This window comes from Bradyrhizobium sp. DOA9, assembly GCF_000617845.2.
In the GTDB taxonomy this organism is placed as follows: Bacteria; Pseudomonadota; Alphaproteobacteria; order Rhizobiales; family Xanthobacteraceae; genus Bradyrhizobium.
The window spans coordinates 5,934,003-5,989,158 of record NZ_DF820425.1 but is presented as its reverse complement, the minus strand read 5'-3'; the positions used below and the strand labels follow the sequence as shown (position 1 = coordinate 5,989,158).

59 protein-coding genes (2 of these 59 only partly in view) are annotated in these 55,156 nt (G+C 65.1%); 28 read left to right on the top strand and 31 right to left on the bottom strand.

Annotation, left to right across the window (positions count from 1 at the left end; all coding sequences use genetic code 11):
• Together BDOA9_RS28290 and BDOA9_RS28285 are read left to right on the top strand one after the other, a co-directional pair.
• Positions 1-525, top strand: partial view of an acyl-CoA dehydrogenase family protein gene (locus BDOA9_RS28290; protein ID WP_025037310.1) — the 3' portion only. 588 nt of this gene lie to the left of the window's left edge; 525 of the gene's 1,113 nt are visible here — the last part of the coding sequence; the start codon falls outside the window, past its left edge; the stop codon is at positions 523-525.
• Between the two features lie 48 nt (positions 526-573).
• Entirely contained in the window at positions 574-1,452 is an 879-nt protein-coding gene (locus BDOA9_RS28285) for a sulfurtransferase (protein ID WP_025037309.1), read from the top strand.
• Between the two features lie 213 nt (positions 1,453-1,665).
• On the opposite strand, the gene BDOA9_RS28280 is transcribed toward BDOA9_RS28285, so the two are convergent.
• Positions 1,666-3,591 (bottom strand): sigma 54-interacting transcriptional regulator, encoded by a 1,926-nt coding sequence (locus BDOA9_RS28280; protein ID WP_025037308.1) that lies wholly within the window; start codon positions 3,589-3,591, stop codon positions 1,666-1,668.
• A 160-nt stretch (positions 3,592-3,751) separates the two neighbouring features.
• Between BDOA9_RS28280 and BDOA9_RS28275 the strand changes: the two genes are divergently transcribed.
• The 4 genes from BDOA9_RS28275 to cynS are packed head-to-tail and all read left to right on the top strand — an operon-like array spanning position 3,752 to position 7,413.
• Positions 3,752-5,131 (top strand): CmpA/NrtA family ABC transporter substrate-binding protein, encoded by a 1,380-nt coding sequence (locus BDOA9_RS28275; RefSeq protein ID WP_025037307.1) that lies wholly within the window; start codon positions 3,752-3,754, stop codon positions 5,129-5,131.
• Between the two features lie 9 nt (positions 5,132-5,140).
• A complete protein-coding gene (ntrB, locus tag BDOA9_RS28270; protein ID WP_025037306.1) occupies positions 5,141-5,980 on the top strand; it encodes a nitrate ABC transporter permease in 840 nt (279 codons plus the stop codon).
• Between the two features lie 5 nt (positions 5,981-5,985).
• On the top strand, positions 5,986-6,909 hold the full coding sequence (locus tag BDOA9_RS28265; protein ID WP_025037305.1) for an ABC transporter ATP-binding protein: 924 nt from the start codon (positions 5,986-5,988) through the stop codon (positions 6,907-6,909).
• A 15-nt stretch (positions 6,910-6,924) separates the two neighbouring features.
• A complete protein-coding gene (cynS, locus tag BDOA9_RS28260; RefSeq protein ID WP_025037304.1) occupies positions 6,925-7,413 on the top strand; it encodes a cyanase in 489 nt (162 codons plus the stop codon).
• Positions 7,414-7,488: 75 nt separating this feature from the next.
• Here cynS and BDOA9_RS28255 read toward each other — a convergent pair whose 3' ends face one another.
• Positions 7,489-7,812 carry a DUF1476 domain-containing protein gene (locus BDOA9_RS28255; RefSeq protein WP_025037303.1) on the bottom strand — a complete coding sequence of 108 codons (324 nt, stop codon included), beginning with the start codon at positions 7,810-7,812 and terminating at the stop codon, positions 7,489-7,491.
• A gap of 321 nt (positions 7,813-8,133) precedes the next feature.
• Here BDOA9_RS28255 and purC point away from each other — a divergent pair, with 321 nt between their 5' ends.
• Entirely contained in the window at positions 8,134-8,901 is a 768-nt protein-coding gene (purC, locus tag BDOA9_RS28250; protein WP_172782948.1) for a phosphoribosylaminoimidazolesuccinocarboxamide synthase, read from the top strand.
• A 14-nt stretch (positions 8,902-8,915) separates the two neighbouring features.
• Positions 8,916-9,158: a phosphoribosylformylglycinamidine synthase subunit PurS gene (gene purS / locus BDOA9_RS28245; RefSeq protein WP_025037302.1), complete on the top strand. Its 243-nt coding sequence runs from the start codon at positions 8,916-8,918 to the stop codon at positions 9,156-9,158.
• Between the two features lie 10 nt (positions 9,159-9,168).
• Here the strand turns inward: purS and BDOA9_RS28240 are convergent, their stop codons facing one another.
• Complete coding sequence (locus BDOA9_RS28240; RefSeq protein ID WP_025037301.1) at positions 9,169-10,185, bottom strand: magnesium and cobalt transport protein CorA; 1,017 nt, start codon at positions 10,183-10,185, stop codon at positions 9,169-9,171.
• Between the two features lie 168 nt (positions 10,186-10,353).
• Between BDOA9_RS28240 and purQ the strand changes: the two genes are divergently transcribed.
• Positions 10,354-11,055: a phosphoribosylformylglycinamidine synthase subunit PurQ gene (purQ, locus tag BDOA9_RS28235; RefSeq protein ID WP_025037300.1), complete on the top strand. Its 702-nt coding sequence runs from the start codon at positions 10,354-10,356 to the stop codon at positions 11,053-11,055.
• Positions 11,052-12,041: a tripartite tricarboxylate transporter substrate binding protein BugD gene (locus BDOA9_RS28230; RefSeq protein WP_025037299.1), complete on the top strand. Its 990-nt coding sequence runs from the start codon at positions 11,052-11,054 to the stop codon at positions 12,039-12,041. Before purQ ends, BDOA9_RS28230 begins: the two co-directional genes overlap by 4 nt.
• A 46-nt stretch (positions 12,042-12,087) precedes the next feature.
• On the opposite strand, the gene BDOA9_RS28225 is transcribed toward BDOA9_RS28230, so the two are convergent.
• Complete coding sequence (locus BDOA9_RS28225) at positions 12,088-12,486, bottom strand: RidA family protein (RefSeq protein WP_025037298.1); 399 nt, start codon at positions 12,484-12,486, stop codon at positions 12,088-12,090.
• A gap of 134 nt (positions 12,487-12,620) precedes the next feature.
• On the opposite strand from BDOA9_RS28225, the gene BDOA9_RS28220 reads away from it, so the two are divergent.
• Together BDOA9_RS28220 and BDOA9_RS28215 are read left to right on the top strand one after the other, a co-directional pair.
• Positions 12,621-13,226, top strand: coding sequence for a TetR/AcrR family transcriptional regulator (locus BDOA9_RS28220; RefSeq protein WP_025037297.1), 606 nt, complete (start codon positions 12,621-12,623; stop codon positions 13,224-13,226).
• A 146-nt stretch (positions 13,227-13,372) separates the two neighbouring features.
• Positions 13,373-14,110 (top strand): tetratricopeptide repeat protein, encoded by a 738-nt coding sequence (locus BDOA9_RS28215; protein WP_025037296.1) that lies wholly within the window; start codon positions 13,373-13,375, stop codon positions 14,108-14,110.
• 1 nt (position 14,111) lies between these two features.
• Here BDOA9_RS28215 and BDOA9_RS28210 read toward each other — a convergent pair whose 3' ends face one another.
• Entirely contained in the window at positions 14,112-15,074 is a 963-nt protein-coding gene (locus BDOA9_RS28210; RefSeq protein ID WP_025037295.1) for a DMT family transporter, read from the bottom strand.
• A 76-nt stretch (positions 15,075-15,150) separates the two neighbouring features.
• Positions 15,151-15,630: a PaaI family thioesterase gene (locus BDOA9_RS28205; protein ID WP_025037294.1), complete on the bottom strand. Its 480-nt coding sequence runs from the start codon at positions 15,628-15,630 to the stop codon at positions 15,151-15,153.
• A gap of 188 nt (positions 15,631-15,818) precedes the next feature.
• On the opposite strand from BDOA9_RS28205, the gene purL reads away from it, so the two are divergent.
• Entirely contained in the window at positions 15,819-18,029 is a 2,211-nt protein-coding gene (purL, locus tag BDOA9_RS28200) for a phosphoribosylformylglycinamidine synthase subunit PurL (RefSeq protein ID WP_025037293.1), read from the top strand.
• A gap of 121 nt (positions 18,030-18,150) precedes the next feature.
• Here purL and BDOA9_RS28195 read toward each other — a convergent pair whose 3' ends face one another.
• Positions 18,151-19,338 (bottom strand): acyltransferase family protein, encoded by a 1,188-nt coding sequence (locus BDOA9_RS28195; RefSeq protein ID WP_025037292.1) that lies wholly within the window; start codon positions 19,336-19,338, stop codon positions 18,151-18,153.
• A 173-nt stretch (positions 19,339-19,511) separates the two neighbouring features.
• Between BDOA9_RS28195 and BDOA9_RS28190 the strand changes: the two genes are divergently transcribed.
• Entirely contained in the window at positions 19,512-19,685 is a 174-nt protein-coding gene (locus BDOA9_RS28190) for a DUF1328 domain-containing protein (protein ID WP_007612121.1), read from the top strand.
• A 107-nt stretch (positions 19,686-19,792) separates the two neighbouring features.
• Here BDOA9_RS28190 and BDOA9_RS28185 read toward each other — a convergent pair whose 3' ends face one another.
• Positions 19,793-20,152: a DUF427 domain-containing protein gene (locus tag BDOA9_RS28185; RefSeq protein ID WP_025037291.1), complete on the bottom strand. Its 360-nt coding sequence runs from the start codon at positions 20,150-20,152 to the stop codon at positions 19,793-19,795.
• Positions 20,153-20,349: 197 nt separating this feature from the next.
• On the opposite strand from BDOA9_RS28185, the gene BDOA9_RS28180 reads away from it, so the two are divergent.
• Together BDOA9_RS28180 and BDOA9_RS28175 are read left to right on the top strand one after the other, a co-directional pair.
• On the top strand, positions 20,350-20,604 hold the full coding sequence (locus BDOA9_RS28180; RefSeq protein ID WP_025037290.1) for a BolA family protein: 255 nt from the start codon (positions 20,350-20,352) through the stop codon (positions 20,602-20,604).
• 24 nt (positions 20,605-20,628) lie between these two features.
• Positions 20,629-21,822, top strand: a complete 1,194-nt coding sequence (locus BDOA9_RS28175) for a low temperature requirement protein A (protein WP_025037289.1) — start codon at positions 20,629-20,631, stop codon at positions 21,820-21,822.
• A 9-nt stretch (positions 21,823-21,831) separates the two neighbouring features.
• On the opposite strand, the gene egtD is transcribed toward BDOA9_RS28175, so the two are convergent.
• Together egtD and egtB are read right to left on the bottom strand one after the other, a co-directional pair.
• The gene (egtD, locus tag BDOA9_RS28170; RefSeq protein WP_025037288.1) at positions 21,832-22,803 is read right to left on the bottom strand and encodes an L-histidine N(alpha)-methyltransferase; all 972 of its coding nucleotides are present in this window, start codon (positions 22,801-22,803) and stop codon (positions 21,832-21,834) included.
• Positions 22,804-22,851: 48 nt separating this feature from the next.
• Entirely contained in the window at positions 22,852-24,150 is a 1,299-nt protein-coding gene (gene egtB, locus BDOA9_RS28165; RefSeq protein WP_025037287.1) for an ergothioneine biosynthesis protein EgtB, read from the bottom strand.
• 239 nt (positions 24,151-24,389) lie between these two features.
• Here egtB and grxD point away from each other — a divergent pair, with 239 nt between their 5' ends.
• From grxD to BDOA9_RS28145, 4 genes are read left to right on the top strand one after another with little or no spacing between them, the layout of a single operon-like run.
• The gene (gene grxD / locus BDOA9_RS28160; protein ID WP_018647423.1) at positions 24,390-24,716 is read left to right on the top strand and encodes a Grx4 family monothiol glutaredoxin; all 327 of its coding nucleotides are present in this window, start codon (positions 24,390-24,392) and stop codon (positions 24,714-24,716) included.
• Positions 24,717-24,719: 3 nt separating this feature from the next.
• A complete protein-coding gene (locus BDOA9_RS28155; RefSeq protein WP_025037286.1) occupies positions 24,720-25,274 on the top strand; it encodes an O-acetyl-ADP-ribose deacetylase in 555 nt (184 codons plus the stop codon).
• Between the two features lie 43 nt (positions 25,275-25,317).
• A complete protein-coding gene (locus tag BDOA9_RS28150) occupies positions 25,318-26,604 on the top strand; it encodes a serine hydrolase domain-containing protein (RefSeq protein WP_025037285.1) in 1,287 nt (428 codons plus the stop codon).
• A 1-nt stretch (position 26,605) separates the two neighbouring features.
• Positions 26,606-27,865, top strand: coding sequence for a serine hydrolase domain-containing protein (locus BDOA9_RS28145; protein WP_025037284.1), 1,260 nt, complete (start codon positions 26,606-26,608; stop codon positions 27,863-27,865).
• 63 nt (positions 27,866-27,928) lie between these two features.
• On the opposite strand, the gene BDOA9_RS28140 is transcribed toward BDOA9_RS28145, so the two are convergent.
• The 9 genes from BDOA9_RS28140 to BDOA9_RS28100 form a co-directional block, all read right to left on the bottom strand.
• Positions 27,929-28,996, bottom strand: a complete 1,068-nt coding sequence (locus tag BDOA9_RS28140) for a threonine aldolase family protein (RefSeq protein WP_025037283.1) — start codon at positions 28,994-28,996, stop codon at positions 27,929-27,931.
• A gap of 20 nt (positions 28,997-29,016) precedes the next feature.
• On the bottom strand, positions 29,017-29,331 hold the full coding sequence (locus tag BDOA9_RS28135) for a type II toxin-antitoxin system RelE/ParE family toxin (RefSeq protein WP_244521535.1): 315 nt from the start codon (positions 29,329-29,331) through the stop codon (positions 29,017-29,019).
• Positions 29,306-29,521 (bottom strand): hypothetical protein, encoded by a 216-nt coding sequence (locus BDOA9_RS28130; RefSeq protein ID WP_025037281.1) that lies wholly within the window; start codon positions 29,519-29,521, stop codon positions 29,306-29,308. Before BDOA9_RS28130 ends, BDOA9_RS28135 begins: the two co-directional genes overlap by 26 nt.
• Before the next feature lie 68 nt (positions 29,522-29,589).
• A complete protein-coding gene (rpsD, locus tag BDOA9_RS28125) occupies positions 29,590-30,207 on the bottom strand; it encodes a 30S ribosomal protein S4 (protein WP_025037280.1) in 618 nt (205 codons plus the stop codon).
• A 221-nt stretch (positions 30,208-30,428) separates the two neighbouring features.
• Positions 30,429-31,196, bottom strand: a complete 768-nt coding sequence (locus BDOA9_RS28120) for an acyltransferase (protein WP_025037279.1) — start codon at positions 31,194-31,196, stop codon at positions 30,429-30,431.
• Positions 31,197-31,417: 221 nt separating this feature from the next.
• Positions 31,418-32,191, bottom strand: a complete 774-nt coding sequence (locus tag BDOA9_RS28115) for an HpcH/HpaI aldolase family protein (protein ID WP_025037278.1) — start codon at positions 32,189-32,191, stop codon at positions 31,418-31,420.
• Between the two features lie 60 nt (positions 32,192-32,251).
• Positions 32,252-33,049 carry a glutamate racemase gene (murI, locus tag BDOA9_RS28110; protein ID WP_025037277.1) on the bottom strand — a complete coding sequence of 266 codons (798 nt, stop codon included), beginning with the start codon at positions 33,047-33,049 and terminating at the stop codon, positions 32,252-32,254.
• A 127-nt stretch (positions 33,050-33,176) separates the two neighbouring features.
• Entirely contained in the window at positions 33,177-33,983 is an 807-nt protein-coding gene (locus tag BDOA9_RS28105; protein WP_025037276.1) for a Crp/Fnr family transcriptional regulator, read from the bottom strand.
• A 245-nt stretch (positions 33,984-34,228) separates the two neighbouring features.
• On the bottom strand, positions 34,229-35,311 hold the full coding sequence (locus tag BDOA9_RS28100; RefSeq protein WP_025037275.1) for a SecDF P1 head subdomain-containing protein: 1,083 nt from the start codon (positions 35,309-35,311) through the stop codon (positions 34,229-34,231).
• A gap of 227 nt (positions 35,312-35,538) precedes the next feature.
• On the opposite strand from BDOA9_RS28100, the gene BDOA9_RS28095 reads away from it, so the two are divergent.
• Positions 35,539-37,446: an acyl-CoA synthetase gene (locus BDOA9_RS28095; protein WP_025037274.1), complete on the top strand. Its 1,908-nt coding sequence runs from the start codon at positions 35,539-35,541 to the stop codon at positions 37,444-37,446.
• 125 nt (positions 37,447-37,571) lie between these two features.
• Here BDOA9_RS28095 and BDOA9_RS28090 read toward each other — a convergent pair whose 3' ends face one another.
• Complete coding sequence (locus tag BDOA9_RS28090) at positions 37,572-38,744, bottom strand: M20 aminoacylase family protein (protein WP_025037273.1); 1,173 nt, start codon at positions 38,742-38,744, stop codon at positions 37,572-37,574.
• A gap of 160 nt (positions 38,745-38,904) precedes the next feature.
• On the bottom strand, positions 38,905-40,212 hold the full coding sequence (gene purB / locus BDOA9_RS28085) for an adenylosuccinate lyase (protein WP_025037272.1): 1,308 nt from the start codon (positions 40,210-40,212) through the stop codon (positions 38,905-38,907).
• Between the two features lie 546 nt (positions 40,213-40,758).
• Here purB and BDOA9_RS28080 point away from each other — a divergent pair.
• On the top strand, positions 40,759-41,346 hold the full coding sequence (locus tag BDOA9_RS28080) for a TetR family transcriptional regulator (protein ID WP_025037271.1): 588 nt from the start codon (positions 40,759-40,761) through the stop codon (positions 41,344-41,346).
• Between the two features lie 28 nt (positions 41,347-41,374).
• On the opposite strand, the gene BDOA9_RS28075 is transcribed toward BDOA9_RS28080, so the two are convergent.
• The 3 genes from BDOA9_RS28075 to BDOA9_RS28065 form a co-directional block, all read right to left on the bottom strand.
• Positions 41,375-41,692 carry a hypothetical protein gene (locus tag BDOA9_RS28075; protein ID WP_025037270.1) on the bottom strand — a complete coding sequence of 106 codons (318 nt, stop codon included), beginning with the start codon at positions 41,690-41,692 and terminating at the stop codon, positions 41,375-41,377.
• Positions 41,693-41,785: 93 nt separating this feature from the next.
• A complete protein-coding gene (locus BDOA9_RS28070) occupies positions 41,786-42,439 on the bottom strand; it encodes a response regulator (RefSeq protein WP_025037269.1) in 654 nt (217 codons plus the stop codon).
• 7 nt (positions 42,440-42,446) lie between these two features.
• A complete protein-coding gene (locus tag BDOA9_RS28065; protein ID WP_025037268.1) occupies positions 42,447-43,817 on the bottom strand; it encodes a sensor histidine kinase in 1,371 nt (456 codons plus the stop codon).
• A 200-nt stretch (positions 43,818-44,017) separates the two neighbouring features.
• Between BDOA9_RS28065 and BDOA9_RS28060 the strand changes: the two genes are divergently transcribed.
• The 5 genes from BDOA9_RS28060 (at position 44,018) to BDOA9_RS28040 (ending at position 48,366) form a co-directional block, all read left to right on the top strand.
• Entirely contained in the window at positions 44,018-44,788 is a 771-nt protein-coding gene (locus BDOA9_RS28060) for a MotA/TolQ/ExbB proton channel family protein (RefSeq protein ID WP_025037267.1), read from the top strand.
• Positions 44,785-45,471: a hypothetical protein gene (locus BDOA9_RS28055; RefSeq protein ID WP_025037266.1), complete on the top strand. Its 687-nt coding sequence runs from the start codon at positions 44,785-44,787 to the stop codon at positions 45,469-45,471. Before BDOA9_RS28060 ends, BDOA9_RS28055 begins: the two co-directional genes overlap by 4 nt.
• Positions 45,464-46,069, top strand: coding sequence for a hypothetical protein (locus BDOA9_RS28050; RefSeq protein ID WP_025037265.1), 606 nt, complete (start codon positions 45,464-45,466; stop codon positions 46,067-46,069). The genes BDOA9_RS28055 and BDOA9_RS28050 overlap by 8 nt, the downstream gene beginning before the upstream one ends.
• A gap of 117 nt (positions 46,070-46,186) precedes the next feature.
• Positions 46,187-46,927 carry a metallophosphoesterase family protein gene (locus BDOA9_RS28045; RefSeq protein WP_025037264.1) on the top strand — a complete coding sequence of 247 codons (741 nt, stop codon included), beginning with the start codon at positions 46,187-46,189 and terminating at the stop codon, positions 46,925-46,927.
• Between the two features lie 5 nt (positions 46,928-46,932).
• The gene (locus BDOA9_RS28040) at positions 46,933-48,366 is read left to right on the top strand and encodes a serine/threonine protein kinase (RefSeq protein WP_025037263.1); all 1,434 of its coding nucleotides are present in this window, start codon (positions 46,933-46,935) and stop codon (positions 48,364-48,366) included.
• 26 nt (positions 48,367-48,392) lie between these two features.
• Here BDOA9_RS28040 and BDOA9_RS28035 read toward each other — a convergent pair whose 3' ends face one another.
• The 5 genes from BDOA9_RS28035 to rpe form a co-directional block, all read right to left on the bottom strand.
• Entirely contained in the window at positions 48,393-48,581 is a 189-nt protein-coding gene (locus BDOA9_RS28035; RefSeq protein WP_025037262.1) for a hypothetical protein, read from the bottom strand.
• Positions 48,582-48,605: 24 nt separating this feature from the next.
• A complete protein-coding gene (locus BDOA9_RS28030) occupies positions 48,606-48,785 on the bottom strand; it encodes a hypothetical protein (protein WP_025037261.1) in 180 nt (59 codons plus the stop codon).
• 5 nt (positions 48,786-48,790) lie between these two features.
• Positions 48,791-48,931, bottom strand: a complete 141-nt coding sequence (locus BDOA9_RS39080) for a hypothetical protein (RefSeq protein WP_192859623.1) — start codon at positions 48,929-48,931, stop codon at positions 48,791-48,793.
• Positions 48,932-49,021: 90 nt separating this feature from the next.
• Entirely contained in the window at positions 49,022-49,621 is a 600-nt protein-coding gene (locus BDOA9_RS28025) for a hypothetical protein (RefSeq protein WP_025037260.1), read from the bottom strand.
• Positions 49,622-49,668: 47 nt separating this feature from the next.
• On the bottom strand, positions 49,669-50,370 hold the full coding sequence (gene rpe / locus BDOA9_RS28020; RefSeq protein ID WP_025037259.1) for a ribulose-phosphate 3-epimerase: 702 nt from the start codon (positions 50,368-50,370) through the stop codon (positions 49,669-49,671).
• Between the two features lie 250 nt (positions 50,371-50,620).
• On the opposite strand from rpe, the gene BDOA9_RS28015 reads away from it, so the two are divergent.
• A complete protein-coding gene (locus BDOA9_RS28015) occupies positions 50,621-51,382 on the top strand; it encodes an EF-hand domain-containing protein (protein WP_025037258.1) in 762 nt (253 codons plus the stop codon).
• 114 nt (positions 51,383-51,496) lie between these two features.
• On the opposite strand, the gene BDOA9_RS28010 is transcribed toward BDOA9_RS28015, so the two are convergent.
• A complete protein-coding gene (locus tag BDOA9_RS28010) occupies positions 51,497-52,492 on the bottom strand; it encodes a P1 family peptidase (protein ID WP_025037257.1) in 996 nt (331 codons plus the stop codon).
• Between the two features lie 58 nt (positions 52,493-52,550).
• A protein-coding gene (locus BDOA9_RS28005) for a PAS domain S-box protein (protein ID WP_152033504.1) crosses the window boundary here: on the bottom strand, positions 52,551-55,156 show its 3' portion. It continues 220 nt past the right edge of the window; only the last 2,606 of its 2,826 coding nucleotides appear in the window; the start codon falls outside the window, past its right edge; its stop codon occupies positions 52,551-52,553.

Here is a 55,156-nt window from a genome sequence, read left to right as displayed (position 1 = left end):
ACGCCGTGCAAGCCGTTCCTCGCGATGGACGGCACCGGCACCTATGGCGTGCAGTTCCGCGACGCCTTCGTGCCGGACGAGCTGATCCTCGCCGATCCCGCCGCGCCCTTCGTCAAGAAGATCCGCGCCGGCTTCATCCTGCTCCAGGCCGGCATGGCGCTGGGGTTGATCAAGGATTGCATCGACATCATGGGCGAGGTCGACGCGCCCCTCGGGCACATCAACCGCTATCTGCCGCAGCAGCCGGTGCAGTTCCGCGAACTCGCCGCCGAGCTCGAGGCCGAGACCATGACGCTGGCGCGCGATCCCTACAACGAGGAGGAGACCTACTGGCGCAAGGTGATCGCGCTCCGGCTTCGCGCCGGCGAGGCCAGCGTCGCGGCGGCACATGCAGCGATGCTGCATTGTGGCGCACGCGGCTACCTCAAGAGCCACCGCGCGCAGCGGCGTCTGCGCGAGGCCTATTTCGTCGCGATCGTCACGCCGGCCACCAAGCAGCTGCGCAAGATGCTCGCCGATTCTTGAATCTACGAGTCCACCCGAAGACCCACCAACCTCAACGGAGAGGCTGCCATGACTGACGTCCTGATCACTGCCGTCGAACTCGCCGATCTCTTGAAGCTAGAGCCGTGTGTCGTCATCGACACCCGCAATCCCGATGCTTACGCCGCCGGGCACCTGCCGGGCGCCGTGAACGTGCACGAGATCTTTACGTTCCTGGCGACCTCGACGCCGGAAGGCATGGCCGAGCTCAAGACGAAATTCGCCGATGCGTTCGGCGCTGCCGGCCTGTCGGGCAAGGAGACCGCCGTGATCTACGAGCAGTCGATGAATTCCGGCTTCGGCCAGTCCTGCCGCGGCTATTACCTGCTCACCATGCTCGGCTATCCCAAGGTGAAGGTGCTGCATGGCGGCTTCGATGCCTGGTCGGCGGCGGGCTTCCCGGTGACCAAGGACGTGCCGACGCCGGTGAAGGCTTCGTTCGCGATCGTGCCTGAAGCCAGCGAGATCCTGATCGATGCCAAGACCATGCTCGGTGCCGTCGGCAAGCCGGGCATCGCTATCCTCGACGTGCGCGACGTCGACGAGTGGATCGGCGATAGCTCCTCGCCCTACGGCAAGGATTTCTGCCCGCGCAAGGGCCGCATTCCGGGCGCCGTGTGGCTGGAATGGTATCGCATGATGAAGCCGACCGCCGAAGGCCCGCGCTTCAAGTCCAAGGACGAGATTCTGGCCGAATGCGCCACCGTCGGCATCTCGCCGACCACGCCGGTCTATCTCTACTGCTTCAAGGGCGCGCGCGCCTCCAACACCTTCCTGGCGCTGAAGAACGCCGGCGTGAAGGACGTGCGGATGTATTTCGGCTCCTGGAACGAATGGTCGCGCGATCCCTCGCTGCCGATCGAGCAGGGCCTGCCGATGGCAGCGGGCGTGACGACCAAGGCGGCGTGAGAACAACGTGAGAGCGGCAGCAAGTTCGGTCCACCTCTCCCCAGCGGGGAGAGGTCGGATTGCGCAGCAATCCGGGTGAGGGGGTGCCGCTCAGTGAGACTGAAACCCCTCACCCGGATCGCATCTTTCGGTGCGATCCGACCTCCCCCTACGGGAGAGGTGTCTCTCTCGGCGCGCACCGATTCAAACAAAATTCGTTCCTTCGCTAGCCGTTCACACCAGTCGCGGACGAGGCGTAATTCCCAGCGCCTTGATCCGCGAGGCCAGCGTGGTCGGCTTGATGTCGAGCATCTCGGCCGCGCCGCCGGGGCCGAAGACTTTTCCGGAAGAGGCCTCGAGCGCGGCCAGGATGTTGGCGCGCTCGTGGTCGCGCATTTCGGATGACGTCATGATCGCAGGCCGCGCGTCGGCCTTCTGGCGGGTGGCGCCGGCCAGGGCCAGCGCGCCGGAGGCGTCAGGCAGATCGATGCGCAGGCGGCCGTTCTGCGACAGGATCGCGGCGCGCTCGATCACGTTCTGCAGTTCGCGGACATTGCCGGGCCAGTCGTAGCGGGTCAGCCGCCGCGCATCGCCCTCCGACAGACGCAGGTTGGATTTCAGCGCCTTGCTCTCGCGCGTCAGGAAATGTTGCGCGAGCAGGGGAATGTCCTCGCGGCGCTCGCGCAAGGGCACGGTCTCGATCGGAAACACGTTGAGGCGGAAATAGAGGTCCTCGCGAAAGCGGCCGCGCTGCACCTCCTGCTTGAGATCGCGATTGGTCGCAGCGATGACGCGAACGTCGACCGCGCGGGTGCGGGCCTCGCCGACGCGCTCGAAATGGCCCTCCTGCAATACACGCAGCAGCTTGCCTTGCAGCTCGAGCGGAATCTCGCCGACCTCGTCCAGGAACAGCGTGCCGCCGTCGGCGAGCTCGAACCGGCCGATGCGGTCGCGCGTTGCGCCGGTGAAGGCGCCGCGGACGTGGCCGAAGAACTCGCTCTCGAACAATTCGCGCGGGATCGCGGCGCAATTGACCCGGATCAGCGGCCGGTCGCGGCGGGTGGAATCCTCGTGGATGGCGCGGGCGATCAGCTCCTTGCCGGTGCCGGATTCGCCGGTGATCATCACCGCCGCCGTGGTCGGCGCCACCAGCTTGACCTGGCGCAGCGTCTTCTGGATCGCCTCGCTGCCCCCGATGATGCCGCGCGGATTGGTCTCGATGCGGATCTCCTCCTGGAGGTAGGCGTTCTCCAGCTCGAGCCGCTCGCGCAGGCGGTCGACCTCGGCGAGGGCCGCGTGCAGTTTCTCGTCGGCCTCGCGGCGCTGGCTGACGTCGCGAAACACGACGACGGCGCCGACCACGACGCCGCGGTCGCGGATCGGCGTCGAGGTGTACTCGACCCAGGCGGGCGAGCCGTCCTTGCGCCAAAACACCTCGCCGTCGACCTGGTGCACGGCGCCGTCGCGGAACGCCGCATAGATCGGGCAGTCGTGGCTGTGATAGTGCCGGCCGTCGTGGTGGGTGTGGTGCACGATCGGGTGGATCTCCTTGCCGACCAGCTCCTCGGCGGTCCAGCCCAGCATGCGCTCCGCCGCGGGATTGACGAAGGTGGTCTTGCCTTCGGCGTTGACGCCATAGATGCCTTCGCCGGCGGCGCGCAGGATCAACTGGTTCTCGCGCTCGATGTCCTGAAATACGCGCTCGACCCGCTGCCAGGTCGAGATGCCGCCGCGCATATGGTCTTCGGCGGCGGCATCGACATTGCGCCGACGGCGCGCTTCCACATCGGTCAGCGTCAGCAGCAGCAGTGTGCGGCCGTCATGCGGCAGCAGGCAGCCGGCATATTCGAGCCGGAGATCTTGCCCCGTGGCGTGGCGCGGGGTGAGCGCCGTGGTCCAGTAGGCGCCCTTGTGCAGCACGGCCTGGGTGAAGACGGTGAGGGCGGGAAGATCGCCGGCGTGGAGCGTGCTGGCGCTGGTCTGCCGCAGCAAAGCGCGGTCGTAACCGAGCAGGGCGCAGGCGGCGGGATTGGCATCGACGATCTGGTCGCCGAAGGGATCGACCAGCAGGGTCGCCTCGACCGAGGATTCGAAGGCTGCGATGCGCGGATCGATGATGGGGGCCACATCGTCGTGGACGGGCATTGGCGTCGTTGCCATTGCGAAATCTCGTAATTGAACTACGAAATCTCGTTTATCACGAGTTTTCGTAGCGGCCAAGTGCGGGTGAAAGTGCTGCGTCATCAAAGCACTGCCCCGCCGAAATGGCATGGCATGCTCCTTGCGTAATTGTTCCTCGCCATGACGCGCAGGAGGGCCGATGTCCACGTTCGACAATCCGTTTGATCCCGATCGCAACCTTAGAGCCGGCTGCGTTTGCGGCCAGCATCGTTCCGCAGCCGAGCACGAGCAGGCCACAGCGCTGCATTGCGAACCGGTCGCAAGCGAAGAGGAGCGTTACGAGGGCGTGGTCGCCTCCGCCGTGATGCGCGCGATGTTTCCGCAGGACGTGGCGCGGCGCGCCTTCCTGAAGTCGGTCGGCGCATCGACCGCGCTCGCCGCGCTATCGCAATTCTTCCCGATCAAGACGGCGACCGAAGTGTTCGCGCAAGCCGGCGCGCCCGAGAAGAAGGACCTCAAGGTCGGCTTCATCCCGATCACCTGCGCGACGCCGATCATCATGGCGGCGCCGATGGGCTTCTATTCAAAGCACGGGCTCAACGTCGAGGTGGTGAAGACCGCCGGCTGGGCCGTGATCCGCGACAAGACCATCAACAAGGAGTACGACGCCGCCCACATGCTGGCCCCGATGCCGATCGCGATCTCGCTCGGTCTCGGCGCCAACGCCATTCCTTTCACCGTCCCCGCGATCGAGAACATCAACGGGCAGGGCATCACGCTTGCGATGAAGCACAAGGACAAGCGCGACCCGAAGGACTGGAAGGGAATGAAGTTCGCCATCCCCTTCGACTATTCCATGCACAATTACCTGTTGCGCTATTATCTCGCCGAGCACGGTCTCGACCCTGACACCGACGTGCAATTGCGCTCGGTGCCGCCGCCCGAGATGGTCGCGAACCTCCGCGCCGACAACATCGACGGCTTCCTCGCGCCCGACAACATCTGCCAGCGCGCGATCTATGACGGTGTCGGCTTCATGCATCTGCTCTCCAAGGAGATCTGGGATGGCCATCCCTGCTGCAGCTTTGCCGCGAGCCGCGAGTTCATCACGACGGCGCCGAACAGTTTTGCGGCGCTGACGCGGGCGATCGTCGATGCCACCGCCTACGCGTCGAAGGCGGAGAACCGCAAGCAGATCGCGGAAGCGATCGCGCCGGCGAACTACATCAACGCGCCCGTCACCGTGCTGGAGCAGGTCCTGACCGGCACCTATGCCGACGGGCTCGGCGGGGTGAAGACCGATCCCAAGCGCGTCGATTTCGATCCGTTCCCCTGGCAGTCCTTTGCGGTGTGGATGCTGACGCAGATGAAGCGCTGGGGCCAGATCAAGGGCGACGTCGACTACAAGGCGGTGGCCGAGCAGGTATATCTGGCGACCGATACCAAGAAGCTGATGACCGAGATGGGCCTCACGCCGCCGGCGAGTGCCTACAAGTCGTTCGCGGTGATGGGCAAGACTTTCGATCCGGCGAAGCCGGATGATTATCTGGCGAGCTTCAAGATCAAGAAGGCGTCGTGAGGTGAGGCGATGACCACCCCCCTCCGCCTGCGCGCGGGCCTCGTCTCCCTCGTGCTGCTCGCCGCCTTTCTCGGCATCTGGCATCTCGCCACGCGGTCCACCGCGCCCGTGACGACGATGAGCCCGGAATACGCCAAGCTGATGGGCCTCACCGCGACGCAGGGCAAATCGGCGATGCCCGGGCCGCTCGATGTCGGCGCCAAGCTCTGGGAGCATCTGAAACGGCCGTTCTACGACAACGGGCCGAACGACAAGGGGCTCGGCATCCAGCTCGGCTATTCCATCGCGCGCGTCGGCGCCGGCTATCTCTTGGCCGTGCTGGTCGCGATCCCGCTCGGCTTCCTGATCGGGATGTCGCCGCTGCTGAGCAAGGCGCTCGATCCGTTCATCCAGGTCTTGAAGCCGATCTCGCCCTTGGCCTGGATGCCGCTCGCGCTCTACACCATCAAGGATTCCTCGGTCTCGGCGATCTTCGTCATCTTCATCTGCTCGATCTGGCCGATGCTGCTCAACACCGTGTTCGGGGTGGCGAGCGTCCGCAAGGAATGGATCAACGTGGCGCGGACGCTGGAGGTCGGCACCGTCAGGCGTGCCTTCACGGTGATCCTGCCCGCAGCGGCGCCGACCATCCTGACCGGCATGCGCATCTCGATCGGCATTGCCTGGCTCGTGATCGTCGCCGCCGAGATGCTCGTCGGCGGCACCGGCATCGGCTATTTCGTCTGGAACGAGTGGAATAATCTGTCGATCACCAACGTCATCATCGCGATCCTCCTGATCGGGATCGTCGGCATGCTGCTCGACCAGATCCTCGCGCGCTTCACGCGCATGGTCACGTTTCCGGAGTAGAGGCGATGACCGACAAGTTCATCTCGATCGAAGGCATCGCCAAGCGCTATCCCGGCGCGGGCGGCGCGACGACCACCATCTTCGAGAACCTCTGGCTCTCGATGGCGCGCGGCGAGTTTGCCTGCGTGATCGGCCATTCCGGTTGCGGCAAGACCACGGTGCTCAACATCCTCGCCGGGCTCGACGCGCCGAGCGAGGGCGCGGTCATCGTCGACGGCCAGGCGATCTCGGGCACCAGCCTCGACCGCGCGGTGATCTTCCAGAGCCATGCGCTGTTGCCCTGGCGCACCGTGCTCGGCAACGTCGCCTACGCCGTCAGCTCGAAATGGCGCAGCTGGGACCGCGCCAAGGTGAGGGCGCATGCGCAGAAATTCATCGATCTCGTCGGCCTGTCCGGCGCCGAGCACAAGCGTCCGTCGGAGCTGTCGGGCGGCATGAAGCAGCGCGTCGGCATTGCGCGGGCGCTGTCGATCACGCCGAAGATGATGCTGATGGACGAGCCGTTCTCGGCGCTCGACGCGCTGACGCGCGGCACGCTGCAGGACGAGGTCCGCCGGATTTGCCTGGAGACCGGGCAGACCGCGTTCATGATCACCCATGACGTCGACGAGGCGATCTATCTCGCCGACAAGATCTTTCTGATGACCAACGGTCCCGGCGCGGTGCTGGCGGAGGTGGTCGAGAACCCGCTGCCGCGGGATCGCGGCCGCACCGACCTGCATCGGCATCCGCTGTACTACGCGCTGCGCAACCACATCATCGATTTCCTGGTGACGCGCAGCAAGACCTTCACCACCGAGAGGCCGGATCACGATCCGCGCAACGCGCCAACGGTGCAGATCGGCAAGCCCGGGCTGACGATCGCATCGACCGGCGAAGAGCCACGACAGACCTGGATGCCGGGGACAAGTCCCGGCTTGAGTGCCTAACAAGGAGACGCCAACATGAAGCGCGAAGACCTCACCGAGAAGCTGCTCGACATCAAGCGCGAGAAGGGCTGGAGCTGGAAACACATCTGCGAGAAGATCGGCGGCTATTCCGAGGTGCTGATCGTCGGCGCGATCATGGGCCAGATGAAATTGACAAAGCCGCAGGCGGCCAATGCCGGCGAATTGTTCGGCCTGTCGAAGGCGGAAGTTGCCATGCTCAACGAGGTGCCGATGCGCGGCACCGGCACGCCGATGCCGCCGACCGATCCCCTGATCTACCGCTTCTACGAGATGGTGATGGTGAACGGCCCGGCCTGGAAGGCGCTGATCGAGGAAGAGTTCGGCGACGGCATCATGTCGGCGATCGACTTCGACATGGGCATCGAGCGGGTCGCCAATCCCAAGGGCGACCGCGTCAAGATCACCATGAGCGGAAAATTCCTGCCGTACAAATATTACGGCGCCAGCGGCAACGTGCCGGAGTACGGCTTCAAGGAGGAGTGATGGGAGCGAGTGGCGAATTGCGAGTAGCGAATGGGGACGCCCAATTCGCCATTCGCCACTCCCTGTTCGCCTGCTTTATTTCCCCGCCTTCACCTCGGCGGCGGCAACCGCGAGCAGCTCGCTCATCTTGGCGCGAATCGCCTGCTCGGTGACCGCGACGTTCTTGGCGGCGAAATCGGCCGTGACCTTGCGCAGGACGTCGTCATCCCCGGCTTCCTCGAAGTCGGCCGCGACCACTTCCTTGGCATAGGCGGTGGCGGCATCACCGGAGATGCCGAGCTTTTCGGCCGCCCACAGGCCGAGCAGCCGGTTGCGGCGGGCCACCGCCTTGAACTTCTGCTCCTCGTCGAGGGCGAACTTCTTCTCGAAACCTTCCTGGCGCTTGTCGAACTGGCTCATACCTTGTTCCAAATCCCTGCTGAATGGCGCGGGAGCCTTCCGTTGCGGCGACCCGGCTGCATGCCTACATAGATAGCACGAATCGGCAAAACAACGGGCCGTTAAGCCGCAGGCAAGATGGTATAAGTTGGCGCCGGACGGCCGGATCGATTGTGCTCGGACAGCCAATCGGATAGGTTGCCTAAGGCTTGGTTCCCGATCTGTTTCCAAAGGGTTGTGGATGGGTTCCTGGCCGTTCACGGCAGCTCCGCTGTGGGTCGTAATCCTAGTCAACCGGAGCACACCAAATTCATGGATTTCAACAAAACACGGTACATCCCCATGAGCCGTCGGCGTCGCATTTATGAAGGCAAGGCAAAGGTTCTTTACGAAGGCCCCGAGCCCGGTACCCTGATCCAGCACTTCAAGGATGACGCCACCGCGTTCAATGCGAAAAAGCATCAGGTGATCGAGGGCAAGGGTGTCCTCAACAACCGGATCTCGGAGTACCTGTTTCAGCACCTCAACGACATCGGGGTGCCGACCCATTTCATCCGCCGCCTCAACATGCGCGAGCAGCTGATTCGCGAGGTCGAGATCGTGCCGCTGGAGGTGGTGGTGCGCAACGTCGCTGCCGGCTCGCTGTCGCAGCGCCTCGGCATCGAGGAGGGCACGCAGCTGCCCCGCTCGATCATCGAGTTCTATTACAAGAACGACCAGCTCAACGACCCCATGGTGTCGGAAGAGCACATCACCGCCTTCGGCTGGGCGACGCCGCAGGAGATCGACGACATCATGGCGCTCGCCATCCGCGTCAACGACTTCCTGACCGGTCTCTTCCTCGGCATCGGCATCCGCCTCGTCGACTTCAAGATGGAGTGCGGGCGCCTGTTCGAGAACGAGATGATGCGCATCATCGTCGCCGACGAGATCTCGCCGGACAGCTGCCGGCTGTGGGACATCAAGTCGAACGAGAAGCTCGACAAGGATCGTTTCCGCCGGGATCTCGGAGGCCTGCTCGAGGCCTATACGGAAGTTGCAAAGCGCCTCGGCATCCTCATGGAGAACGAGCGTCCCCAGGGCACCGGCCCGGTGCTGGTGAAGAGCTGAAGAGGACTTTTGACGTGAAGGCACGTGTCACCGTTACCCTGAAGACGGGCATCCTCGATCCGCAGGGCAAGGCCATCGAGGGCGCGCTGAAGTCGCTCGGCGTCGACGGCGTCGCCAGCGTCCGCCAAGGCAAGGTGTTCGACATCGAGCTCGCCGGGGCCGACAAGGCCAAGGCGGAGGCGGCGCTGAAAGAAGCCGCCGACAAGCTGCTGGCGAACACCGTGATCGAGAATTATCGGGTGGAACTGCTCGGGTGAGCAGGATGGCTCACAACCATCCTGCACGCCGAAACCGCCAGTACAGCGAGCCGCAGGCGGTCAGCATCACGCCGAGCAGCATGAAATAGCCGTACTCCCATTCCAGCTCCGGCATGTGCTTGAAGTTCATGCCGTAGATGCCGGCGAGCGCGGTCGGGACCGCGATGATGGCGAGCCAGGAGGCGAGCTTCTTGGATACCGCCGTCTCATGGGCCTGGCCGACGAGCAGGCTCGCCTCGAAGGCGAAGGCCAGCACCTCGCGCATGGAATCGATGCGCTCCTGGATGTTGCGGACGTGGTCGGTGACGTCGCGGAACAGCGGCTGCATGGCCTTGCGCACCATCGATAGCTCGTCATGCTCCAGCCGGCGGCAGACCTCCACCAGCGGGCCGATCGCAGTCCTGAGCCGCAACAGGTCGCGGCGCAGCATGTAGAGCCGCTCGATCTGCGCCTTGCTGATCTGCTTGGAGAGCACGTCGTCCTCGATGCCTTCGACCTCGTCATGGATGCTCTCCAGCACGGGCGAGTAATTGTCGACGATGAAATCGAGGATGGCATAGAGGATGTAGTCCTCGCCGCGCGCGAGCGCCCGCGGGCAGCTTTCGCAGCGTTCGCGCACCGGCGTGTAGGACGTCGAAGCGCCGTGGCGCACCGAGACCAGATAGCCTTCGCCGACGAAGATGTGGGTCTCGCCGAAGGCGATGCGTCCCTCGATCAATTGCGCGGTGCGCGCGACGATGAACAGGGCCTCGCCATATTGCTCGATCTTCGGCCGCTGATGGGCGTGATTGGCGTCCTCGATCGCGAGGTCGTGCAAATCGAACTGCTTCTGCACCGCGCCGAGCAGCGCCATGTCGGGCTCGTGCAGCCCGATCCACACGACATGGCCGGGCTTGGCTCGCCAGCTCGAGGCCTCGCTGATGGCGATATTGGCGACCCGGCGGCCGTCGACATAAGCGCCGGCGGCGACGACGCCTTCGGCGGATACCGGTTCGGAGAGGGATGCGGGCAGCGACGGGACGTTCATGGCTTCAATCCCGGGCAAATCGAGCGACCAAAAGCGCGTGGCTATGGCCTGTGTACAACGGCGCCCCGCCACGCTAGCACTGGTAAAATCCCCGTCAAATGGTTATGTCTGTTCACGAATTGGCCCGTTGGCCAGCCTCGATTCTTAAGCCGCGTCGGAACCTCTGCCATGAAAGCCGCCATTCTCGTCTTTCCCGGAATCAACCGCGAGCGCGACATGGCGCGTGCGTTGAGGCTGATCTCGGGCAGCGAGCCGACAATGGTCTGGCACGCCGAGACCTCGCTGCCTGCGGGCACCGATCTCGTCGTCGTGCCCGGCGGCTTCTCCTACGGCGATTACCTGCGCTGTGGTGCGATTGCGGCGCGTGCGCCGGTGATGGATGCGGTGCGCGACTATGCGGCCAAGGGCGGCCTCGTGCTCGGCGTCTGCAACGGTTTCCAGATCCTCTGCGAGTCCGGCCTCTTGCCGGGCGTCTTGATGCGCAATGCACGGCTGAAATTCATCTGCCGCGACGTGCATCTGCGCGTCGAGCGCTCCGACACGCCGTTCACCCGCGGCTACAATGCAGGGCAAGTGATCCGCGTGCCGGTCGCCCACGGCGAGGGCAATTACGAGGCGGACGACGAGACCATCAAGCGGCTCGAAGGCGAGGGGCGGGTGCTCTATCGCTACTGCTCCGCCGATGGCGTGGTCGATGAGGCCGCCAACATCAACGGCGCGGCGCATTCGATCGCCGGCATCGTCAACGATGGGGGCAACGTGCTCGGCATGATGCCGCATCCGGAAAACCACGTCGAAGACATCATGGGCTGCACCGACGGCCGCGGCCTGTTCGCCGGTCTCGCCCAGCACCTGGAAAAAGCTGCGTGATCTCGCTTGTGATGAAGCGTGCTCTCGCTGCGGTCGCGGTGTTGGCGTTCGCGACATTTTCAGTCGCGACTTGCGCATCCGCGCAGGATTATCCCAAGCGTCCTGTTACCATGATCGTGCCGTTCGCGGCCGGCGGCACCTCGGACGTGATCGCGCGCGCGGTCGCCGAGCAGATGGGGATTGCGCTCGGCCAGACCATCGTGATCGAGAACGTTGCGGGGGCCGGCGGCTCGACCGCGCTGGCGCGGGCCTCCCGCGCCGAGCCCGACGGCTACACCATCGCCATCGGCAACGCCGGCACCAATGCCGCGACCTACACGATCTACCCGAAGCTGCCGTTCACGCCTGAGTCCTTCGTGCCGATCGCGATGGTGGCCAAGACGTTCGGCATCATCGCGCTGCGCAAGGACTTTCCAGCCAAGGACCTCAAGGAGTTCATCGCCTACGCCAAGGCCAATCCGGGCAAGATCAATCTCGGCCATGCCGGCGTCGGCTCCTCGAACTATCTGATCTGCAAGAGCTTCGTCACATCAGCCGGGATCGACGCGACGCTGGTCGGCTATCGCGGCGCCGCGCCGGCGCTGACCGATGCGATCGGCGGCCAGATCGACGGCGTCTGCGACGCCGCCGCCTCGGCCTCGCAAGCGATCAACGACAAGCTGGTGAAAGGCCTCGTGGTCGGCTCGACCGTTCGGCTCGCCACGCTGCCGGATCTGCCGACCTCGGCGGAAGCGGGCCTGCCGGAGTTCGAGGCGCAGGGCTGGAACGGCCTGTTCGCGCCCAAGGGCACGCCGCCGGCCGTCATCGCCAAGCTGAACGCAGCCGCGCGCACGGCCGTGGCGACCGAGGCGGTGAAGAAGCGCTTTGCCGACCTGTCGACCGTCGCCCCCGACGCCGACGAACACACGCCCGAAGTGCTGCAAAAGCTCGTGACGCGCGACGTCGAGAAGTACCGCAAGATGCTGGCAGACGACGCCAACAAGTAGCCTGGCCAAGTGCCTGAGGCGGCCGGCGTATGGCCGCGCAGGAGGCTTACTGGAGCACGGGAATGCGGGCGATGACCTTGATCTCGAAGTCGAAGCCGGCAAGCCAGTTCACGCCGACGGCCGTCCAGTTCGGATAGGGCGGCCCGCCGATCTCCTCGGCTCGAACGGCCATCACCGTCTCGATCTGGCTCGCCGGATCGGTGTGGAACGTGGTGACGTCGATGACATCGTCCAGCGTGCATCCACCGGCGGCGAGAACGGCACGCAAATTGGCAAACGCGCGGCGGACCTGATCCTCGAACACCGGCTCGGGTGAGCCGTCATCGCGGCTGCCGACCTGGCCCGACACGAACAGCAGGTCGCCGGAGCGGATCGCCGCGGAGTACCGATGCACTTGGTAGAGCGCGTGGCGGTTTGCGGGGAAGATGGCCTCTCGCTGGGACATGGCAGGACCTTCAATCGATGGATCGGGGGCAGCTGGACGTGGGCGCGCCACGGGTGGCGCCTCACGGCAATTTCAGATACGTTTCGTATGTCAGATGTATTTCACATACGAGGCGTATGTCAATAGGGGCAGGCATGGCGAAGGGAAAGCGCGCCGCGGCCATGGCGGAAAATCGGGCCAGGCTCATCCGCGCCGCGCGGAAGGCATTTGCCACGCAGGGCTATGCAGAAGCGTCGATGGACGAGCTCACGGCCGCCGTCGGTCTGACGCGGGGCGCGCTGTATCACAACTTCGAGGACAAGAAGGGCCTGCTCTGGGCCGTCGTCGAGCAGATCGACGGTGAGATGGCGGAGCGGCTCCGCATCGTCCGGGAGCAAGCGCCCAGCCCGTGGCTGGGTCTGCTCGCGGAGGGAAGCGCCTATATCGAGATGGCGCTCGAACCCGAGATCCAGCGCATCATGCTGCTGGATGGACCTGCGGTGCTCGGCGATCCCTCCCAATGGCCCGGCGAGAACGCCTGTCTCGAGATCACCATGCGAACGATCCGCGCGCTGATCGAGGAGGGGATCGTGAAGCCGGTCGACGTCGAAGCGGCGGGGCGGTTGCTGAACGGGGCTGCGCTCAGCGCCGCCTTGTGGGTCGCGGCCGCCGACGATCCCAGGAGCGTGCTGAGCAAGGCCGTCGATGCGTTTCGAGCGCTGGCGAGTGGATTGCTGCGCGAGGCGCGTGAACCTGCCTAGGTTTTGCAGCGACTGACTCCTCGTCATCATCATGGTGCGGATTCCGGTTCGCCGATTTTGGTCGGTTGGAGCAACTCAAAGTTGTTTCATCGCATCGATTGCGATATCAGGAGGCCGGCGCTGTCGTTGTGCTTTCCGGATGTCACATGCCCGTCGCTTTGGTCGTTCTGCTGCTCGATATCACGCTGATCTATCACGCCTCGCGAACCGGACGGTTGCGGCCCTGGGCCTTCATCATCCTGCTGGTGCCGATGATGGGCGCGATTGCCTATATCGCGGTCGAGCTCATTCCCGAATGGTTTTCCAGCCCCGGTGCACGGCAGGCACGCCAGCGTGTCGCCAATCGCCTCGATCCCGAGAAGCGCTATCGCGAGCTGTCCGACCGGCTGGCCGGCACCGACACCATCGCCAACCGCGCGGCGCTGGCGGAAGAGTGCGCGAATATCGGCCGGTTCGGCGAAGCGGAAGCGCACTACGATCACATCCTGAAGCTGCCTATGGGCCACGATCCCGCCTATGCGCTGCGCAGGGCGCAAGCGCAATTTGCCGCCAGCCGCCCGGCCGATGCGCTCGCCACGCTGGACGATCTGCAGAAGCAATGGCCCGACTTCGATTCCGCCGACGCGCATCTGCTCTATGCCCGCGCGCTCGCCGAGGTCGGACGTCTCGACGAGGCGCTGGAGGAATACCACGCGCTCGCCGGCTACTTCCCCGGCGCCGAAGCGCGGGTGCGCTACGGCATGCTGCTGCAAACGGTCGGCCGCACCACTGAAGCGCGCATGGTCTTCAACGAGCTGCTGATCCAGATGCGCCGCGCGCCGAAATATCTGCGCAAGGCGCAGGCCGAGTGGCTGTCGATCGCGGAGAAGCAGCTGTCGGCGTGAGCTAGCGTAGCTTCAACTTCTCCGCCGGCACCGTCATCGCCGCAACACCGGCCATGACCAGCACCAGCCCCAGCGCGAGGTTCGACGGCACGCTCTCGCCGAGCAGCAGCACGGACAAGCCGACGCCGATCGGGATGCGCAGATAGCCTTGGGCGTTGGTCGTCAGCGTGCCCAGGCGGCCGAGGCAGACGTAGAACAGCATCAGGCCCAGCGCGCTCGACACGATGCCCATGACGATGGTGGCCACGATCGCCGTCGGCGTCGGCTGCAGCGTCCAGGGCTGGTCGATGAGCAGCGCGGGCGGCAGCAGCACGAGGCCGCCGAACAGCAGCGAGCCTGCCGCCACCACCATCGGATCGTATTCGGACAGGCGCAGGCCGAAGATGGTCGCGCAGGCGAAGGAGATGGTGGCGAGCAGGATCGCGATCTCCGCCACGATCTCGCTGCCGAAGCCATGAAGAGCGTCGAGCCCGACGATGGCGACGGTGCCGGCGAGTCCCAAAATCGCGCCGGTGAGCTTGAGCAGCGTCGCCGGCTCGTGCCGCGTGATCAGCGAGGTGATCAGGAAGGCGAAGATCGGCGTGGTCGAGGCCAGCACCACCGTGTTCGAGGCCGGCACATATTGCTGCGACCAGGTGATGATCAGGAACGGGAAGGTCGAGTTGATCAATTGCTGGGTCGCGAACAGCTTCCAGGCTTTCGCGTCGGTCGGGATCCTGGTGCCGCGCATCCACAGGATCGCGAACAGGAAGGCGGCCGCGATCAGCGAGCGCGCCGAGATGAAGGTGATCGGCGGGATTGTGGGAAGCGCCAGCTTGGTGAGCGGATAGGTCGAGCTCCAGCAGCAGGCCAGCGCAAGCAGCAGCGCATAGTCGCGCCAGTTGCGTGCGCCGGTGGCGATGGACGGCAATTGCGTTGATGCGGCCGCCGTCGCAGGGCCCGCCTCGGATGTGCTCTGCAGCACCTTGTTCTTGCTCCCCGGCGCCAAAGCGCTTGCCGGGAAGTCTGGGCGAGGGCGCGCGAAAAGGGAAGGCGTCGAGCTATGCGTTTGGCTGAGGGAGTGCCTTCCGCTTCATCCGCTTGATCGTGCCCGAAAACGTCAGCAGCAACCGCTCGCCGGACATCATCTTGCCGCGCAGGAAGATCAGTGAACCGCCGGCGCGGGTGACCTCGCCGGTGCATTCGATCAGCTCGCCCTCGCGTGCCGCGTCGAGGAATTCGCAGGCGAAATTGGTCGTCACCGCCCGGCTGTCCAGGACATGGGTGGCGATCGCAAACAGCGAATAGTCGGCGAAGGCCATGTAGCAGCCGCCATGGACGTTGCCGGAGCCGTTGAGGTGCTTCTTCTCGACCCGGAAGGCGCTGCGGACGCTGCCGTCCGCCTCGATCCGGTGCCAGAAGGGGCCGACATGGGACTCGAAACTGTCGCGAATCCAGGTCCGCCAGCCCACAAATTCGCCCTCCGTGGCGACATGCAGGTCGGGGCGGCGCGGCGGGGGCGCTTTGGTCAATTCGTGCAAGGAAACAGGCCTTCAATTGCGGGTCTTCAGACCTTAAATCCGATCCGACCGCGCCGTGCAATTCCCGTTCCCGCCGGCGCCCCCCGGCGCAAAACGTGGGACAGCGGGAAAATGCGCCATAAAGGGCTTTTCGAAGCCGCCCGATGTTCCTAAGAACGGCCAAACCGCCGCCGAAAGCCGCTGAAGCCATGAAGAATGAACCCAAGATCACCCCCGAGCTGGTTGCCGCCCACGGGCTCAAGCCCGACGAGTACGAGCGCATCCTGAAGCTGATCGGGCGGGAGCCGACCTTCACCGAGCTCGGCATCTTCTCGGCGATGTGGAACGAGCACTGCTCGTACAAATCCTCGCGCATCCATCTGCGCGGCCTCCCGACGAAAGCGCCCTGGGTGATCCAGGGCCCCGGCGAGAATGCCGGCGTGATCGACATCGGCGACGGCCAGGCCGTGGTCTTCAAGATGGAGAGCCACAACCACCCGAGCTATATCGAGCCGTACCAGGGCGCGACCACCGGCGTCGGCGGCATTTTGCGCGACGTCTTCACCATGGGCGCGCGCCCGATCGCTTGCCTCAATGCGCTGAGCTTCGGCGCGCCCGAGCACCCGAAGACGCGGCACCTCGTTTCCGGCGTGGTGGCGGGCGTCGGCGGCTACGGCAATTCCTTCGGCGTGCCGACGGTGGGCGGTCAGGTGCGCTTCCACACCCGCTACGACGGCAACATCCTCGTCAATGCGATGGCCGTGGGTCTCGCCGATGCCGACAAGATCTTCTATGCGGCGGCCTCCGGCGTGAACATGCCGATCGTCTATCTCGGCTCCAAGACCGGCCGCGATGGCATCCATGGCGCCTCGATGGCCTCCGCCGAATTCGACGACAAGTCCGAGGAGAAGCGGCCGACCGTGCAGGTCGGCGATCCCTTCGCCGAGAAGCTGCTGTTAGAGGCCTGCCTCGAGATCATGGAGAAGGGCTGCGTCATCGCGATCCAGGATATGGGCGCGGCGGGCCTGACCTGCTCGGCGGTGGAGATGGGCGCCAAAGGCGATCTCGGCGTCGATCTCGACCTCGATGTGGTGCCGACCCGCGAGACCGGCATGAGCGCCTACGAGATGATGCTCTCGGAGAGCCAGGAGCGCATGCTCATGGTGCTCAAGCCCGAGAAGGAAAAGGAAGCCGAGGCGATCTTCAAGAAATGGGGCCTCGACTTCGCCGTGGTCGGCTACACCACGCCGAGCAAGCGCTTCGTGGTCAAGCATGGCGGCGACGTCATGGCCGATTTGCCGATCAAGGAGCTCGGCGACGAGGCGCCGGTCTATGACCGCCCGCACGTCCCCTCGGCCGCGCTGCCGGTCGTGCATGCCCGCGACGTGCCGGCGCCGATGGGCCTTGGGCCTGCGCTGGAGAAGCTGATCGGCACGCCTGATATGTGCAGCAAGCGCTGGGTGTGGGAGCAGTACGACCACGTCATCCTCGGCAACACCATGCAGCGTCCCGGCGGCGACGCCGCCGTGGTGCGCGTGCAGGACGGGCCGAAGGGCCTCGCGCTGACCGTCGACGTCACGCCGCGCTATTGCGAGGCGGATCCGTTCGAGGGCGGCAAGCAGGCGGTGGCGGAAGCCTGGCGCAACATCACCGCGGTCGGCGGCAAGCCACTCGCGATCACCGACAATCTCAACTTCGGCAACCCTGAACGGCCCGAGATCATGGGCCAGTTCGTCGGGTGCCTGAAGGGCATCTCGGACGCCTGCCGCACGCTCGACTTCCCGGTCGTGTCCGGCAACGTCTCGCTCTACAACGAGACCAACGGCCGCGCGATCCTGCCCACACCCTCGATCGGCGGCGTCGGCCTGCTCGACGATTTCACCAAGTCGGCCTCGCTCGCCTTCAAGGCCGAGGGCGAGGCGATCCTTTTGGTCGGCGAGACCCATGGCTGGCTCGGCCAGTCCGTCTATTTGCGCGACATCTGCGGCCGCGAGGAAGGCGCACCGCCGCCGGTCGATCTCGCCGCCGAGAAGCGCAACGGCGACGTCGTGCGCGGCATGATCCATGCGGGCACCGCCACGGCCGTGCATGACCTTTCCGACGGCGGCCTCCTAATCGCGCTGGCCGAGATGGCCATGGCGGGCGGCATCGGCGCCAGGCTGCTGGCGGCGCCGACCGCGCTGGTGCCGCAGGCCTATTGGTTCGGCGAGGACCAGGCGCGCTACCTCGTCACCGTGCCGGAAACCGAAGCCGGCCGCGTGCTCGCCAAGATGCGCGGCTGCGAGGTGCCCTGCGTGCGGATCGGCACCACCGGCGGCGATGCGATCGCGATCGCCGGCGAGGCGCCGGTTACGATCGACAGCTTGCGGGCCTCGTTCGAGCGGTGGCTGCCGGACTATATGGGCGGGAAGGCGGCGTAAGCGGCGGCCAAACACTCCGTCATTGCGAGGAGCGAAGCGACGAAGCAATCCAGAATCCCTCCGCGGATGCATTTCTGGATTGCTTCGCTGCGCTCGCAATGACGAGTGGAGAGACCATGCCTCACAACACGCGTGACGCGCCCGGGATCTGGCGCAACGCTCGCGTCAGCGCCCAGCTCGCTGCGACCGTGAGTACAAACCCGATCGCGGCCTTGACGATCGCCGGCAGGTCATAGTCGAACAGCCAGTATTGCAGCCACAATGCGATCGGGTAGTGCACCAGGAACATGCCGAACGCGTCGCCCTGCATCGGATCGAGCAGCCTGGCCGAGCCTGATTGCTTGAACCTCTGGAAAATGGCCAGGATCAGAAACATGATGGCCACGCTGAAGACGGTGAAGCAGATCGCATAGAGCGCTTCATACCAGTCCGGCAAAGGCGACGGGTTGCCCAGTATTTCGCGCTTGATGAAGATCAGCGTCCACAACAGGCAATACGGCACGATCGCCAGCACCATCCAGTCCCAGCTGACCTTGGCCATGCGGCCGTCGATGGCGAGCAGCCCGCGATCCATTTGCGCAACGCCGATGCCGGCACCGAAAAAGAAATAGGTCGCGTACAGCATCACGCGCCCGTGCTGGACCGAGAACGGCCCGAACTCGAACCAGCTGCTGTGTCCGTAGTGAACCAGCCCGGGAACGTAGAATGCGGCGGTGACCGCCAGCATGACCGCGAAGAACACGGCGGGCCGGCGGCGACCATGCAGCGAGAGGCGATTGATCGGATCGAGCAGATTGGGTGACAGCCGGTACAAAAGGCAGGCCAGCAGGTCGAAGGCGAACAAGACCCACAGGAACCAGATCGGCCCGCTCGGCCACGGGCCCTTCATGACCATATTCCACCAGAATTCCGCAAAGCCGATCTCGGGATGCTGCCGCAGGGAGATCGCGTAATAGGCGAGCGGAATGACCGTGAGCGCGCAGATCGCGAAGGGTAAGCCAAGCCGAAGCAGGCGATCTGCCAAATAGCCCCGGACTCCCTTCCGGGCGATGCCGGACCAGGCGAACAGCCCCGACAGGAAGAAGAACATCGCCATGAAGAAACTGTCGGTGGCGAGCACGATCATGTCGAAGCCGAAGAAATAACTCGGATCGGTATGACCGAAATAAGTATAGGGGATCACCGCGTGATGCAGCAGCACCACCAGCGTGAGGAAGGTGCGGGCGCGATCGATCGCCATATTGCGCACCTTGCTCTGCGGCGCGGCATGCACCTCTGCGCCGATCGCCGCTGAATGTGACATCGTCATCGTGGCCGCCCCGATCCTGATCCCGGCTGGACTGTGCCGCCGGGAACTCGATTCAGCAAGGGCGGTTTGTTCGCAGGTCGCCCCCGACTACCTGTAGGAACCAGTTTCTCGCAGCAATGTTAGCGTTCGCGCAAACGGTTTAGGCCGTGAGTTGCGGCAGTTCGGAGCTGGCGATGACGATCCTGAAATGGGCGCTGATCTTCCTACTCGTCTCGATCGTGGCCGGCGTGCTCGGCTTCACCGGCATCTCGGCCGCCTCGGCCGACATCGCCCGTTTCCTGTTCTACGTCTTCGTCGTGATCTTCCTGGTGCTGCTGATCCTGGGGCTCACGATCTTCAGGGCGTAGGCAACAAGCTCGTCATGCCCGGGCTTGTCCCGGCATCCACGCCTTTCCTATCCGTGGCAATCAAAGAACGTGGATCCCAGGATAAACCCGGCCATGACGGACGCGGCTTACCCCACTTCCTCGATCTTCACCTTGTCCGGATAGAACGCCAGACGGCCGGAAATCTCGGCCATCGCCGGGAAGGGCGTCTCGTAGGTCCAGATCGCGTTGTCCAGCGTTTTGCCGTCGGCCTTGACGCTGTAATAGTTCGCGTCCCCCTTATACGGGCAATGGGTCACACGGTCGGTACGCTGCAACAGGGCCATGTTGGTGTCCTCCCGCGGCACATATTGCACCGCCGGATATCTGGCCTCCTTCAGGGTCAGCGCCTTGCTGGTCTCGGCGATCACGATGTCGCCCGCCGTGACGCGGACGCGCCTCGGGTTTGGGGTGATGGTGATCGGGTGGTCGGGCCCTGGAAGCTTCATGATTTCACGCCTTTTCGATCAATCTGCCGCGCGCGGCACTTTGTCGTGCCTTTGTCCTGGTGGGATCAGGGATATAGTGCCGGAAAGCGTGACGTAGAAGGCCGTTCACGCTAAGTTTGGCCCTGCCGGCGAGGGGACCCCGGCGAGCGATTCGATGATGAGGCTGCCTTGCAGCCGAGATAAGGAGCAAGACCCGAATGCCCATGGACGCCCACGATATCGAGGCGATGATCAAGGCAGCGATCCCCGATGCCGAGGTGACCATCCGTGACCTCGCCGGCGACGGCGACCACTATGCCGCGACCGTGATCTCGGAATCCTTCCGCGGCAAGTCGCGCGTCCAGCAGCACCAGATCGTCTATCAGTCCCTGCGCGGCCAGATGGGCGGCGTGCTGCACGCGCTGGCACTGCAAACCGGCGTACCTGGCGGACCCGCCGTACCCGGCTCCTGATCCAAGCTTTGCGGGGAGACGATGATGGCTGCGGACAATCCGCGCGGCGCGATGTTCCGCGTCATCACGCCGAACCAGCACAGCCGCGTCACTTTCGTCGAGCTGTTCTTCGACCTTGTCTTCGTCTTCGCCGTCACGCAGATATCGCACACGCTGCTGCACCATTTCACGCCGCTCGGCGCTGTGCACGTCGCGGTGCTGTTTCTCGCGGTGTGGTGGCTGTGGGTTTTCACCGCCTGGGTCACCAACTGGCTCAATCCCGAGCTGACCCCGGTCCGGCTCCTGCTCTTTGCGATGATGCTGGGCGGCCTCGTGCTGTCAACCACGATCCCGACGGCGTTCGAGGGGCGTGGCTTGTGGTTCGCCATTGCCTACGCGGCCATGCAGGTCGGACGGACCGTATTCTGGCTGTGCGCTACGCCGGCGCACCGGACCCTGGTACGGCACAACGCAATCCGCATCCTGGTCTGGCTGTCCGTCTCCGCGGCGCTGTGGATCGCGGGCGGCCTGGCCGAGGGCGAGAGGCGGCTATGGCTGTGGATCGCGGCGGTGATTTGGGAATACATCTCGCCGGCGGTGCGGTTCTGGGTGCCGAAGCTGGGCTTCTCTTCCGTTGAGGCCTGGGCGGTCGAAGGCGGCCATATGGCCGAGCGTTGCGGTCTGTTCGTCATCATCGCGCTCGGCGAGGCCATCGTCGTCAACGGCGCGACCTTCGCTGAACTGGAGTGGACCGCGAGCAACATTCTCGCCTTCGTCTCGGCGCTGGTCGGCGCCATCGCGATGTGGTGGATCTATTTCCACAAGGGCGCGGAGGCCGGCTCGGAGCGGATCTCGAAGTCCAGCGAGTCCGGCCGTCTGGCGCGGCTCGCCTACACCTATCTGCACCTGCCGATCGTTGCCGGCGTCATCCTGACGGCGGTGTCGGACGAATTGGTGCTGAAGCATCCGACCGGCCATTCCGACGTCCGCACGGTTCTGAGCACGATCGGCGGCCCGCTGGTGTTTCTGATCGGCACCATTCTGTTCAAGCACTCGGTCCGCGGCTTCCTCCAGCTTTCGCACGGCGTCGGCATCATGCTGCTGCTGATGCTCTGGTGGTTCGCGTCGGATTTGTCGCCGCTGTGGCTGTCGATCGCGACGAGCGCCATTTTGATCGTGGTGGCGGTGTGGGAGTCGGTCTCGCTGGGGTCGGCGCCCGAGGAAGCCGAGGAGCATTGACGTCCGGCTTTACTCCGCGACCTCCAGCGCGTGCACCGAGAACATCTTCGCCGCATCCGTCCAGCTCTCGCGAACGCGCCAGCCCGCGCCCTGGGCCAGCGCGGCAAAGCGCGCGATGCTGTATTTGTAGCTGTTCTCGGTGTGGATGCTCTCGCCGGGCTTGAACGAGAAGCTGGTGCCGAGCAGGCGCACGGTCTGGCTCTTCTTGCTGATCAGGTGCATCTCGATGCGGTGCCGCTCGCGGTTGTAGATCGCGCGATGGGTGAAGGCCGACAGGTCGAAATTGCCGCCGAGCTCGCGGTTGATGCGCACCAGCACATTGAGGTTGAAGCGCGCGGTGATTCCGGCCGCATCGTTATAGGCGTCGAAGAGGATCCGCTCGTCCTTCTCGAGATCGGCGCCGATGATCATCTGCGCGCCTTTGCCGAGGATCTGGCGCGCGCTCCTCAGAAAGGCCTGCGCTTCCTGCGGCTCGAAATTGCCGATGGTCGAGCCGGGGAAGAAGCCGACCTTCGGCATGGAGGCGACCGCGGTCGGCAGATCGAATGGGGTGGTGAAATCGGCGGCCACGGGATAGATGCCGAGCGAGGGGAAATCCCGCTTCAGGCCGCTCGCCTGTGCCTTCAGGAAGTCGCCGGAGATGTCGACGGGGACATAGGCTGCGAATTTGCAATGATCGAGCAGCAGACGCACCTTCGTGGTCGCGCCGGCTCCGAACTCGACCAGCGCGGCATGCTCCGGGATGATGCTCGCGATCTCGCTGCCGCGCTCCTTCAGGATCGCTAGCTCGGTGCGCGTCGGATAATATTCCGGCAGCCTGGTGATCGCCTCGAACAGCTCCGATCCGGTCGCGTCATAGAAATATTTCGGCGACAGCTTTTTCGGCTGCTGCGAGAGGTCCTCGATGGCCTCGCGGGCGAAAGCGGTGGTCTGCTCGTCGGGGAGATGGGCTTCGGCCAAAGCGCTGGCGTGCACATTCATGATACTCTCCTGAACGCGCTGTCCGGCGCGCATCTGTCGTCGGAATGTCTAGTCGTAATCGGCAAGCCGCAGGCCGGTGAACTGCCAGCGGTGGTGCGGATAGAAGAAGTTACGATAGGTGATACGGCTGTGGCCTTGCGGAGTTGCAAGCGAGGAGCCGCGCAGCACCAGCTGGTTGACCATGAACTTGCCGTTGTACTCCCCGAGGGCGCCCTCGACGGCGCGATAGCCGGGGTAGGGCGCGTACGCGCTACGGGTCCATTGCCAGACGAGGCCAAAGGCGTCGTTGAGCTGCTGGGTGCGGGCCGCGACCTCCCATTCCATCTCGGTCGGCAAGTGTTTGCCGGCCCAGCGCGCGAACGCATCCGCCTCGTAATAGCTGACGTGGCAGACCGGCGCGTCCGGATCGATCGGCTTGAGGCCGGCCAGCGTCATCATCTGCCATGCGCCGTCGATCTCGCGCCAGTAGCCGGGGGCTTGCCAGTCTTCCTTGCTGGCTGCGGCAAAGCCGTCCATGAGCCACAGGGTTGCCGTCCGGTAGCCGCCATCCTGCATGAAGGCGAGCCACTCGGCATTGGTGACCAGATTGCGGGCGATCCTGACCGGGCCGACCAGGGCGCGGTGCGCCGGCTTCTCGTTGTCGAAATGAAAGCCGTCGTCGACATGGCCGACGGTGTGGATGCCTTCGTTCAGCGTCAGCCAGTCGTCGCCGCCGCGCGTCGCGGCCGGGAAGCGCCAGGCCGGATCATACGCCGGGTAGATCGGGTTTTGCGCAAAGGCGTGCAGGATGTCGGTAAACATCAATTCCTGATGCTGCTGCTCGTGATTGAGCCCGACCTCCACCAGCGGCGCGATCGTGCGGAGCTTGTCCGCGCCGGCCTCACGGAAGAATTTGCTGACGGCCGCATCGACGTATTTGCGATAGGCGCTGACCTGGTCGGCGCTGGGCCGGGTGATGTCGCCGCGATGATTGCGGGCATGCCGCGGGCCGGCGCTGACGTAATAGGAGTTGAACAGGAACGCGAAATCGGGGTGGAAGGGCCGGTAGCCGGCGGCGTGCTCGCCGAGCAGGAATTGCTCCCAGAACCAGGTCGTATGGGCCCGGTGCCATTTGGCCGGGCTGGCATCGGGCATGGACTGGATCTGCTGGTCTTCCGGCGACAGCGGCGCTGCCCGCCGTTCGGTCTCGTTGCGGACGCCAAGAAACGCCGCTTCCAGCCGCTGGGCGAGGTCGTCCTGATGGGAGGACGGTGACGAAAGCTGGGACGCGGCCGTGGCTGAGGCTTGTTTCGTCACGTTTTTCTCCAGACAGGACAAGAGAACGTTGTTGGCGTTGCCCGGTTCCAAAACCGAGGTTCGTCCTAGATAGGGGCTCCGTTACGGTATGAAAGTCCTCGGCGGCGATGATATTGATGTCATCAGCCTATGGACCCGGATGGGGTCAATCCGGCCGCGGGGGACCCGTCGCCGCCATTTTACTTTGGATGCACAACGGTTTGGGCTACATATATGGGCAGGTATCGGGTTAAATCGGCTGAGCCGGCCCGAAGCAATTGGTGAGGGCTCTGCCCCAGAAGGACACGGATATGAGCATCGCGGAATTCATCGACAATGAAGTGAAGTCGAACGACGTGGTTCTGTTCATGAAGGGGACGCCGCAATTTCCGCAGTGCGGTTTCTCCGGCCAGGTCGTCCAGATCCTCGACCATATCGGTGTCGGCTATAAGGGCCTCAACGTTCTCGAATCCGCCGAGCTGCGCAACGGCATCAAGGAATATTCGAACTGGCCGACCATTCCGCAGCTCTATGTGAAGGGCGAGTTCATCGGCGGCTGCGACATCGTCCGCGAGATGTTCCAGGCCGGCGAATTGCAGCAGCTCTTCTCCGAGAAGGGCGTCGTCGTCGCGGCGTGACACGTGACCGTGCTGACGCGCCGGATTGGCGGCGCGGAGCTCGAGGTCATCGTCGCCGATATCACCACACTCGGCGTTGACGCCATCGTCAACGCCGCGAACACCTCGCTCCTTGGCGGGGGCGGCGTGGATGGCGCGATCCACCGGGCGGCCGGGCCCGAGCTCGTCGCCGAATGCCGCATGCTCCACGGTTGCAAGACGGGCGATGCGAAGATCACCAGGGGCTATCGGCTCAAGGCCGCGCATGTGATCCACACCGTCGGTCCGGTGTGGAATGGCGGCACGCTCGGCGAGGACGATCTGCTCGCCTCCTGCTATCGGCGGTCCATGGCGCTTTGCGGGAAGCACAAGCTGACCTCGCTGGCTTTTCCCGCGATTTCGACCGGCATTTATCGCTTTCCTGCCGACCGGGCGGCCGATATCGCCGTGCGCACGACCATCGAAGGGCTGGCCTTGGCGCCAACCGTCGCTCGCGTCGTGTTCTGCTGCTTCTCCGAGCCGAGCGCCAGGCTCCATGCCGAGGCGCTTGCGCGGCACGGCGGCCCTTGTGCCGATTGAGCCGGTCAGTACACTCCGACGCGCCATGTTCCGGGGAGGGGATATGATGTCACGATCTGGGTTGCGTGCGCTCGCCTGCGGCGCGCTGCTGTCGCTTGCCGCGATGTCGCCGGCGCGCGCGCAGGGCACCTACGAGATTCCGGCCGGCGCGCGTTTCAATCAGGAGAAGCTCGGCAGGATCACCGAGTTCTTCAAGAACGAGGTCGCGACCGGCAAGATCGCCGGTGCAAACGTGCTGATCCAGCAGCATGGCAAGCCGGTCTATCACGAAGTCTTCGGCGTGCAGGACGTGGTCAGCAAGGCCCCGATCACCGACAAGACCATCTTCCGCCTGTCTTCGCTAACCAAGGTGATCACCTCCGTTGTGGCGATGCAACTGATCCAGGACGGAAAGATCAAGCTCGACGATCCCGTTTCGAAATACATTCCCTCCTTTGCAAATGTGAAGGTCGGTGAGGAGAAGAAGGCCGAGGACGGCACCAAGACGCTCGAGCTGGTACCACTGGCCCGGCCCATTACCATTCTCGATCTGATGCGCCATACCTCCGGGATAACCTACGGTTTCTACGGCGACAGTCTGGTTCGCAAGGCCTATCGCGACGCTAACATCTACGCGGGCGAATTCGATCTCGCCGAGTTCGCCGAGCGGATCGCCAAGCTGCCGCTGCACAATCAACCCGGCGCACTCTGGCAGTACGGCCATTCCACTGACATTCTGGCGCGGATCATGGAAATCGTGTCCGGAAAGACATTGTTCGAACTCGAGAAGGAAAAGCTGCTCGATCCGCTCGGTATGACCGATACAGGCTTCTTCGTCACCGAACCGGAGAGGCTGAAACGGCTCGCCCAGCCGCTGCCGAACGACAGCAATTTCCGGGTCGGCCGCGAGTACAGGACTGAGGTTCGCCAGAAGTGGGAATCCGCCAGCGGCGGCATGGTTTCGACCATGGCGGACTTTTCCCGCTTTGCGCAGATGCTGGTCAATGGAGGAACGTTCGAGGGCAAGACCTATCTCAGCCCGCAGACGTTTGAGCTGATGGCATCGGACCATGCCGGCAAGGACTCCGGCGTTGAGCGGGACTACTTCTATTTTCCCGGTGACGGTTTTGGCATGGGACTTGGGTTTGCCGTGCGCACCGATCCGGGTAATGCCAAACCTCCGCCGCCCGGCGATCTCGGGGAATTGAAATGGGACGGCGCCAGCGGTTGCTATTTGGTGGTTGATCGCAAGCAGGACATGTTCTTCCTGCTGCTGGAGCAGACCCCGAGCGAGCGCCAGCGCGTGCAGCGAACATTGAAGCAGCTGGTTTATGAAGCCATGGAGAAGTGACATGAACGGGCGCCGCGCGCTGTTTGCGGCGCTCGTTCTTTTGTTCAGTGCCATAAGTGCGCAGGCGGGCTCGGAGGGCCGCGCGCACAGCTTCACGCCCGAAGGCCTGGCAAAAGTCTCCGACTACATCAGGAACGAGATCGCGACCGGCAAGTTTCCGGGGGCGATATTGCTGCTCCAGCAGCACGGCAAGCCGGTCTATTACGAGAATTTCGGCGTCCGCGACGTCGCGACTCAACTTTCGATGAGCGCGGATACGATCTTCCGGCTCTATTCGATGACCAAGCCGATCACCTCGGTGCTGGCGATGATGCTGGTCGAGGAGGGCAAGCTTGCCATCAGCGATCCTGTCTCGAAATACATTCCCGCCTTTGCCGGCATGAAGGTCGGCGTCGAGAAGAAGACCGAGGACAACAAGGTCTCGCTGGAGCTGGAGCCGCTCAAACGCCCGGTGACGATCGAGGATTTGATGCGGCATACCGCCGGAATCCCTTACGGCTATTATGGCGGGGACCTGGTCAACAAGCTCTATGCCGACGCCGGACTGTTCGACAGGAATTCGACCAATGCCGACTTCGTCGCGAAGATCACCGCGCTGCCGCTCGCCGAACAGCCCGGCACGATCTGGGACTACGGTCATTCCACCGACGTGCTCGGGCGCATCATCGAGCTGATCTCGGGGACGTCGCTGCTCGAGTTCGCGAAGGAACGGCTGCTCGACCCGCTCGGGATGAAGGACACGGCGTTTTTCGTCGCCGATCCCGCCAAATGGCCGCGTATCGCCGAGCCGATGCCGCAGGATCGGGCGATCAGCCCGATCACCCAGGTTCGCGATATCAGGAAGCCGCTGCGATGGGAGTCGGGCGGCGGCGGTCTCGTCGGCACGGTCGGCGACTATGCGCGCTTCTCGCAAATGCTGCTCAACGGCGGCACTCTTGAAGGCCGACGCTACCTGAAGCCGGAAACCATCGCTCTGATGGCGTCGGATCATATCGGTCCCGAAACCCGCGTCGCGCACGACAAGCACTACTATCCGGGTGAGACCAGCGGCTACGGCCTCGGCTTCGCCGTGCGTATCGCGGTGCCGCCGGGCACGAACTGGCCGCTCGGCGAATATCGCTGGGACGGCGTCGGCGGCACCTTCTTCTTCATCGATCCCGAAGACGATTTGTTCGGAATCTTCATGGTGCAGACGCCCTCGCAGCGCGGCCGGATCCAGCTCGAGCTGAAGACGCTGATCTATCAGGCGATGGGGCGGTAGACTCTCGTTTTGACGCGTTTTCTTGACGCGAACCGGTCTCCACTTCGCTCGAAAACGCTCTGATTACGCCCCGCGCACGATCTCGCGCACGTAGCCGATCGTCTCCTCGATCTGACCCGCATTGACGTCGAGATGCGTGCAGGCGCGGATGCGGCCGTCCATCATGGCGAGCGTGACGCCGCGCTGGCGCAGCGCGGCCACCATCTTGTCGCCGGGGATGCCGGCGCCGTCGGGCTTGAAGAACACCAGATTGGTCTCGGGCTCCTGCACCTCGATGCCGGAAATCTGCGACAGGCCGCGCGCGAGCGCGCGCGCATTGGCGTGGTCGTCGGCCAGGCGCTCGACGTGATGGTCGAGGGCGTAGATGCAGGCTGCCGCGCAAATGCCGGCCTGCCGCATCGAGCCGCCGAGGCGCTGCTTCCACTGCCAGACCGCGTCGATGAAGGCGCGCGAGCCTGCGAGCACGCCGCCGATCGGAGCGCCGAGGCCCTTGGAGAAGTCGATCCAGGCCGAGTCCCAGCCCGCGGTCATGTCGCGCGGCGAGATGCCGCTCGCGACGGTGGCGTTGAGCAGGCGCGCGCCGTCCATATGGGTGACGAGGCCGTGCTGCCTGGCGATCGCGACGATCTCGTCGAGCACCGCCTTCTTCCAGATCGTGCCGCCGCCGATATTGGCGGTCTGCTCGACGCTGACGACGGTCTGCGGCGGCTGGTAGCGCGTGCGCGGATGCAGTGCCTTGCGAAGGGTCTCCGGCGTGAACTGGCCGTCGGGGCCCTTGAGCTGGGTGACCTGGAAGCCGCCGATCGCCGCATGCGCGCCGCCTTCGCGCGCGATGATATGCGCGGTCTCATGGGCGAGGATCTCGTCGCCGGGGCGGCAATGCACCAGCGTCGCGGTGACGTTGCACATCGTGCCGGAGGGCATGTAGACCGCCGCTTCCTTGCCGAGCAGATCGGCCACACGTTCGCACAGCGCGTTCACGGTCGGATCGTCGCCGACCTGCTCGTCGCCGACCTCCGCCCGCGCCATCGTCTCGCGCATGCCTGCCGTCGGCCTGGTCTGCGTGTCCGAGAGCAGATTGATGCGCACCGGCGGCGCCTTGGGATCGACGGGGGCGGGTGTGTAATTCATGGCTGATCTCGTCATTCTATTCAGTCGAATAGTTGCGGTCTGATGTCCTGCGCGCCGTGAAGAATGGCACGGATTTCGACATGGTCGGGTTGCACCGTGTAGAAAATGAGATGGGATTGGAAGCGAAAACGCCGGTAGCCGGCTGCGAGCTCGTCCACTTGCTGGCCGATCAGCGGGAAGTCGGCGAGAAGTCCGAAGGAGCGGATCAGACCGGCGTAATAGGCTTCAGCCTGATATTTGCCGAACCGGCTCTCGGTAAAGTCGTAGATATCGATCAGGTCGGCCCGGGTGCGCTCCGATAACCGGTACTCAGCCATGGCGGCGTTGAGCAACACGTTGGCGCGCGGCGGCGAGAATATCGTCCGGGGTATCCGAGGTGAAATTGTTGCAATCGGACTGAGCGAACAGCTCCTGATATCGGCGGACTTGCTCGTCACGGGGCAGCTTAGCCCATGCCTCGAGCTCCGCCTCGGAAGGCGTCGCCGACGGGGTGATGTTGGCGAGCTGGTCAGTCGTCTGGGACATAGAAAGCAGGTTATCACAACAAAAAGGCCCCGGAAACCGGGGCCTTTGAGCAATGAATCGCCGAAATATCAGCGCGAATAGAATTCGACCACCAGATGCGGCTCCATCTGCACCGGGAACGGCACGTCGGAAAGGCCGGGAACGCGGGTGTATTTCGCGGTCATCTTGCCGTGATCGACTTCGAGATAGTCGGGGACCTCGCGCTCGGGCAGCTGGCTGGCTTCGAGCACGTGGGCGAGCTGCTTGGAGGCTTCCTTGACTTCGACCACGTCGCCGACCTTGAGTTGATAGCTCGAGATGTTGACCTTGCGGCCGTTCACCTTGACGTGGCCGTGGTTGATGAACTGACGTGCGGCGAAGATCGTCGAGACGAACTTGGCGCGGTACACGACCGCATCGAGACGACGCTCCAGCAGGCCGATCAGGTTCTCGCCGGTGTCACCCTTGAGGCGGCTGGCCTCGACATAGATGCCGTGGAACTGGCGCTCTGAGATGTTGGCGTAATAGCCCTTCAGCTTCTGCTTGGCGCGCAGCTGCACGCCGAAGTCGGAGAGCTTGCCCTTGCGGCGCTGGCCATGCTGGCCGGGGCCGTATTCCCTACGGTTCACGGGGCTCTTCGGGCGGCCCCAGATGTTCTGGCCCATACGGCGATCGATCTTGTACTTCGCCTCACTGCGCTTAGTCATCGCGTCCTCTTTAGGTCATGGTTTGAGGAAACGCGCCCTCCTGTGTGACGGGATGGTCCCGGCACCGACAGGTCCGATCCCCAAAGCTTAAGGGAGAGGACCACGGGTCGCGAAACGCTTCGCGGGCCGAAACCGGCCCGCGAGCAGGCGGCTTTTAGGGGAGTTTGGGGTTGGCTGTCAATTCTTTAGCCTGTCATTCCGCGGCGCGGACGACGGTATTCTCATGCCCTGACCGCCCGGACCGGCTTCGACCCCGCTGCCCGCAATTCGGCAGCAATTTCAGTGTTCAGGACCTGTTCCAGCCGGGTCAGGACCCGCGCGATCGGGGCGGCGTCGGTGACACGGTGATCCCAGCGGATCACGACATGGATGGTCTGGTCCGGCTCGACCAGCCCATAGCTCACGACAAAGGGGCCCGGCGTGATCGGGTGCAACTCGCCGCCGCCATAGGCCGCCACCGAGCTCACCCCGAAGCTGCCGAACCAGTTGCCGCGCTGACGGCCGAAATTCAGGCCGACCGCCCAGGACAGGCGCCGCAACGGCAGCGGCAGGCGCGTCGCCCGCATGATCTTGCGGAACATCGGGACGTCCTCGATTGGGGCCGTCTTGCCGCGTCGGATTTCCGCATCGATGGCTGCCAGCGGAAGGTCCTCGGGACCTGCGATCCGCTGCGGCAGAACGCATTCCTCGCCATCATCGACCCGCGCGATCGCGACCGTCGCCACGCTCTTCGGCAGCTCATAAAGCGCCGGCCAGGGCCATTTGGTGTAAACGGTGCGCAGGATCGGCTCGTCCTTGGCAACCAGGGCGAACGCCTTGACGAACATCGCGGCCCAGCCGGCGGGCGCGGTTGCGTCCGCGCGGGCCTCCAGCAGGGGGCGGATATGGAGCGAACGGGCCAGCGAAACGAAAGGTACGCCCATCGAGGCGTGCATGAGGTCGCAGATCAGACGGCGCCGCAGCGAAATGGTCTTGGGCGTCCCGCGCATAAGCCTCCGGTTCCAAATCAAAGATCAAAATATGTGCAGCGGGCGGGCGCCCGCCCGCTCGCTCTAGCATGAACCAACCTGCTTGGGGCCGGTCGGTTCGCCGCAGCAGGCAGGCGCGAAGGACGAACTCATTTAGACCAAAAAACCATATGTTTTCAATTGTTTATATCTTGAACGTGCGGTCCTTTCGGCGCCGGTCGGTCATGTGTCAATCGACTCTTTCAGCGCCTGACCCCCTCGTAGGCCGCCATGATGCCACGCTGGAACAGCGACCAGTCGAAGCCCAGCGCGATGGCGCGGTAGCCGCGGTCGATCAGCGCATTGGCCTGGTCGGCGCTGCGCGCCACCCCGCCGATCGGCACGCCGCTCCTGAGGATGCCGGCCTCGGCGCGCGCGATCAGGTCCAACAATTGCGGATCGTCCATCTGGCCGCGCTTGTTGATGGAGGTGGCGAGATCGCCGGGACCGATTACCGCGACGTCGATGCCGGGCGTGGCCATGATCTCGTCGATGCGGTCGACCGCATCGACGTGCTCGATGGTGATCATGCAGATCATCTCCTCGTCCGCAGAGGCCATGTAGTCGGGCATCGACTGGCCCCAGCGGAACGGCGCGTGGAAGGGGCCCCAGAGCCGGTCGCCGCGGGGCGGGTAGCGCACGCTACGTACTGCTTTCTCGGCATCAGCGCGGCTCGTGATCATCGGGAAGTTGATGCCGAAGGCACCGATGTCCATCGGCGCTTTCGCAAGCCACGGCTCGTTCGCGGCGATCCGCACCAGGGGCGTGCACGGCGTGCCCGTGGTCGCGGCGATCATTGCATGTGCTTCGGTCAATCCGATCGGGCCGTGCTCGAGATCGACGATGATCCAGTCGAGCGAGCGCGCCATGATCTGCACCATCTGCACGCTCGGGATGGTCGCGATCGCGCCGAAGGCGGGGCGGCCTTCACGCCACAATTGACGGAGGCGGTTCAGCGGCTTTGCGGGGACCGACATGGAAAACCTGCGAGACGATGGCGACGGCAAAGCCTAGCAGCGCACCGCCGGGGCGCAAGCTCAGGCCACCGCGCGTCCGCCGAAGAACGGCGTCAGCGTGGCGCCGAGACCATGCACGCGATTCGATGTAAAGATCATCTCGGCGCCGGATTGCGCAAGGCCGCCGGTCCGCTCGCCGAGCAGGTCGGAGACGCGGCGGGCGATCGCGGGCGCCGGATCGATCCAGTCGACCGGCCAGGGCGCGAGCTTCTTCATCCGGTCGAGCAGAAGCGGGTAATGCGTGCAGGCGAGCACCACGGTGTCGGTGCGCGCGCTCGCATCCGAGGCCTCGCCGACGAAGCAGGGAGCGAGCTCGGCCAGGATGGCTTCGTCGCTGATCGGCGCGCCGCTGAGTTCGGCTTCGGCCAGCGAAGCGAGCTCGGGCGAGCCAACCAGCGTCACCTCGCATCCTTGCGCGAAGTCGCGGATCAACGCCTTGGTGTATTCGCGCTTCACCGTGCCCTTGGTGCCGAGCACCGAGACGCGGCGGGTCCTGGACTGCGCGCAGGCCGGCTTGATCGCCGGCACCGTGCCGACGAAGGGCACGGAATAGGCGGCGCGCAGGTGGGACAGGACCAGGGTGGAGGCCGTGTTGCAGGCGATGACGACGAGGTCTGGATCATGCCGGCCGATCAGCTCCCCCATCAGCGGCACGACGCGGGCGATGATCTCGTCCTCGCTGTGATGGCCATAGGGGAAGAAGGCATCGTCGGCGACGTAGACGTAATGCGCGTCGGGGCGCGATGCCACGACCTCGCGCAGCACCGTGAGCCCGCCGAGGCCGGAATCGAACACCAGGATCGTCGGAGAATTGGTCACGTCGCTACCCTAGCCCGACATGGTTACCATTCGGTTTTTGGGGCGGTTTTGCGGCGGACCCCGCAAAGACCCGGGGGGCGTCTGGTGTCCCCGGACGCGCTGCGTCGTCATCCCCGTCGCGCGGCGCTCACGCGATCCGGTTCGTGGTGGCCCCGCGCTCGGTTGCCAGCTGCTTCTGCAGGCGGTCGATGTTCTGCAACAGGCGCTGGCTGGTCAGCACCAGGAAGTAATAGCCGAACTGCGGATCCTGGAAGTAGATCTCGAGCAGCCGGTCGTACGTGATCGTCAGCACCTGGCCGTCCTCGATGCATTCGACCGTTCCCGTGCGCCGGTTGTCCGGCGTGAGGAAGCCGAGCTCGCCCATCAGCGCTCCGGGCCCGATCTCGACGTTGATTTCCTTGACCAGGAACTTGCCGGTGACGGTGAGGAACATCTCCTGCGCCGGATCGCGCAGCTTGAAGAGGATGTCGCCGCGGCGGTATTTGCGCTCTGTCATGAACGGCTTGAGCCATTCGATCGACATGTCGCCTTCGGCCGCATGCCGCGCCTTCTTGACCAGCTTGAGCATCTGCCGCAGGCGCAGGGCGTTGATCGGAAGCAGCAGGAGATAGAGCAGGAACGTCGCGACGTTGGCGGAGAGCGCGCCGAAGAGAGCAAAGAACGCGCAGCCGATCATGTTGGCGACGCGCAGCGGCACCATTGTCCGCATCAAGAGGGTGGCGACGAAGAAGACCGCCCCGACCACGGCGAACAGATTGGCAAACGTGATGTTGTGGACGAAGATCTCCAGGAGCCGGTTGAAAATCGCCTCGTAGGTGACGTTGTTGGGATCGAGGCCCATCTGGACCAGGATTTTCGCGATCCTGAGGTTATCCGTTGCCGCGTCGAGGATGCGGTCGAGGATCGACGAAACGTCTGCGCTGCCGGACGGCATGGAACTAACCCCACGTAAGGCATTCAGTCCTGGTCGGCACCCGTATAGCCGAAATCGAATGACGACCGCTTGAATGACGCTTCCGGCCATCGTGCCGCAAGAGGCAAATTTTAGCCCGATCAGGCGTTTCGGCAATTGCCCGTTGGTGGCGCCTCTCGGCCGCGGAGGTCGTGATTCGGGCCAGCCGTGCGGGCCTGGGCGTCGCTGACGGCGCTGGGCGACAGCCGGCGAGGGCGACCTTTCGCTTACGGCTTGGCGGCGGGTTGCACGATTTGCTGCTCGACGAGGCCGAGGCGCCCCGGCAGCGAGCCCGCGCGCAGCAGCATGGCGACGCTGTTGGCCTCTTCCAGGGTGAAGTTGCCGGAAATCTGGCCGGAGCCGCCGGTGATGGGCTCGCGGATCACGGGCGCGGAGATCACCTGGTCGTCGAGCACGATGGCAAAGGGCTTTCCGACGTTCTCTGCCGTGATATGGGCAAAGCGCCGCGTGCCGCGGCCGTTGAAGCGGAACGAGGCGATCGGCTCCTTGCTCTCGCCGGTCAATCCCGGGCCGGCATAGCTGATATCGCCGCCCTCGAGCGCGCTGTCCTTGGCGACGAGATAAGGACGCTTGTCCTTGAAGCCGAGCAGGACTTCCGTGCCCCCCGGCGGCGTGCCCGATTGCGCCTGCTCCGCGGACATCGAGAGGTCGATCAGGCGGAAGCCGACCTTGACCTTCCTGGCGAAGATCGCAGTGATTTGCTCGGGCTCCATCAATCCGGGCAGGAAGATGCGGATGCGATCCGTCCCCTCGGGCTGGACGCTGGCGAGCTTGATGCCGGCGTCCTTGAGGCGCTGCTCGATCATGGCGATGGAATCCTCGACGAGATCGCGCAGCCGCGCGGCGGCTGCGGCATCGGTCGGGGCGAGCCTGAGCAGCCCGTCTCCGCCATCGGTCACGGTGAGCGCATGGGCGGGCAATCCCTCCGCCGCCGCGGCGAGCTTGCGCGTGAGCTGTTCGCGGCCCTTGGCGTCCGCGATCTTCACGTCGACGCCGCCATCGCGGATGGCAAGTCCGGAGAACGCGATCCGGCCCTCGCGCAGGATCTTGTAGATGTCGTCGCGCAGCTCCGTCGTGACCGCCTCGCGCAAGGCCGCGCTGTCCACCTTGTAGAGGATGCGCGACCCGCCCAGCTTCTCCATCTTGTCGGCGATGAAGGCCGCGACCTTGACCCGCATCCTGTCGAGCTGGCTGTCGGCGCCGAGCGTGGCCGTGGGCAGAGCGATTGCGGAGACCATCGCGAAGGCGGCGATCAGCCGCGCGATGCGGTTCCGCAGGGGCGTCGTCATGATGACCTCAAGTCTTGCGGCAGGGCGCTGGCGAGCGAATTCACTGCCAGTTCTTGGTCCCCGGAGCAGCCGCACAGGTTCAAGCCGCGCAGCCGGTAGGCGATGGACGAAGGGCAAATGATCCATCATTGTGGTCCGGCTCGGCCCGGACATCGGCCGAGGCCCGCCGAACCAAAATGTCAGAAGATATTGGGCGGGGACATGCAGCTGAGGGAGGACGGAATTTCATGGCGGGCATCCACGCGCTCGATCGGTTGATCGGCAACGACTATCCGGATCTCGTGACGGACGAGGAGGTCCGGGCGTTCGAGCAGGTCCCCTATGCCGACCGCGTCGCGGCCGAGAGCACCTATGAGGCGATCAGGCTCGGTGCCGAGCGCAACCCCGAGGGGGCGGCGATCCAGTTCCTGCAAAACGCCGATCCCGCCGACACGCCGCTGGTCGTCACCCATCGCGATTTCGTCGCCCGCGTCACCCAGGCCGCCAACATGTTTCACGCGCTCGGCGCCGAGAAGGACGACGTCATCAGCTTCATGCTGCCCTTGGTGCCGGATGCGTTCGTCACGCTGTTCGGCGCCGAGGCTGCCGGCATCGCCAATCCCGTCAATCCGCTGCTCGAGCCGCACCAGATCGCGGAAATCCTGGAAGCTGCGAACACCAGGATCCTGGTGGCGCTCGGGCCGATGCCGGGCACCGACATCTGGCAGAAGGTCGAGCAGATCCGCCCGCAACTGAAGCATCTGAAGGCCATCGTGCAGGTGTTCGGCGGCGGCGATCCGGCCAATGGCATCTTCGCCTTCAGCGACCTGATCAAGCAGCAGCCGTCGGACCGGCTCGTCAGCGGACGCCAGATCCGCGGCAGCGATATCGCCGCTTATTTTCACACCGGCGGTACCACGGGTACGCCCAAGCTGGTGCGGCACACCCATACCAATCAGGTCTACCAGGCCTGGGCACTCAATCTGCTGCTGAAGGGGAAGCCCGGCGCCAACCTGCTGTTCGGCATGCCGCTGTTCCACGTCGGCGGATCGCTGACACAGGTGCTGACGATGCTGTCGGGCGGAGGCTCGCTGGTGGTGCTGTCGCCGAGCGGCTGGCGCAACCCGAATGCGGTGAAGAACATCTGGCAGCTCGTCGAGCGGTTCAAGCCCGAAGCGCTGTCGAGCGTGCCGACCGTGCTCGCCGCGACGCTGGCGGTGCCGCCGGGGAATGCGGATATTTCGAGCCTGAAATATGCGGCAGGCGGCGGCTCGGCGATTCCGGTCGCCGTCGGCTCGGCGATCCAGGAGAAGCTGAAGCTGCCGGTGGTCGAGGTCTATGGCATGACCGAGACCTCGAGCGTGCACACGCTCGCTTATCCGGGCCGGCCAATCCGGCTCGGCTCGGTCGGCCTTCCCATGCCCTATGCGCGGGTGCGCATCGTGCAGCTCGACGCTGATGGCCGCCTGATCCGCGATTGCAAGCCGGACGAGATCGGCGTCGTCATCATGGCCGGCCCCGGCGTGTTCGGCGGCTATCTCAACGACGAGCACAACAAGGGTGCGTTCATCGACGGGGAGTGGGTCAATTCCGGCGATCTCGGCCGGCTCGACGCCGACGGCTATCTCTGGATCACTGGCCGGGCCAAGGATCTCGTCATCCGCGGCGGGCACAACATCGATCCGGCGCCGATCGAGGAGATCATGTTCCGCCATCCCGCCGTCGGCTTCGCCGCCGTGGTCGGCCAGCCCGACGCTTACGCCGGCGAATTGCCGGTGGGCTACGTGCAGCTGAAGCTCGGCGCAAAGGTCGAGCCGGGCGAGCTGGAAGCCTGGGTGCGCGAGCGCACGCCGGAGCGCGCCGCCGTTCCGGTGCAGGTCATCCCGATCGACCCGATGCCGGTGACCGGCGTCGGCAAGGTGTTCAAGCCGCAGCTGCGCTGGGACGCGGCGCAGCGCGTGTTCAGCAAGGTGCTGGCACCGCTGGTCGAGCGCGGTATCGATTGCAAGGTCAAGGTCGGTCCGCACGGCAGCCATGGCTCGATCGCGACCGTGACGCTCACGGGCCTGCCGGCAGGTCAGCGCGAGGCGGTGGAGGGGGAGGTGCACGCACTGCTCGCACCCTTCGTGATGCGCCACGAGGTGGTGCAGGCGTAGCCGGGGCTCGCTTGGCGGTTGCAGGGTGGGCAAAGGCGCTAGGCGCCGTGCCCACCTCTTCCAATTGAGACCGCCGTGGTGGGCACGCTTCGCTTTGCCCACCCTACAGATCGCGAATGCGGCCGCTACCCCACCGGCATCCGCGTTTCGACCAGGCGCGCCCAGAACGAGGCGCCGTGACCCAAAATGTTGTCGTTGAAGACGTAGCCCGGGTGGTGGCACTCGTTGCCGTCGCCCATGCCGACCAGCACCATCGCGCCGGGGCGCGCCTCCAGCATGAAGGAGAAGTCCTCGGCACCCATCATCGGGACGAACTTGTCGTTGACGCGATCAGCGCCGACGATGTCGCGGGCGACGTCGGCGGCAAGGCCGGCCTCGCGGGCGTGGTTCATCGTCACCGGATACATCCGCGTGTATGTCGTTTCGGCCGAGCCGCCATAGGCGCGGGCGATGCTGTCGGCGACCTCGCCGATCCGGCGTTCGACGAGATCGCGCACGTCGGGGTCGAGCGTGCGCACGGTGCCGGCGAGCTCGGCGACCTCCGGGATGATGTTGAAGGCGGTGCCGGAGTGGAATTGCGTGATCGAGATCACCGCCGATTTCAACGGATCGACGTTGCGCGCCACGATTGATTGCAGTGCGTTCACGATCTGCGAGCCGATCAGCACGCTGTCGACCGATTTGTGCGGGCCGGCGCCGGCGTGGCCACCCTTGCCGCGAACGATGATCTGGATGTTGTCGGAGGAGGCGAGCATCGGGCCTGGCGTGGTGGCGAAATGGCCCTCGGGCAGGTTCGGCATGTTGTGCATGCCGTAGACCTCCTGGATATTCCAGCGCGTCATCAGCCCGTCCTCGACCATGGCCTTGCCGCCGCCACCGCCTTCCTCGGCGGGTTGGAAGATCATCACGGCCGTGCCGTCGAAATTGCGCGTCTCGGCGAGATATTTGGCCGCGCCCAGCAGCATCGCGGTGTGGCCGTCATGGCCGCAGGCGTGCATCTTGCCGGGCACCTTTGAGGCATAGGGCACGCCCGAGGTCTCCATGATCGGCAGCGCGTCCATGTCGGCGCGCAGGCCGATAGTCTTGCCGGAGGCCGACTTGCGGCCGCGGATCACGCCGACCACGCCGGTGCGGCCGATGCCCGTCACCACCTCGTCGCAGCCGAATTCGCGCAAGCGGTCGGCGACGATGCCGGCAGTGCGGTGGACTTCGTAGAGCAGCTCGGGGTTCTCGTGGAGGTCATGGCGCCAGGCGGCCATTTCGTCGGAGAGGGCGGCGACGCGATTGACGATGGGCATGAGGGGGGTCCGTTTTCTGTCGTCGTTTGTAGGGTGGGTTAGCCCCGTGGATGCGCAAGGCGTAACCCACCGCTGTTTGTCTCCCTGGGAGCGAAAGAGGTGGGTTACGCCCAGCGGACTGCGCTGCGCGCAGGCCGCAAGGCTAACCCACCCTGCGATCCTACGCTTCCCCGAACACGCGCTTGAAGATCGTGTCGACGTGCTTGAGGTGGTAGCCGAGGTCGAACTGCTCCTCGATCTCGGCGTCGGTGAGATATTTCTTCACCTCGGTGTCCTTCTTCAACAGCTGGAGGAAGTCGCCTTCGCCGCGCCAGACCGGCATGGCGTTGCGCTGCACCAGCTTGTAGGAATCCTCGCGACTCGCGCCCTTCTGGGTCAGCGCCAGCAGAACGCGCTGCGAATGCACGAGGCCGCCGAGGCGGTCGAGGTTCTTCTGCATGTTGGCGGGATAGACCAAGAGCTTGTCGATCAGGCCGGCGAGGCGAACCAAGGCGAAATCGAGCGTCACGGTCGCGTCCGGGCCCATCATGCGCTCGGCCGAGGAGTGCGAGATGTCGCGCTCGTGCCAGAGCACGACGTTCTCCAGTGCCGGCGTCACATAGGCGCGCACCATGCGGGAGAGGCCGGTGAGGTTCTCCGACAGCACCGGGTTGCGCTTGTGCGGCATGGCGGACGAGCCCTTCTGTCCTTCGGAGAAGAACTCTTCGGCCTCCAGCACCTCGGTGCGCTGCATGTGGCGGATTTCCACGGCGATGCGCTCGATCGAGGCGGCGATCACGCCGAGGGTCGAGAAATACATCGCGTGACGGTCGCGCGGGATCACCTGGGTTGAGATCGGCTCCGGCACCAGGCCCATGGCCTGGGCGACGTGCTCTTCGACCCGCGGGTCGATCTGCGCGAAGGTGCCGACGGCGCCCGAGATGGCGCAGGTCGCGACCTCCTTGCGCGCCGCGATCAGCCGCTCCTTGGCCCGGGTGAATTCGGCATAGGCATAAGCGAGCTTGAGGCCGAAAGTGACGGGCTCGGCATGGATGCCGTGGCTGCGGCCAATGGTCGGCGTCATCTTGTGCTCGAAGGCGCGCTTCTTCAGCGCGGCCAGCACCTTGTCGAGGTCGGCAAGCAGCAGGTCGGCGGCGCGGGTGAGCTGGACGTTGAGGCAGGTGTCGAGCACGTCGGAGGAGGTCATGCCCTGGTGGACGAAGCGCGCCTCGGGGCCGACGATCTCGGCGAGGTGGGTGAGGAAGGCGATGACGTCGTGCTTGGTCTCGCGCTCGATCTCGTCGATGCGGGCGACGTCGAAGGTGGCGTCCTTGGCCTTGGCCCAGACCGTCCGGGCGGCCTCCTTGGGGATGGTCCCGAGCTCGGCGAGCGCATCCGCCGCATGCGCCTCGATCTCGAACCAGATCTTGAACCGGGTCTGCGGTTCCCAGATCGAGGCCATTTCCGGGCGGGTATAGCGGGGGATCATTGGACGGCTCCAGGAAGGTGGGCGGGCGACATCAAAGGGGCGGCGCCGGCCAAAATGCTTTTTACGCCGTGATTTAACAGAGCGGGCAGGGCGAAACAAACGATCTGGGCCCCAGAAAAGGGGGATCGCCCAGCTTTCCACCGGACCGGCCGGCCGGCAGCGCCTGGCCGCAGATATTAACTGTCAATCACGGATCATTGACTGACAGATATTGAAATCTGTCAGCGAGACGTGTATATCCGTTCTCGGATGCTCCGATTGGGCGTCCCGCGGCAACCTGGGGGCCCGACATCCGTATTGGATCGGAGGGCGGATTGAAGAACGGGACCGCGGACGAATGGAGACTTAAGACAATGACGACCGAAATCCTCAATTTCACCGGCGTGATTGGGCAGTGGCTCAATTTGCTGGTGGCGCGCCAGATCGCGGCGCAGGCTGCAAAACTGCCTCATTAAGGCATAGGCTTTCCGAAACGACCGGCACGGGCGCTTCGGAAGCAGCCCTACTGCCGGGTAACTGAGCCCCTGACGGGAACATGGTGCTGGCATGAATGAAGCCGTTGTCTTGACGCCGGAGCGGATCCTCGAAGTCACCGAGGACGTGCTCAGGCGCTACGGACTTGCCAAGGCCACCGTGGTCGACGTTGCCCGTGCGCTCGATGTGAGCCACGGCAGCGTCTACCGCCATTTCCCCAGCAAGGCCTCGCTGCGCGAGGCCGTTGCCAAGCGCTGGCTGGACCGCATCGATGCCCCGCTGCTGGCGATCGCCAGGGAGCAGGGCCCGGCGCCCGACAGGCTCGACCGCTGGCTCCGCACGCTGTTCGCGGCCAAGCGTTCGCGCGTGCTCGACGACCCCGAGATGTTCGAGACTTATCTGACCCTGGCCCGCGAGGCCTGCGCGGCGGTCAAATGCCACAAGGACACCATGATCGACCAGATCGCGGCGATCCTGACCGACGGCGTGAAACAGGGCGAGTTCGCGGTGGGCGACGTCAAGACGACGGCGCGCGCGATCTTCGATGCGACCGTCCGCTTCCACCATCCGGCCCATGCCGAGGAATGGAAGGACGCCGATCTCCCCGCGCGCGTCGATGCGACGCTGGCGCTGCTGCTGCGGGGGTTGAAGGCGGCCTGAGGCCGACTTTCACGCGTTAGTCTTTCAATCAACCTCGCGTCTTCTGGAGACCCGCGCCGTCGTGGGGCGCGGGCGCCGATGCCGAATGTCTTCGCGTGTGGAAGGCGGGATCCGACGACGGCACGACCGGCGGACTATCCGGATAGGCATTGACCGCGATTTCGACGGCGTCCTTTGATCGCCTTCGAAGCCGGTAGAATGTCAGCTCCTGATCGAACATCGGGCAGCGAAAATGGACGATGGCCGTGTCCGGCAGGCGGCAAAGTTCGTCGATGAGTTCGCCTACGGTGATGATCGGGGGATGGTCGACTGCCTTTAGGTTTGCCTTGGGGTGACCCTTACTCATGACCCTTTACTCCTTCTCTGCCGTACTAACCGGAGCCGGATCGGAACCGTTCCAATTTCGTTCAGATCGAACGACGCTCGAGGGACGTGGCTGCTAGATCCTCGTCAGCCCGCAGGTCGCGGCGAGCCGCACCAGCTGCGCATCGGTGCGCGCGCCGGTCTTCGACTTGATCAGGTAGTGATAGTTCTGCACGGTCTTGACGCTGAGATTGAGGTGCGCCGCGATCTCCTCGGTGGTGGCGCCGCCGGCGAACTGGCGCAAAATCTCGATCTCGCGCTCACCCAGCTGGTCCAGCACCGAGCCGGTCGGCGACAGGCTGTCCTCCGCCAGCACGTGCGCGATGTCGTCGCTCATGGCGCGCTCGCCGCGGGCGACGCTGCGGATGGCGTTGACGACCGCGGACGGCTCGCTGCTCTTGGTGACGAAACCGGAGGCGCCGGCGCCGAAGGCTGATTTCACCAGCACGGCCTCGTTGTGCATGGTGAAGACGAGAATGCGCGCCCGCGGGCTGCGGGCGCGGATGTTGCGGATCGCCTCCAGCCCGCTCGCGCCGGGCATCGATATGTCGAGCAATACGACGTCGGGGTCATGCGCCTTGAACGCGCTGTAGGCATCCGCGGCGTTGTCGGCCTCCGCCACGACATGCAGATCGCCCTGGCTCTCCAGCACGCGCCGATAGCCTTGCCGCACGATCGGATGGTCGTCGACCAGCAGCACGGAGATGCCTCTTGCCGCAACCTCGCTCATGTCCGCCTCACGCAGCGAGCGGGATGGTCGCGGCAACGCTGAGGCCGCCGCGGGCGGGCAGGATCGACAGCGATCCGCCGGCCGCCGTGACGCGCTCGCGGATGCCGGTCAGGCCGAAGCCGGCCGATTGCGCGACGCGTTCCGCATCGCCGCCGCCGTCGTCCTCGACGCGGATCAGCAGTGCATCATCCTCGCCCGCGCGCCGCTCGACGCGGAGCGAGATCTCGCGCGCTGCACTGTGACGCAGCGCGTTGGTCAGGCATTCCTGTGCCACGCGATAGGCCGTTGTGGCGGCCGGACCGCTGATGTCGGTGAGGTCGCCCCTGAGATCGAGCTGGATCGCCGGCCGCGCCGCGCTGTGCGAGCGCCAGCTGTCCACGAGATTGACGAGGCTCGCCTCGAGCCCGAGCTCTTCCGGCAGTGGATTGCGCAGCCGCTTCAGCGCATCGCGCAGCGAGGCCATCAGATGGTGCGTCGCCTGCGAGATCATGCGCGCGTCCTGCGCGATTCCATCGTTTCCGTTCCGCTTCGTGCTCGCCGTCTCGATGGTGTTGGCGAAGGCGAGAATGGCGGACAAATTCTGCCCGAACTCGTCGTGCAGCTCGCGGGCGAGCGCGCGGCGCTCGTCGTCGCGGATCTCGATCAGGCGGCGCGTCAGCGCGGCGCGCTGCTCGGTTGCTTCCTCCAGCCGGCCGCCGAGCTCGCCGACGGCATTGCCGATCATCGCCAGCTCCATCGAGCGGAAGCGCGGCAGCCTGGTGCGGTACTGACCGCGCGCCATGCGCTGCAGCGCGGTGACGATCGCGCGCGCCGGCGCAAGTGCGTGCGCGATGGCGAGCGAGGCGAGCAGGGCGATCGCCATAGCCATCAGCAGTGCGACATCGATGACGTTGAGGACGTAATCCCAGGCGAGCGAGATCGCGGCGGCCGCATCGGGCGTCGCGACGACGGTGCCGGCGGCGGCAGCGCGCGGACTGACGGGCCGCACCACCTCGGCATGGCTGCCGAGGAAGGTCGGCACGAGGGCGGCGAACCAGCGCGGCGGCGCCTGGCCCAGCCCCTCGCTCTGGCCGCAGAGCGGCTTCTCGAAGGCCGCCGCGGGCTGGAACGCGACGCAGACCCCGGGCGATATCAGCTTCATCGTGTCCAGCGTGCGCCAGTCCGGAACCGGCAGAAGATGTTCGCGCGCCCTGCTGCTGCGCAACAAGAGCTCGCGCCAATACAGCGCCTGAAGCGCCTGCGCGACCCGTTGTGCCGAGGCGGCCGTCGCCCGGTCGACGCTGCGATAGGCGTCGAACGTGGCCCAAATCGTCGCCGCTCCCAGGCAGAGCGCTACGATCAGAAGCAGGCGGGCGACAAGCTGAAGCACGAGGCGCATGCGATCACCCCCGACGTTTGGTAAGGTCAGCCTAACAACGCCGCCGTGCCTTGCCAATCTCAGGGAGCGCCAAGGATTGCAGCTCGGGCAAATTTCCCAAGCCGGATTGGGCATGGGTCTTTGGACCTGAAACGGCGGCTTTGATCTAATCGGTGAGGACAAATTGCAGGCCGGTGCTTGCAAGCCAGGAGCGATGCAGCATGAGTTCCATGACGATTGGACCAGTCGCAACCCAGGCTGCCGACCCTTCCGAGCGCAGCGCGCTGTTGTTCTGGATGATCTTCACCGGGCTGTCGATCTTCGCCGTCGTGCTGTTGTGGCGCTTCGGCCTGATCCATCTGATGCTGACCTCGGACCGTACCTACATTTCCAGCGTCATCGCGGCGCTTTATGTCGTCACCTGCGGCCATTGCTTCCTGCGGACGCGGGCGATCGCGCGGGAAGGGGCGGCGGCACGGCGCTGCCGCGCGGTGCTGTCGGCAGCGGGCGGCAGCAAGGCGCTCGATGCGAGCGCCGTGGCGCTGCCGCGCGGCCTGGTGCGCGACCACATCGAAAGCCTGGTGACCAAGGCCGCCGCGCAGGACTATCGCCCGGTCGATCAGACGCTGCTGCTGCGGACGCTCGCCGACCGCCTGCGCGGCTCCAACGGATTCGGGGCCTTCGTCTCGGACACGCTGATGAAGCTCGGCCTGCTCGGCACCATCATCGGCTTCATCATCATGGTGGCGCCGATCGCGGGGCTGGATGCCGCCGACAAGGTCGCGATGCGCTCCTCGATGGGCTTGATGAGCGACGGCATGGCGGTCGCGATGTACACGACGCTTGCCGGCCTCGTCGGCTCGATCCTGGTCCGTATTCAGTACTACATGCTCGACGCCGCGACCCAGCGAGTGTTCTCGGATGCGGTGGTGCTGACCGAGACCTACGTGACGCCGGTGCTGGAGCGCAAGGGTTCCGGTGCGCGGTCATGATGGACGATTTCGGCCTCTATCCGCGCGAGGAGCCGTTCGACCCGCTGGGCGTGATGCTGTTCAAGGCGCTCCAGGTGATCGCGTTCCTGTTCTTCCTGGCGCTGCTCGCGGTCTCCCCGGATGCCAAGGACGGCAAGATCGACTCCAAGGCGGAGTTCATGATCACGTTGGACTGGCCGGACAATCACCCCGACGATCTCGACCTGTTCGTGCAGGATCCCGCCGGCAACATCGCCTGGTATCGCCACCGCGAGGCCGGCTTCCTGACGCTCGACCGCGACGACCGCGGCGGGGCCAACAATTTCATCATCGTCAACGGCCAGAAGATCGCCTCCCCCATCCGCGAGGAGATCGTCACCGTGCGCGGCATCCTCGCCGGCGAATACACGGTGAATGTCTCGCATTTCGTCGCCACGACCGGCGAGCCCGTGACCGCCAGTGTGAAGGTGCAGAAGCTCAATCCGACCGCCCAGGTGATCTTCGACAACAAGTTCACGCTCGACCACACCGGCGACGAGAAGACCGCGGTCCGATTCCGGATCGATGCGGAAGGCAAGGTCGTCAATGTCGATCAGCGGCCGAAATCGCTGCTGGAGACGTTCCGCAGCAGCTGGCGCAACGGCGCCGATGTCGACCCGAAGACCGGAGTAAGCAGGAACGCTGTGAGGGTGCGCCGTGAGTAATCCGCAAACGGTCATCCTGACGCTGTCGGTCGCCTATGCCGTCATCGGTGCGCTGCTGCTGGTCGTGCTGGTCTATGCGCGGCTGCACTGGTCGCTGAAGGCGGTCGCCGTGGTCGTGACCAGCACCTTCTACGTCGTCAGCTTCACGGAAATGCGCGGCCTGCTCGGCTGGGCCAGCACGGACCGGCTGCCGGCCACGTTCAAGCTCCTGAAGGCCCGCATCGTCGAGCCGCATTCGCTTCAGGGCGATCCCGGCTCGATCTATCTCTGGGTCGAGGCGCTGGACGAGGACAATCGCCCGAGCGGCATCCCGCGCGCCTTTCGTGTGCCCTACAATGACCGGCTGGCCGACAAGACCCACGCCGCGGAGAACGAGATCGCGGCCGGTCATCCGCAAGGCGGGCGCGCCGCTGATTTCGGCGGCGGCGACGGCAGCCTGATCGACATGGTCCGGGAATATGTGACGCCGAAGACCATCCTGGAGACCAGCGGCGGCGATTCCTCGACCGGCGAGTTCAATGCGCCGCCCGCCGGCGCGGAAGGCGCGGTGTTCACCCCGATTCCGCCGCCCCGGATGCCGCCGAAGGACGAGCAATAGGCCCTTCACCATCACCGCAGAGCAGCGCTGGCAAACCGCCCGGTGCTGGCGCATCTTGTTGACCTCCCTCAATTTGGCCTCATCGGCCCCGAATAAGAATTTGAGGGTGGAGGGTGCGTGCTTCTCGCTGTCTTCTCGGATATCCATGGCAACCGGCAGGCGTTCGAGGCCTGCCTGAAGGTCGCCCGCGCCCGCGGCGCGGAGCAGTTCGTCCTGCTCGGCGACTTCGTCGGCTATGGGGCCGATCCGGAATGGGCGGTGGATACCGCGATGGAGCTGGTCGCGCAGGGCGCCATCGCGGTGCGCGGCAATCATGACCAGGCCGTCAATTCCACGGCCGAGACCATGAACGCCGAGGCGCAGATCGCGATCGAATGGACCCGCGGCCGGCTCGACACCGCGCAGCGGCGCTTCCTGGCCGAGTTGCCGATGCAGGTGGAGGACGATGGCCGCCTGTTCGTGCACGCGGAAGCTTCGCATCCCCAGCGCTGGCACTATGTCCGCTCGACCGTGGACGCCGCCAAGAGCCTGATTGCGACGCACGCCCACGTCACCTTTTGCGGACACATCCACAGGCCTGCGCTCTATTCGATGTCGGTGACGGCGAAGATGACGAGCTTCGTGCCTAAGACCGATGTCCCCGTGCAGTTGCTGCGCGGACGGCAATGGCTCGCCGTGCTCGGCTCGGTCGGCCAGCCCCGCGACGGCGATCCGTCGGCGGCCTTCGTGCTGTTCGACACGGTCTCGTGCCAGATCACCTATTGCCGGGCACCCTATGACATCGCAACCGCGGCAGGCAGGATCCGCGACAACGGGCTGCCGTCCTGGCTGGCCGACCGGCTTTCGCAGGGGCGCTGACCGCGATGCCGAAACCCCTGGTCAAATCAGGCGCGGAGATCGACGGCTATACGATCGGCGAATGCGTGCATGCCGGCGGCATGGCGACGCTGTGGACCGTCACCCATCCCGGCATCGACGTGCCCCTGCTGATGAAGATCCCGCGGGTCTCGGAGGGCGAGGACCCCGCCGCGATCGTCTCCTTCGAGATGGAGATGATGATCCTGCCGCGGCTTGCGGGGCCGCACGTGCCGGCCTGCTTCGGCACCGGCGATTTCGCCCGCCAGGCCTATGTCGTGATCGAGCGTATTCCAGGCGCCACGCTGTACAAGCGGCTCCCCGACCTGCCGCTGCCTTATGACGAGGCGCGGCAGCTCGTCGCCAGGATCGCGACGGCGCTTGCCGATCTGCACCGGCAGAACGTGATCCATCACGACATCAAGCCGAGCAGCATCATGGCCCGCGAGAGCGGCGAGGCGGTGCTGATCGACTACGGCCTGTCGCATCACAACCACCTGCCGGACCTCTTGCAGGAGGAATTCCGCCTGCCTTACGGCACCGCGCCCTATATGGCTCCCGAGCGGCTGCTCGGGGTGCGCGACGATCCGCGCAGCGATCTGTTTTCGCTCGGCGTGCTGCTCTATTTCTTCACCACCGGCGAGCGTCCGTTCGGCGAGGGCGAGACGCTGCGGGCGATGCGGCGCCGGCTGTGGCGCGATCCGCATCCGCCGCGGAAGCTTCGCGCCGACTATCCGCCCTGGCTTCAGGAGGTGGTGTTGCGGTGTCTGGAGATCGAGCCGGTCTGGCGCTATCCGACGGCGTCCCAGCTCGCCTTCGATCTCGCTCATCCGGACCAGGTCAAGCTCACCGCGCGCTCGGAGCGGCTGAAGCGCGATTCCCTCGGCTTCGTCTGGCGGCGGCGCTTCAACCAGGGCGCCATGGCGCCGCGCGCGAAATCGGACGTCGCAGCCCAGATCGCATCGAGCCCGATCCTCGCCGTTGCGCTCGACACTGCGGAGGGCGCTCCGGAGCTGAACGAGGCGCTGCGCGTGACCACCGAGCGCATCCTCGCCACTTTGCCCTCGGCGCGGCTTGCCTGCGTCAACGTGCTCAAGCTGAACCGCATCGCGATCGACCGTACCCTGGACGAGCAGGGCTCCAACAAGCATATCGACCGCCTGGTCGCGCTCAGGCATTGGGCAACGCCGCTCAAGCTGGACGAGAGCCGCCTGTCGGCTCATGTGCTGGAGGCGGTCGATCCCGCCGCCGCGATCCTGGACTTTGCAGAGGTCAACCAGGTCGACCACGTCATCATCGGCGCGCGGCAGAGCTCGTTCCGCCGCACCCTGCTCGGCAGCGTGTCGGCCAAGGTGGCCTCGGAGGCGACCTGTACCGTCACCGTGGTGCGGCCGCCGCGGATGGCGGCAGACGTCGGCGGGCCGGAGGCCGTCGAAGGTTAGGCCGGCCGGGCGATTTGTGGGCTGGATCAGGCCGCGTGGACGGCCATGGCGCGCTTGCGGCGGATCGGCCAGGAGAATTGCGGGCCGGGCTCGCCGTGATCCGCGCTGCCGCCGAAGTACTGGATGATCTCGCGGCAGGGCTCGCAATTGAACAGGTTACGCGACGCGGATGCCTTGGTCATTTCCTTCAGGCAGTTCGGGCAATGCGGTTTCATGGCTCAAGTCCGGAAAGAGAATCTTCAGTGCCGGCACGGTGGCTGGAACGGCTGATCCAGCTCCGCTGTTTCGAGCCCGCTGTCGTCGCCCCGCTCGCCTTCGGGGCGTTCGAGCCGGCCGAAGAAATAGTCGAGGTTCGCATGCGGACGCCGCGGAATGCGGCACTTGCGTTTCGGCTGACGTTTCACGAGGGCGATCCGCATGGGCGTCAGCCCCTGTCGCGGGCGCGGCGGATGTTGCGGGCCGCACGGGCCGGGGCCTCGACCGGTCCGGGCGACGGACCGAATACGACAAACGCACTGAAACCGATCCACAACGCCACGCCAGTCCAAACCAGGGTCGTCGTCATGATGTGCTCCCGCGAAAACAGGCAGGAATCACTTGCGGTGATTTGCGCGAATCAGTGAAGTCCGGATGAGTACGGACCACGGCTACAATTTTAAGCTTTGCGCGTTGCAGTACCCGTAGAAGCCGCAGTTCTTCCCCGGTGCGACCGACGTGCCTTGCCGGTGCGCGCTTGATCGAGGATATCCCGGACGCGCGGTGCGTCTCGGACACAACGAAACCCGTAGCGCCCGGTGTAGTCGGTATCGGGCGAACGGGTCGAGCGCCTTGACGCAAAGTTGAGGTGGCCGACGCCGCCGCCGATGTCGAGGATCTCGAACACGGCATCCATGGCGTCGAACGAAGTGGCCGTCACGCTGCGTCTGCTCCAGGCCGTGCGCACGATCAGCGCGCGGCGGTCGGTGATCACAAAAAGCGTTTGCAGGTCTTGCAGCAGCATCACGAACGGAGCTGCAACCATCCCGACTCCGAGCATCGCCAGAGGTTGGGTCGCCTGGTCGATCCAATCGTTGCTGACGGCGATGACGGTCAGCAACAACCAGGGAATTCCGATCCACCAGAGAAATCGCCACATTGTCGCGTGGGCGATGCCGTCGGGCTGGCCCTGCCAGACCACTTGCTCTCCATCCTGAAGGGATTCGGCGAGCAGACGACGCAGGCCGGCAGAAAACAGGGTGGCGCGGAGTTCATCCATTCCCGTTGGTCGTAGCGGCCGCAGCTCCGGTTCGGATGGCGATGGTCTCAGATCGCCTCGCCGCGGGCTTCAAGTGCCGCGTTGCGGATCGCGGCGATGTTGGTCTTGTAGGCGTCCTGCGTGCCGCCCTTGAACACAGAGGTGCCGGCGACGAAAGCGTTGGCGCCGGCCGCGGCGAGCGCGCCCGCAACATCGGGCCCGACGCCGCCGTCGACCTCGATGTCGATCGGACGGCCCGCGACCATTGCCCGGATGTCGCGGATCTTGTTGATCGCGGAGGGGATGAAGGCCTGGCCGCCGAAGCCGGGATTGACCGACATCACCAGCACGAGGTCGACGAGGTCGAGGACGTATTCGAGCGCGCTGATCGGCGTCGCCGGATTGAGCGAGACGCCGGCCTTCTTGCCGAGCGCGCGGATCGCCTGAAGCGAGCGGTGCAAATGGGGACCCGCCTCCGCGTGCACGGTGATGTGGTCGCAGCCGGCCTTGGCGAAGGCCTCCAGATAGGGATCGCAGGGCGAGATCATCAGATGCGCGTCGAAGATCTTCCTGGTGTGCGGGCGCATCGCCCTGATGACATCAGGGCCGTAGGAGATGTTCGGAACGAAGTGCCCGTCCATCACGTCGAGATGGATCCAGTCGGCGCCGGCGGCGTCCACGCTGCGTACCTCCTCGCCGAGCTTGGAGAAGTCCGAAGCCAGGATCGAGGGCGCGATGGCCAGGGGGCGGGGGGCGAAAGCTTGGATCATGGCGCGTTTTCCAGGGGCGGACGACGAATGGCCTCGCCTAACATGGGCCTTTGTGTCGGGCAATGCAGGAGGGGCGGGCTTCCTGTGGGCGGAAATTTCTGCCGCCGGCGGCACGAATTGCCGGTGTTCCCGCGGCCTGCACGACCTGTCGGATGCGGATTTCGTTGAGCTTTTCGCGATGGCACGGCGCTTGCTGACTTCAGCCGCAGAACATTGGTCGCGGCATGCCGCATCTTGTTGGAGTTGTGCAATGTTGTTCGCCCTTGGTGCGGTCTCGAGCGCGCTCGACGCGATCCAGTCGCTGACGAACTCGAAATCGTCGTCGGCAGCGCACAAGACGGGTGCCTCGCAGAGCGCGCCGACCAATCCGTTCGCAATCGACAGCGGCAGCAGCAGCACGACCGGCGCGACCTCGTCGGTCAATGCAGGCAAATATCCGCAGATCTCGTCGGAGACCATGAACGCGCTGTTCGCGGCGCAGAGCCAGTCGGCCGACGGCGCGGGCGCGACATCCTCGACGTCGAAGGGCCGGGAGGCCGCGCTGAAGGACCTGTTCTCGCAGATCGACGCGGACGCCGACGGCAAGATTACCAAGTCCGAGTTCGAGGACGCGCTCGGCGCGGGCGGCACCAACTTGGCCCAGGCCGACGACGTGTTCTCGAAGATGGATGCGAATGCGGACGGCAGCGTCAATCTCGGAGAGATGACGAAGGCGCTGAGGGGCGGTCACGGCGCTCAGCACGCGGAAGGCGCGGGCGATGGCTCGGATTCCTCGTCGCAATCCGGCAGCGGCTCGACGTCGACCACGACGACCAATGCCGACGGCTCGACCACCACCACCGTCGCCTATGCCGACGGCTTCAAGATGTCGACCACGGTGCCGGGCGCCGCCAGCTCGTCGAATGCGAAAGGTGGCGGCAACTCGCCTTATGACTGGTTCGGGCAGATGATGCAGCGCCAGGCGCAGGCCACCGCGGCATCAGCGACCTCATCGATGTCGATCAGCGTGTGAGCACATCCCCAAGTTAAAGCGCGATGAGATCTGGATGAATCGTCATCGCGCTTTAGTTCCTTGTTTGAGCATGATCCTTTCGGAAAACCGCTTCACACTTTGCCGGATCATGCTCTAGCCGAACCGGTCGTTCCAAGCCAGCTGCGCGCCCGGAAAGGGCAGGGCCGTCGCGCTGTAGACGCCGCGGGCGATCGCGCGGGCGACCACATTGGCGGCGATCGTGCCGAGCTCGGTGAGGCCAACCAGCGGCTCGATCGGCTTCTCGCACGTGGCGGCGGCAAACAGCACGTCGCCGTCGGTCGGGGCGTGCACCGGATAGATCGCGCGGGCGAAGCCGGTATGCGCGATCATCGCCAGCCGCTTGGCCTGCGGCTTGGTCAAGACCGCGTTGGTCACGACGGCGCCGATGGTGGTGTTTTCGCGCGCGCTCGCGGCAGGCCCGCCCTTGATGCGCATGCGGAGCATGTCCTCGGTGAACTCGTCCGGCAGGCCCCGTCCACCGAATTCGCCGTTCACCTCGAACGGCGCCGCCCAGAACCACGGGCCATTGCCGACGGTGACGCTGCCGACGGCGTTGACGGCGACGATCGCCGCGACCTTGATTCCGCTCGGCGTCACGGCCGATGCCGAGCCGAGGCCGCCCTTGAACGTCGCGGTGGTGGCGCCGAAGCCGGCGCCGACGCTGCCGAGCGCAAAATCCGCGCCGGCGGCGGTCGCCGCGGCATAGCCGAGGTCGCGATAGGGCGAGAAGCGTCCCCAGGCCTTGTCGCCGCCGTTGAGCAGGTCGAACAGGATCGCCCCCGGCACGATCGGGATCAGCGCTTCGCGAACCCGGTGGCCGCGGCCCTGCTCGGCGAGCCAGGCCTGCACGCCGCCGCCGGTGTCGAGGCCGAAGGCCGAGCCGCCCGACAGCGCGATGGCATCGACCCGCTCGACCGTGTTGGCGAGATCGAGCAGGGCATCCTCGCGCGTGCCGGGGCCGCCGCCGCGAACGTCGATCGCGGCGATCGCGGGAGAATCGAAGATGATCGCGGTCGCGCCGGAGCCGACTTTCGAATCTTCCGCGTGGCCGACCCGGACGCCGGCGATATCGGTGAGAAGGTTCTTCAAGGCGGCCTCGTCGTTGAGAGCAATTCAGGACCTGCGATAGCGCAGCAATGCCGCGGGCTCAACCCGTGAGCGCGGTCCTCAGCATCTTGGCGAGCTCGGACTTGCGGTAGGGCTTGGCCAGCAGCAGCACGCCGGAATCGAGCCGGCCGTGATGGACGATGGCGTTCTCGGTGTAGCCCGAGGTGAACAGCGTCTTCAGATCGGGGCGGCGCCTGTGCGCTTCGTCGGCCAGCTGGCGGCCGTTCATGTCGCCGGGCATGATGATGTCGGTGAAGAGCAGGTCGATGGTCTCGTCGCTGTCGATGATCGTGAGCGCCTCGGCGCCGTTGGCGGCCTCGAGCGCAGTGTAGCCGAGGCTCCTGACCTGCGTCACGACATACTGCCGCACCAGCGCATCGTCCTCGACGATCAGGATCTTCTCGTTGCCGCCGGTGAGGGGCGCATTCTGGAGCGCCTCGAACTCGGTCTCCTGCACCCCGGTCGAGCGCGGCAGGTAGATCTTCACGCTCGTGCCGTGGCCTTCCTCGCTGTAGATCTTGATGTGGCCGCCCGATTGCTTGACGAAGCCGAACACCATGCTGAGGCCAAGGCCGGTGCCTTTGCCGACCTCCTTGGTGGTGAAGAAGGGATCGAACACCCGGTCGATCAGCTCGGCAGGAATTCCGCTGCCGGTGTCGCTGACGGCGATCATCACGTAATTGCCGGCAAGGACGTCGGGATTCATGCTGGCATAGCCGTCGTCGAGGAAGATGTTGCGGGTCTCCAGCACCAGGGTGCCGCCGTCGGGCATGGCGTCGCGCGCGTTCAGCGCGAGATTGAGGATCGCGGTGGAGAGCTGGCCCGGGTCGACCAGCGTCGGCCAGGCATCCTCGGTGAGCTGCGGCATGATGGTGATCTGTTCGCCGAGCGTCGGATGCAGGAGCTTGGCGGCTTCGAGCACCAGTGCGTTGACGTCGATCTCGCGCGGCTGGAGCGGCTGCTTGCGGGCGAAGGCGAGCAGATGCTTGGTCAGCTGCGCGCCGCGCTCGGCGGCGTCGTCGATCAGCTTGGTGATGGCGGCAAGCTCGGGCCGGTCGGCGACCGCGTCGCTGAGAATGCCGATCGTGCCCGTGATCACCGTCAGCACGTTGTTGAAGTCGTGTGCGACGCCGCCGGTCAGCTGGCCGATCGAGTCCATTTTCTGGACTTGCCGGAGCTGGGCTTCGGCCGCCTGCTTGTCGGTGAGGTCGCGGCCGATGAAGAAGTGGCGCTTCACCGGCTCGGACCAGGTGCCCATCCAGTTCAGCGTGACCTCGTGACCGTCGTAATGGTAATAGCGCGCCTCGAAGCTGCGCTTGACCGCGCCGCTGCGCGCTGCGCGCATCTCGCTCCGCGTGTTCTCGAGATCGCCGGGATGGATGAACTCGATCGCGCTGTGCCCGACCATGTCCTCGGGGTTGTAGCCGAGAATGTTCCGCACGCTCGGGCTGACCTGGACGAAATTGCCGTAGCCGTCGGTGACCAGGATCAGGTCCTGCGATGTCTCGAAGATGCGCTGGCGTTCCTCGGTCTCGCGGCGCAGCTTCTCTCTGGCCTGCTTCTCTTCGGTGATGTCATGGGCGATCTTGGAGGCGCCGATGATCTCTCCATCGTCGGTCCGCAGCGGTGAGATGTTCAGGACGACGTCGAGCGGGCGGCCGTCTTTCCGGATTCGGACCGTCTCGTGCTGGGCGATCGACTCGTTGCTGGCGATCCGGTTGAGCATGCCTCTGACTTCGCCCTTGCGATCCGGCGGCACGATGATGTCGATCGGCCTGCCGACGGCTTCAGTGGCGGAGTAGCCGAACAGATGTTCGGCGGCCTTGTTCCAGCCGGTGATGATGCCGTCGAGCGACTTGGTGATGATCGCGTCGTTGGACGATTCGACGACCGCGCCGTACAGCGCGAGGCGCTTGCCGAAATAGTCGCGTTCCGAGGCCGATTGCTGGCGCAGCCTTCCGACGAGGCCTACCGTGCGCGCCTGGAGGCGGACATTCTCGATCAGAAGCACCGCGAGGACAAAGGTCGCCGCGGCGAGGCCGTAGAGCCGGCCGGCATAGAAGCCGAGATCGAAGCGCGCGACGTTGACGATCGCCGACAGGGCGATGTCGAACAGCCAGGCGCACATGACCACCATGAGCCAGATATCGATCACCGTATGCGGCCTGCGGAACCAGAGCGAGACCAGCGCGGCAAAGCTCAGCGACCACACGAAGGACACGACTCCGATCATGGTCGCCGTGTAGCGGCCCTCGCTCAGCAGGACCGGCAACAGATCGTGCTGCGCGGTGACGATCCAGGCGAAAAGGGCCATCGTGGCGACGACGCAGAGCACGCTGGCATAAATTGCGTTGCTTGCCGCGCCGCGGATCCGGGGTCCACCGTCCTTTTCCTTCAGCCAGGCATACGCCATCACGCAGAGCGGAAAGCCGGCGTGCCAGATCATGTAGAGCCACACCGTGGTCTGCCGGCCCGCACCGAACAGTCCGGTCGGTGCGAACAGCCCGGGGAAGGTGAGGGCATGAACCAGCGCCGCCGCAGCGGTGAAGAGATAGCCGCCCGCGAGCCACAGCAGCGCTCGGGTCCGCAGAATCGCAAATTGCGACAGCAGCAGCACGGCCGTGACGATGTCGCTCACGGCCAGCG

What these genes read in the sequence shown, in the direction of transcription:
- BDOA9_RS28280 (WP_025037308.1), bottom strand. Translation starts at nt 3,591, where the DNA reads ATGGCAACGACGCCAATGCCCGTCCACGACGATGTGGCCCCCATCATC.
- BDOA9_RS28240 (WP_025037301.1), bottom strand. Translation starts at nt 10,185, where the DNA reads ATGAACGTCCCGTCGCTGCCCGCATCCCTCTCCGAACCGGTATCCGCC.
- BDOA9_RS28060 (WP_025037267.1), top strand. Translation starts at nt 44,018, where the DNA reads ATGAGTTCCATGACGATTGGACCAGTCGCAACCCAGGCTGCCGACCCT.
- BDOA9_RS28015 (WP_025037258.1), top strand. Translation starts at nt 50,621, where the DNA reads ATGTTGTTCGCCCTTGGTGCGGTCTCGAGCGCGCTCGACGCGATCCAG.
- BDOA9_RS28115 (WP_025037278.1), bottom strand. Translation starts at nt 32,191, where the DNA reads ATGTCGGTCCCCGCAAAGCCGCTGAACCGCCTCCGTCAATTGTGGCGT.
- BDOA9_RS28185 (WP_025037291.1), bottom strand. Translation starts at nt 20,152, where the DNA reads ATGAAGCTTCCAGGGCCCGACCACCCGATCACCATCACCCCAAACCCG.
- BDOA9_RS28285 (WP_025037309.1), top strand. Translation starts at nt 574, where the DNA reads ATGACTGACGTCCTGATCACTGCCGTCGAACTCGCCGATCTCTTGAAG.
- egtD (WP_025037288.1), bottom strand. Translation starts at nt 22,803, where the DNA reads ATGAATGTGCACGCCAGCGCTTTGGCCGAAGCCCATCTCCCCGACGAG.
- BDOA9_RS28180 (WP_025037290.1), top strand. Translation starts at nt 20,350, where the DNA reads ATGCCCATGGACGCCCACGATATCGAGGCGATGATCAAGGCAGCGATC.
- BDOA9_RS28080 (WP_025037271.1), top strand. Translation starts at nt 40,759, where the DNA reads ATGAATGAAGCCGTTGTCTTGACGCCGGAGCGGATCCTCGAAGTCACC.
- BDOA9_RS39080 (WP_192859623.1), bottom strand. Translation starts at nt 48,931, where the DNA reads ATGACGACGACCCTGGTTTGGACTGGCGTGGCGTTGTGGATCGGTTTC.
- BDOA9_RS28215 (WP_025037296.1), top strand. Translation starts at nt 13,373, where the DNA reads ATGCCCGTCGCTTTGGTCGTTCTGCTGCTCGATATCACGCTGATCTAT.
- BDOA9_RS28265 (WP_025037305.1), top strand. Translation starts at nt 5,986, where the DNA reads ATGACCGACAAGTTCATCTCGATCGAAGGCATCGCCAAGCGCTATCCC.
- BDOA9_RS28035 (WP_025037262.1), bottom strand. Translation starts at nt 48,581, where the DNA reads ATGAAACCGCATTGCCCGAACTGCCTGAAGGAAATGACCAAGGCATCC.
- BDOA9_RS28220 (WP_025037297.1), top strand. Translation starts at nt 12,621, where the DNA reads ATGGCGAAGGGAAAGCGCGCCGCGGCCATGGCGGAAAATCGGGCCAGG.
- grxD (WP_018647423.1), top strand. Translation starts at nt 24,390, where the DNA reads ATGAGCATCGCGGAATTCATCGACAATGAAGTGAAGTCGAACGACGTG.
- BDOA9_RS28130 (WP_025037281.1), bottom strand. Translation starts at nt 29,521, where the DNA reads ATGTCCCAGACGACTGACCAGCTCGCCAACATCACCCCGTCGGCGACG.
- BDOA9_RS28140 (WP_025037283.1), bottom strand. Translation starts at nt 28,996, where the DNA reads ATGAATTACACACCCGCCCCCGTCGATCCCAAGGCGCCGCCGGTGCGC.
- purQ (WP_025037300.1), top strand. Translation starts at nt 10,354, where the DNA reads ATGAAAGCCGCCATTCTCGTCTTTCCCGGAATCAACCGCGAGCGCGAC.
- BDOA9_RS28225 (WP_025037298.1), bottom strand. Translation starts at nt 12,486, where the DNA reads ATGTCCCAGCGAGAGGCCATCTTCCCCGCAAACCGCCACGCGCTCTAC.
- purB (WP_025037272.1), bottom strand. Translation starts at nt 40,212, where the DNA reads ATGATCCCCCGCTATACCCGCCCGGAAATGGCCTCGATCTGGGAACCG.
- BDOA9_RS28195 (WP_025037292.1), bottom strand. Translation starts at nt 19,338, where the DNA reads ATGACGATGTCACATTCAGCGGCGATCGGCGCAGAGGTGCATGCCGCG.
- ntrB (WP_025037306.1), top strand. Translation starts at nt 5,141, where the DNA reads ATGACCACCCCCCTCCGCCTGCGCGCGGGCCTCGTCTCCCTCGTGCTG.
- BDOA9_RS28190 (WP_007612121.1), top strand. Translation starts at nt 19,512, where the DNA reads ATGACGATCCTGAAATGGGCGCTGATCTTCCTACTCGTCTCGATCGTG.
- purC (WP_172782948.1), top strand. Translation starts at nt 8,134, where the DNA reads ATGAGCCGTCGGCGTCGCATTTATGAAGGCAAGGCAAAGGTTCTTTAC.
- rpsD (WP_025037280.1), bottom strand. Translation starts at nt 30,207, where the DNA reads ATGACTAAGCGCAGTGAGGCGAAGTACAAGATCGATCGCCGTATGGGC.
- BDOA9_RS28030 (WP_025037261.1), bottom strand. Translation starts at nt 48,785, where the DNA reads ATGCGGATCGCCCTCGTGAAACGTCAGCCGAAACGCAAGTGCCGCATT.
- BDOA9_RS28070 (WP_025037269.1), bottom strand. Translation starts at nt 42,439, where the DNA reads ATGAGCGAGGTTGCGGCAAGAGGCATCTCCGTGCTGCTGGTCGACGAC.
- BDOA9_RS28175 (WP_025037289.1), top strand. Translation starts at nt 20,629, where the DNA reads ATGGCTGCGGACAATCCGCGCGGCGCGATGTTCCGCGTCATCACGCCG.
- rpe (WP_025037259.1), bottom strand. Translation starts at nt 50,370, where the DNA reads ATGATCCAAGCTTTCGCCCCCCGCCCCCTGGCCATCGCGCCCTCGATC.
- BDOA9_RS28105 (WP_025037276.1), bottom strand. Translation starts at nt 33,983, where the DNA reads ATGCCGTCCGGCAGCGCAGACGTTTCGTCGATCCTCGACCGCATCCTC.
- BDOA9_RS28055 (WP_025037266.1), top strand. Translation starts at nt 44,785, where the DNA reads ATGATGGACGATTTCGGCCTCTATCCGCGCGAGGAGCCGTTCGACCCG.
- BDOA9_RS28100 (WP_025037275.1), bottom strand. Translation starts at nt 35,311, where the DNA reads ATGACGACGCCCCTGCGGAACCGCATCGCGCGGCTGATCGCCGCCTTC.
- cynS (WP_025037304.1), top strand. Translation starts at nt 6,925, where the DNA reads ATGAAGCGCGAAGACCTCACCGAGAAGCTGCTCGACATCAAGCGCGAG.
- BDOA9_RS28075 (WP_025037270.1), bottom strand. Translation starts at nt 41,692, where the DNA reads ATGAGTAAGGGTCACCCCAAGGCAAACCTAAAGGCAGTCGACCATCCC.
- BDOA9_RS28150 (WP_025037285.1), top strand. Translation starts at nt 25,318, where the DNA reads ATGATGTCACGATCTGGGTTGCGTGCGCTCGCCTGCGGCGCGCTGCTG.
- BDOA9_RS28065 (WP_025037268.1), bottom strand. Translation starts at nt 43,817, where the DNA reads ATGCGCCTCGTGCTTCAGCTTGTCGCCCGCCTGCTTCTGATCGTAGCG.
- BDOA9_RS28275 (WP_025037307.1), top strand. Translation starts at nt 3,752, where the DNA reads ATGTCCACGTTCGACAATCCGTTTGATCCCGATCGCAACCTTAGAGCC.
- BDOA9_RS28025 (WP_025037260.1), bottom strand. Translation starts at nt 49,621, where the DNA reads ATGGATGAACTCCGCGCCACCCTGTTTTCTGCCGGCCTGCGTCGTCTG.
- BDOA9_RS28255 (WP_025037303.1), bottom strand. Translation starts at nt 7,812, where the DNA reads ATGAGCCAGTTCGACAAGCGCCAGGAAGGTTTCGAGAAGAAGTTCGCC.
- purL (WP_025037293.1), top strand. Translation starts at nt 15,819, where the DNA reads ATGAAGAATGAACCCAAGATCACCCCCGAGCTGGTTGCCGCCCACGGG.
- BDOA9_RS28040 (WP_025037263.1), top strand. Translation starts at nt 46,933, where the DNA reads ATGCCGAAACCCCTGGTCAAATCAGGCGCGGAGATCGACGGCTATACG.
- BDOA9_RS28145 (WP_025037284.1), top strand. Translation starts at nt 26,606, where the DNA reads ATGAACGGGCGCCGCGCGCTGTTTGCGGCGCTCGTTCTTTTGTTCAGT.
- BDOA9_RS28095 (WP_025037274.1), top strand. Translation starts at nt 35,539, where the DNA reads ATGGCGGGCATCCACGCGCTCGATCGGTTGATCGGCAACGACTATCCG.
- BDOA9_RS28090 (WP_025037273.1), bottom strand. Translation starts at nt 38,744, where the DNA reads ATGCCCATCGTCAATCGCGTCGCCGCCCTCTCCGACGAAATGGCCGCC.
- BDOA9_RS28120 (WP_025037279.1), bottom strand. Translation starts at nt 31,196, where the DNA reads ATGCGCGGGACGCCCAAGACCATTTCGCTGCGGCGCCGTCTGATCTGC.